At 47.7% G+C, this 57,671-nt stretch carries 56 protein-coding genes (1 of these 56 running past the window's edge); 24 read left to right on the top strand and 32 right to left on the bottom strand.

Annotation, left to right across the window (positions count from 1 at the left end; translation table 11 throughout):
* From HVE01_RS15605 to HVE01_RS15580, 8 genes are all read right to left on the bottom strand, one after another.
* A protein-coding gene (locus tag HVE01_RS15605) for a hypothetical protein (protein WP_146945030.1) crosses the window boundary here: on the bottom strand, positions 1-175 show its 5' portion. It extends 134 nt beyond the left edge of the window; the window shows 175 of its 309 coding nt (coding positions 1-175); its start codon is at positions 173-175; its stop codon lies beyond the left edge, outside the window.
* A 93-nt stretch (positions 176-268) separates the two neighbouring features.
* Entirely contained in the window at positions 269-391 is a 123-nt protein-coding gene (locus HVE01_RS20145; protein WP_283245170.1) for a hypothetical protein, read from the bottom strand.
* Between the two features lie 164 nt (positions 392-555).
* Positions 556-822, bottom strand: a complete 267-nt coding sequence (locus HVE01_RS15600; protein WP_146945029.1) for a hypothetical protein — start codon at positions 820-822, stop codon at positions 556-558.
* Positions 822-1,478 carry a DUF4326 domain-containing protein gene (locus HVE01_RS19980; protein ID WP_146945028.1) on the bottom strand — a complete coding sequence of 219 codons (657 nt, stop codon included), beginning with the start codon at positions 1,476-1,478 and terminating at the stop codon, positions 822-824. The genes HVE01_RS15600 and HVE01_RS19980 overlap by 1 nt, the downstream gene beginning before the upstream one ends.
* A 150-nt stretch (positions 1,479-1,628) precedes the next feature.
* On the bottom strand, positions 1,629-1,844 hold the full coding sequence (locus HVE01_RS15590; RefSeq protein WP_146945027.1) for a hypothetical protein: 216 nt from the start codon (positions 1,842-1,844) through the stop codon (positions 1,629-1,631).
* 227 nt (positions 1,845-2,071) lie between these two features.
* Complete coding sequence (locus HVE01_RS15585; RefSeq protein WP_146945026.1) at positions 2,072-2,365, bottom strand: hypothetical protein; 294 nt, start codon at positions 2,363-2,365, stop codon at positions 2,072-2,074.
* A 312-nt stretch (positions 2,366-2,677) separates the two neighbouring features.
* Positions 2,678-2,845 (bottom strand): hypothetical protein, encoded by a 168-nt coding sequence (locus tag HVE01_RS19885; protein ID WP_186808859.1) that lies wholly within the window; start codon positions 2,843-2,845, stop codon positions 2,678-2,680.
* A gap of 152 nt (positions 2,846-2,997) precedes the next feature.
* Positions 2,998-3,198, bottom strand: coding sequence for a hypothetical protein (locus tag HVE01_RS15580; protein WP_146945025.1), 201 nt, complete (start codon positions 3,196-3,198; stop codon positions 2,998-3,000).
* Between the two features lie 265 nt (positions 3,199-3,463).
* Between HVE01_RS15580 and HVE01_RS15575 the strand changes: the two genes are divergently transcribed.
* From HVE01_RS15575 to HVE01_RS15555, 5 genes are read left to right on the top strand one after another with little or no spacing between them, the layout of a single operon-like run.
* On the top strand, positions 3,464-4,147 hold the full coding sequence (locus HVE01_RS15575; protein ID WP_146945024.1) for a glycoside hydrolase family 19 protein: 684 nt from the start codon (positions 3,464-3,466) through the stop codon (positions 4,145-4,147).
* 1 nt (position 4,148) lies between these two features.
* Positions 4,149-4,847 (top strand): hypothetical protein, encoded by a 699-nt coding sequence (locus HVE01_RS15570; protein WP_146945023.1) that lies wholly within the window; start codon positions 4,149-4,151, stop codon positions 4,845-4,847.
* Entirely contained in the window at positions 4,837-6,498 is a 1,662-nt protein-coding gene (locus HVE01_RS15565; RefSeq protein WP_198350426.1) for a hypothetical protein, read from the top strand. Before HVE01_RS15570 ends, HVE01_RS15565 begins: the two co-directional genes overlap by 11 nt.
* Positions 6,499-6,507: 9 nt before the next feature.
* Positions 6,508-7,149, top strand: coding sequence for a hypothetical protein (locus HVE01_RS15560; RefSeq protein WP_146945022.1), 642 nt, complete (start codon positions 6,508-6,510; stop codon positions 7,147-7,149).
* A gap of 47 nt (positions 7,150-7,196) precedes the next feature.
* Positions 7,197-7,640: a hypothetical protein gene (locus HVE01_RS15555; RefSeq protein ID WP_146945021.1), complete on the top strand. Its 444-nt coding sequence runs from the start codon at positions 7,197-7,199 to the stop codon at positions 7,638-7,640.
* A gap of 94 nt (positions 7,641-7,734) precedes the next feature.
* On the opposite strand, the gene HVE01_RS15550 is transcribed toward HVE01_RS15555, so the two are convergent.
* Genes HVE01_RS15550 through HVE01_RS15540 form a run of 3 tightly spaced genes read right to left on the bottom strand, consistent with a single transcriptional unit; the run spans position 7,735 to position 8,707 of the window.
* Entirely contained in the window at positions 7,735-8,007 is a 273-nt protein-coding gene (locus HVE01_RS15550) for a hypothetical protein (protein ID WP_146945020.1), read from the bottom strand.
* Positions 8,004-8,282 carry an Acb2/Tad1 domain-containing protein gene (locus HVE01_RS15545; RefSeq protein WP_146945019.1) on the bottom strand — a complete coding sequence of 93 codons (279 nt, stop codon included), beginning with the start codon at positions 8,280-8,282 and terminating at the stop codon, positions 8,004-8,006. The genes HVE01_RS15550 and HVE01_RS15545 overlap by 4 nt, the downstream gene beginning before the upstream one ends.
* Entirely contained in the window at positions 8,279-8,707 is a 429-nt protein-coding gene (locus tag HVE01_RS15540; RefSeq protein WP_146945018.1) for a dUTP diphosphatase, read from the bottom strand. The genes HVE01_RS15545 and HVE01_RS15540 overlap by 4 nt, the downstream gene beginning before the upstream one ends.
* A 64-nt stretch (positions 8,708-8,771) precedes the next feature.
* On the opposite strand from HVE01_RS15540, the gene HVE01_RS15535 reads away from it, so the two are divergent.
* The 10 genes from HVE01_RS15535 to HVE01_RS15490 all read left to right on the top strand — a co-directional run bounded on the left by HVE01_RS15535 (position 8,772) and on the right by HVE01_RS15490 (position 31,377).
* On the top strand, positions 8,772-10,919 hold the full coding sequence (locus tag HVE01_RS15535; protein WP_146945017.1) for a portal protein: 2,148 nt from the start codon (positions 8,772-8,774) through the stop codon (positions 10,917-10,919).
* A 62-nt stretch (positions 10,920-10,981) separates the two neighbouring features.
* Entirely contained in the window at positions 10,982-11,332 is a 351-nt protein-coding gene (locus tag HVE01_RS15530) for a hypothetical protein (protein ID WP_146945016.1), read from the top strand.
* The gene (locus HVE01_RS15525; protein WP_146945015.1) at positions 11,332-12,510 is read left to right on the top strand and encodes a hypothetical protein; all 1,179 of its coding nucleotides are present in this window, start codon (positions 11,332-11,334) and stop codon (positions 12,508-12,510) included. Before HVE01_RS15530 ends, HVE01_RS15525 begins: the two co-directional genes overlap by 1 nt.
* Before the next feature lie 14 nt (positions 12,511-12,524).
* Positions 12,525-13,715 (top strand): N4-gp56 family major capsid protein, encoded by a 1,191-nt coding sequence (locus HVE01_RS15520; protein ID WP_146945014.1) that lies wholly within the window; start codon positions 12,525-12,527, stop codon positions 13,713-13,715.
* Between the two features lie 80 nt (positions 13,716-13,795).
* Positions 13,796-14,350 (top strand): hypothetical protein, encoded by a 555-nt coding sequence (locus HVE01_RS15515; RefSeq protein WP_146945013.1) that lies wholly within the window; start codon positions 13,796-13,798, stop codon positions 14,348-14,350.
* 21 nt (positions 14,351-14,371) lie between these two features.
* A complete protein-coding gene (locus tag HVE01_RS15510) occupies positions 14,372-16,966 on the top strand; it encodes a coiled-coil domain-containing protein (protein ID WP_146945012.1) in 2,595 nt (864 codons plus the stop codon).
* Between the two features lie 55 nt (positions 16,967-17,021).
* Positions 17,022-19,253 carry a hypothetical protein gene (locus HVE01_RS15505; protein ID WP_146945011.1) on the top strand — a complete coding sequence of 744 codons (2,232 nt, stop codon included), beginning with the start codon at positions 17,022-17,024 and terminating at the stop codon, positions 19,251-19,253.
* On the top strand, positions 19,250-19,627 hold the full coding sequence (locus tag HVE01_RS15500; protein WP_146945010.1) for a hypothetical protein: 378 nt from the start codon (positions 19,250-19,252) through the stop codon (positions 19,625-19,627). The genes HVE01_RS15505 and HVE01_RS15500 overlap by 4 nt, the downstream gene beginning before the upstream one ends.
* On the top strand, positions 19,627-20,949 hold the full coding sequence (locus tag HVE01_RS15495) for a hypothetical protein (RefSeq protein ID WP_146945009.1): 1,323 nt from the start codon (positions 19,627-19,629) through the stop codon (positions 20,947-20,949). Before HVE01_RS15500 ends, HVE01_RS15495 begins: the two co-directional genes overlap by 1 nt.
* Before the next feature lie 66 nt (positions 20,950-21,015).
* A complete protein-coding gene (locus HVE01_RS15490; protein WP_146945008.1) occupies positions 21,016-31,377 on the top strand; it encodes a hypothetical protein in 10,362 nt (3,453 codons plus the stop codon).
* Between the two features lie 35 nt (positions 31,378-31,412).
* On the opposite strand, the gene HVE01_RS15485 is transcribed toward HVE01_RS15490, so the two are convergent.
* The 12 genes from HVE01_RS15485 to HVE01_RS15430 form a co-directional block, all read right to left on the bottom strand.
* Positions 31,413-31,616, bottom strand: a complete 204-nt coding sequence (locus HVE01_RS15485) for a hypothetical protein (RefSeq protein WP_146945007.1) — start codon at positions 31,614-31,616, stop codon at positions 31,413-31,415.
* Between the two features lie 10 nt (positions 31,617-31,626).
* The gene (locus HVE01_RS15480) at positions 31,627-32,229 is read right to left on the bottom strand and encodes a hypothetical protein (protein ID WP_146945006.1); all 603 of its coding nucleotides are present in this window, start codon (positions 32,227-32,229) and stop codon (positions 31,627-31,629) included.
* Positions 32,220-32,819, bottom strand: coding sequence for a RuvC family protein (locus HVE01_RS15475; protein WP_186808858.1), 600 nt, complete (start codon positions 32,817-32,819; stop codon positions 32,220-32,222). The genes HVE01_RS15480 and HVE01_RS15475 overlap by 10 nt, the downstream gene beginning before the upstream one ends.
* 413 nt (positions 32,820-33,232) lie before the next feature.
* Positions 33,233-34,009, bottom strand: a complete 777-nt coding sequence (locus HVE01_RS15470) for a hypothetical protein (RefSeq protein WP_146945005.1) — start codon at positions 34,007-34,009, stop codon at positions 33,233-33,235.
* Between the two features lie 106 nt (positions 34,010-34,115).
* On the bottom strand, positions 34,116-34,871 hold the full coding sequence (locus tag HVE01_RS15465) for an AAA family ATPase (protein ID WP_146945004.1): 756 nt from the start codon (positions 34,869-34,871) through the stop codon (positions 34,116-34,118).
* A gap of 67 nt (positions 34,872-34,938) precedes the next feature.
* Positions 34,939-37,083 (bottom strand): YfjI family protein, encoded by a 2,145-nt coding sequence (locus HVE01_RS15460; protein ID WP_146945003.1) that lies wholly within the window; start codon positions 37,081-37,083, stop codon positions 34,939-34,941.
* Positions 37,084-37,091: 8 nt separating this feature from the next.
* Positions 37,092-38,069 (bottom strand): PD-(D/E)XK nuclease family protein, encoded by a 978-nt coding sequence (locus tag HVE01_RS15455; protein WP_146945002.1) that lies wholly within the window; start codon positions 38,067-38,069, stop codon positions 37,092-37,094.
* Between the two features lie 200 nt (positions 38,070-38,269).
* On the bottom strand, positions 38,270-38,824 hold the full coding sequence (locus tag HVE01_RS15450; protein ID WP_146945001.1) for a hypothetical protein: 555 nt from the start codon (positions 38,822-38,824) through the stop codon (positions 38,270-38,272).
* 13 nt (positions 38,825-38,837) lie between these two features.
* Complete coding sequence (locus HVE01_RS15445; protein ID WP_146945000.1) at positions 38,838-40,529, bottom strand: ribonucleotide reductase N-terminal alpha domain-containing protein; 1,692 nt, start codon at positions 40,527-40,529, stop codon at positions 38,838-38,840.
* Positions 40,523-41,527 carry a ribonucleotide-diphosphate reductase subunit beta gene (locus HVE01_RS15440; protein ID WP_146944999.1) on the bottom strand — a complete coding sequence of 335 codons (1,005 nt, stop codon included), beginning with the start codon at positions 41,525-41,527 and terminating at the stop codon, positions 40,523-40,525. The genes HVE01_RS15445 and HVE01_RS15440 overlap by 7 nt, the downstream gene beginning before the upstream one ends.
* 97 nt (positions 41,528-41,624) lie before the next feature.
* Positions 41,625-42,431 (bottom strand): FAD-dependent thymidylate synthase, encoded by an 807-nt coding sequence (gene thyX, locus HVE01_RS15435; protein ID WP_198350422.1) that lies wholly within the window; start codon positions 42,429-42,431, stop codon positions 41,625-41,627.
* A 357-nt stretch (positions 42,432-42,788) separates the two neighbouring features.
* Entirely contained in the window at positions 42,789-43,109 is a 321-nt protein-coding gene (locus HVE01_RS15430) for a hypothetical protein (RefSeq protein WP_146944998.1), read from the bottom strand.
* Positions 43,110-43,179: 70 nt separating this feature from the next.
* On the opposite strand from HVE01_RS15430, the gene HVE01_RS15425 reads away from it, so the two are divergent.
* The 7 genes from HVE01_RS15425 (at position 43,180) to HVE01_RS15395 (ending at position 49,764) form a co-directional block, all read left to right on the top strand.
* Positions 43,180-46,965: a coiled-coil domain-containing protein gene (locus HVE01_RS15425; protein WP_146944997.1), complete on the top strand. Its 3,786-nt coding sequence runs from the start codon at positions 43,180-43,182 to the stop codon at positions 46,963-46,965.
* Between the two features lie 9 nt (positions 46,966-46,974).
* Entirely contained in the window at positions 46,975-47,337 is a 363-nt protein-coding gene (locus tag HVE01_RS15420) for a hypothetical protein (RefSeq protein ID WP_146944996.1), read from the top strand.
* Positions 47,324-47,689, top strand: coding sequence for a hypothetical protein (locus tag HVE01_RS15415; RefSeq protein WP_146944995.1), 366 nt, complete (start codon positions 47,324-47,326; stop codon positions 47,687-47,689). Before HVE01_RS15420 ends, HVE01_RS15415 begins: the two co-directional genes overlap by 14 nt.
* Positions 47,690-47,773: 84 nt before the next feature.
* Positions 47,774-48,775: a hypothetical protein gene (locus HVE01_RS19880; RefSeq protein ID WP_186808862.1), complete on the top strand. Its 1,002-nt coding sequence runs from the start codon at positions 47,774-47,776 to the stop codon at positions 48,773-48,775.
* A gap of 16 nt (positions 48,776-48,791) precedes the next feature.
* Positions 48,792-49,112 (top strand): hypothetical protein, encoded by a 321-nt coding sequence (locus HVE01_RS15405; RefSeq protein ID WP_146944994.1) that lies wholly within the window; start codon positions 48,792-48,794, stop codon positions 49,110-49,112.
* The gene (locus HVE01_RS15400) at positions 49,109-49,534 is read left to right on the top strand and encodes a hypothetical protein (protein ID WP_146944993.1); all 426 of its coding nucleotides are present in this window, start codon (positions 49,109-49,111) and stop codon (positions 49,532-49,534) included. The genes HVE01_RS15405 and HVE01_RS15400 overlap by 4 nt, the downstream gene beginning before the upstream one ends.
* Positions 49,535-49,551: 17 nt before the next feature.
* Positions 49,552-49,764 carry a hypothetical protein gene (locus HVE01_RS15395; RefSeq protein WP_146944992.1) on the top strand — a complete coding sequence of 71 codons (213 nt, stop codon included), beginning with the start codon at positions 49,552-49,554 and terminating at the stop codon, positions 49,762-49,764.
* A 40-nt stretch (positions 49,765-49,804) separates the two neighbouring features.
* Here the strand turns inward: HVE01_RS15395 and HVE01_RS15390 are convergent, their stop codons facing one another.
* Complete coding sequence (locus HVE01_RS15390) at positions 49,805-50,311, bottom strand: replication/maintenance protein RepL (RefSeq protein WP_146944991.1); 507 nt, start codon at positions 50,309-50,311, stop codon at positions 49,805-49,807.
* A 402-nt stretch (positions 50,312-50,713) separates the two neighbouring features.
* Here HVE01_RS15390 and HVE01_RS15385 point away from each other — a divergent pair, with 402 nt between their 5' ends.
* Both HVE01_RS15385 and HVE01_RS15380 read left to right on the top strand, forming a co-directional pair.
* Positions 50,714-51,334: a ParA family protein gene (locus HVE01_RS15385; protein WP_146944990.1), complete on the top strand. Its 621-nt coding sequence runs from the start codon at positions 50,714-50,716 to the stop codon at positions 51,332-51,334.
* On the top strand, positions 51,328-51,603 hold the full coding sequence (locus HVE01_RS15380) for a hypothetical protein (protein WP_146944989.1): 276 nt from the start codon (positions 51,328-51,330) through the stop codon (positions 51,601-51,603). Before HVE01_RS15385 ends, HVE01_RS15380 begins: the two co-directional genes overlap by 7 nt.
* A 459-nt stretch (positions 51,604-52,062) precedes the next feature.
* Here HVE01_RS15380 and HVE01_RS15375 read toward each other — a convergent pair whose 3' ends face one another.
* The 8 genes from HVE01_RS15375 to HVE01_RS15345 form a co-directional block, all read right to left on the bottom strand.
* The gene (locus HVE01_RS15375; RefSeq protein ID WP_146944988.1) at positions 52,063-52,470 is read right to left on the bottom strand and encodes a hypothetical protein; all 408 of its coding nucleotides are present in this window, start codon (positions 52,468-52,470) and stop codon (positions 52,063-52,065) included.
* A 72-nt stretch (positions 52,471-52,542) separates the two neighbouring features.
* Complete coding sequence (locus HVE01_RS15370; protein ID WP_146944987.1) at positions 52,543-53,610, bottom strand: AAA family ATPase; 1,068 nt, start codon at positions 53,608-53,610, stop codon at positions 52,543-52,545.
* A gap of 850 nt (positions 53,611-54,460) precedes the next feature.
* Positions 54,461-54,751, bottom strand: a complete 291-nt coding sequence (locus tag HVE01_RS15365; RefSeq protein WP_146944986.1) for a hypothetical protein — start codon at positions 54,749-54,751, stop codon at positions 54,461-54,463.
* Entirely contained in the window at positions 54,748-55,230 is a 483-nt protein-coding gene (locus tag HVE01_RS15360; RefSeq protein WP_146944985.1) for a hypothetical protein, read from the bottom strand. Before HVE01_RS15360 ends, HVE01_RS15365 begins: the two co-directional genes overlap by 4 nt.
* 1,078 nt (positions 55,231-56,308) lie before the next feature.
* Entirely contained in the window at positions 56,309-56,620 is a 312-nt protein-coding gene (locus tag HVE01_RS15355; RefSeq protein WP_198350423.1) for a hypothetical protein, read from the bottom strand.
* A 76-nt stretch (positions 56,621-56,696) separates the two neighbouring features.
* Positions 56,697-56,915 (bottom strand): hypothetical protein, encoded by a 219-nt coding sequence (locus tag HVE01_RS15350; RefSeq protein WP_146944984.1) that lies wholly within the window; start codon positions 56,913-56,915, stop codon positions 56,697-56,699.
* A gap of 67 nt (positions 56,916-56,982) precedes the next feature.
* Positions 56,983-57,141: a hypothetical protein gene (locus tag HVE01_RS19875; RefSeq protein WP_186808857.1), complete on the bottom strand. Its 159-nt coding sequence runs from the start codon at positions 57,139-57,141 to the stop codon at positions 56,983-56,985.
* Positions 57,142-57,230: 89 nt separating this feature from the next.
* Positions 57,231-57,536: a hypothetical protein gene (locus HVE01_RS15345; RefSeq protein ID WP_146944983.1), complete on the bottom strand. Its 306-nt coding sequence runs from the start codon at positions 57,534-57,536 to the stop codon at positions 57,231-57,233.
* Positions 57,537-57,671 lie beyond the last annotated feature (135 nt).

Below are 57,671 nucleotides of genomic sequence, written 5' to 3'. Positions count from 1 at the left end.
GGGCTATCTCAAACAAGCCTTTATCAGCACCGTAGGAGTACTCTCCATTGATAATGCTGAGGGCATAACCGTTGGTGAATTCCACACGTATCCGCCGCATAAAAGGAATACTTCTATTGGTAGTACGGGCAATCAAATGCTGAATATCTTTAGGTGCTGTAATAAGGTCTGTCATGATTATTTCTCCAGTAAGGTATTGCCAACGGCTTGCAAGGTAGGTAGGATGCGCTCTCTTTAAAATCCCAGCGGAGCGATCAACTAAGGTCTTTTAAATCTCTACTAAATTAATCCACTCATCTTTACTAATACTGTCTTCTATTAAAGATAGGTATTCTTCTTCCTCTAATAATTTAAGTAATTGTTCTTCTTCCTCTTTAGTTAAATCAATCATAGTAATACTCCAATAGAGTTAACGGCCCCCATTTGGGCCGCAACACTAAAATTAACTAAGGTCAACTGATATTATCGGAAGCAGGTAATTTCACGTTGTCGTCATACCAGTCCAGTACAGCTTGAATCTCCTCATCATCGTCTAGGCCGAAATCCCATTCCAAATCACGTCGCATTGACTTCACCTTCTTGTGGCTTGGGCATATCAATGATGAAGTCGAGTCCACCGTTATACGTGATAGCCGCAGGGCCTAACCCTTGGCATGGTGTACCTGGCTTGAAGTAAGGGATATTAATTTTCTGGTTCTCGAATTCCCCTAAATACGTACGATCATCCTCTGTCCATGAGGCTTCCAATTGATCAAGGTAAGCACGGAGCTTGGCTACAGTTAGATTGGTTTCAGTAATCTTGGCTTGATTAATAGCGCTCATCAGTACTTCTCCACTTGTACGTCTAGCCTTAGCGTATAAGCAATGTCGATCATGTGTTTGGTTCCCCTGCTCTTGCCATCCCAGAAGGCAATCAAGGCATGACTAATATCAGCCATGGCTTCATTGCGAATGTATCCTGCACGCTTACCGTACTGATCCCAGTCTGCCGGCATCTCAATACATTTCACGTTTTCACGGCGGCAGAACTCCCAAGCGAGTTTGTCAGCACCACGGGCCATACCACTGACGACGGTAATAGCACGATTAGGATGCTTGTCTGCAAAGTCAAAGATCACAGCAGATAGACGTTCGTAGTCGTTGAAATCACGCCCACCAGCTACGATTAGGTTCATTGGTTCAAGGACAGGCTTGGCTAATTCCTGCTTAGCCCATGCAGCAGCACGTTCAAGCGTATGCCCATGACAACGCTTAGGCGAACAGAAGCACACCAGATCCTTACCGTCTAACTCAGCAAGCTCGGTTAGCGTGACCTCACCTGATTTAATTTGCTGGTTCAGATGCTGCTCATAATCCTCACAGACTTTATCGCGGGTACCCTCCCCAAGCATTACAAAAGGATTGCCCCATTTACTGCCACGACCGATGTACACAGCACCTGCTGGAACGCCACTAACATGCTTATTAAGGACTGTCATAAGGTATAGGCTCTCTTCGTCTTACAGGCCCTTTTTGGGCGATTTAGAATATAGGGTAGAAGTCTGAACATACTTCTCCCACACATAGCCGAAGGCTGTCTGTAGGCGCACAAAAACCAACCCCACTCCACAAGGGAGTAGGGCAGTTAGTTAGGCGACTTCTGGCCAGCCAAAGAGATCAATCAGATCATCAGGATCTACGACAGATTCATAAATGGATAAGGCTTCTTCTTTGCTCGATGCAGGGTAGACCGCCTTACTATCGCGGTGACGAATACCCCATTGATCGGGTAGTAATTCACGCGACTGGCTTACTAATTCAATAGTGTCTGGGATTTGCTTAGAACGGATAACAGTAATCGTCATTTGATTAGTCTCTCGATTAAAGCGCCAGCTAACATAGCCAAGGCACCAAGTAAGAAGAATGACAGGGCAAAGCCTGACAGTTGGTAGATCACTTCAAGGTCTTGGCTTGGAGCCAATTGACCTGACCACAAGGCAAAATCTCTAAAGGGATTCATCGTACGTTCTCATAAAAAAGGCCCACACTCCCGAAGGAATGCAGGCCATTGAAGGACTGTTAAGTAGTTGGTTTAGAAGTCTAAATCATTACTCGCGTCGTCCTCGTTCCACGCTTGATAGTTGAGTTCAATGTTATCCATTAAGGCTTGGATACCCGCCTCTGGATCACTGTTTAAACGATCCATGATGGCTTTCTCGATTGGCTTGTCTGCACGTAATGCAATAGTTCCAAGCTTACGCTTACCACCACCTTTGGTAGGTACGTACACGTTGAGGAAACCAGATGCTTTAGTACGTCCATCATTGAATTGACGAACGTTAGAACCAGTGGCAACAGCAGCAGAGTTGTTAAGTTGGAAGCCCATGTTATTTCTCCATAAGTAAGTAAGAGGACTCCTGTACAACACGCACAGGATAACCATTACAACGCCGAAGGCGTCTTCAAGTGGGTACAGAACTAGCAGATAGGGTATACAGTAAATTAGGAAAAGTACTGTATATCTATACATGCATTGGGTGGGTAATCTAATGGTAAAGAAGTAGGCTGTCTACCCCTTCTAAGCAGACATAGACTGAGGTATAAGGCCTAGGTAAGCTTTAGGTTTCATAGAGATAAGCGATAACAACTAGTTAAACTGTGATTAACAGTAATTCAACGCTTATCCCTCTTACTTTCCCTAAAACTTTATTTGATCCAGATCAATATTCTCCTGATCAGTAAGCTCAGTAGGCTCATGCTTTGGTCTTACTTCATAGCTATGCGTTTCTAGCCATTGATCCATCTGACGGTCTAATTGAGTGATGATGCCGAAGGTAGCGAGGGTGAGTGTGGTAGCTAAGGCCATGATGTTTCTCCAAGTAATGACAACGGAAGTGTTGCCATCTCATAGCCGAAGGCTTAGTGGTCCTGTCTGTGTATTGGATACAGTAAGCATACTGTCTGGTGTGTTGTGTCATGTGTGAAAAGGAATACCTACCCCGAAGGGTAGGCATGGGATTACTCAGGTGATGGTAGTGATTGATGCTGCTGTTGTAGTACTGCTAGGCGCTGCTTGGACTTAAGGATCTCTTCGTCACGGAAGGCTGCTGACTTTACCTCGGCTACTTGAGCAACGTTGTTAAGAGAGTTAGCTGCAATCTCACCAGCTTGGAACAGAGTAGTAAGCATAGTGAATAAGGAAGCGATGGCTGCAAACATGAGGAGTACTCCAGTAATAAGATAGTAATGATGGTTGGTATACCACTCCAAAGCCGAAGGCTAATAAGGGTGGGGTACCCCTTAGTTTTTTATAGCCACGGTAGTACGGGGGGGTGCCTAATGTGTTGGGGATAGAGTAAGTAAGCACTTCACTTGTACCCAAATTATAAAAATTTTAAAAACCTGCAAAAGTTGAATCGTTAAGTTTCTCGGTTAAAGATTTACTAAGTCCATAAACTATCAGCATCTAATTGAGGATGCTTTTATGGCGAACACACACCGATGGCTAGATGAAGTTGTTTTAACTTCCTCGCCTATTATTAGTAGCAATGTCCTGCATCGAAGCATGCCCAACTGTAAGCAGGTTGAAGACTGGGCAGAAGTACTTAACCACCACATTAATAAAAGTGGTTTTGACTCAGATGAAGAAGTAGCACTGTTCTTAGCACAGGTAGGTCATGAATCTCTTGATCTAAATAAGCTGGCTGAGAACATGAATTATAAAAGCCAGCGTCTAGTTTCTTTATTTGGTCGCCATCGTATTAGTGTGGCCGATGCTGCTAAGTATGGACGCAGTTCTGGTACCAAAGCTAACCAGAAGATGATTGCCAATCTCCTGTACGGCGGGGAATGGGGGAGACGTAACTTAGGTAACACCCAACCCAATGATGGCTGGGATTACCGTGGTTCTGGGCCTATGCACCTTACTGGTCGTGCTAATTTTGATCGCTGTGGTGCGGCGTTAGGCTTACCTATCCTAGCTCAACCTGAATTAGTTCGTACCGATAAAGACGTAGCCACACAAACGGCCATTTGGTACTGGGAGACGCGGGTAACAGGTACCACGATTAAAACCACGACTAAACAGATTAATGGAGGGTACAACGGTATTGAGGATCGTAGTGCTCGGTTTACTCGAACGATTCAGGCACTAAAGGAGAACCAATAATATGACTCCTATGACGCCAGAACAGTTTAAGCAAGCCCTGCCTCCGACTATCCGTAAGAATGTTAATCAAGAAGTCGTGGATAAAGTTAATGCGGTACTGAGTGAGCCAGAACTTTATGAGCAGTACCGTGAAAACCTAATTAGCTACAGCCATGTAATGAAGGACGGTAAGTTTAAAATTACGTCTTATGTGGATGCAGTTAAATACATTAGCCACAAGCTAATGGGGCGTACCAACATTGATGCTTATAGCCGAACATTCCCCGATAAAATGGTGCGGTTTGCTAATCAAGGTGTAAGCCAAAAAGATATATCGGCGTACGTATCGGCCTATAACAAATCCAAACTGGTTAACCTTATTTATGAGCAGTCCTTGATTCCAAGTTGGGTACTGAATCAGGACATGTATCAGAAGGCCTTAAATATCCAGTTTGAATTGGCACAGACGGCGGCCAGTGAAAAGGTACGTAGTGACGCTGCTAATTCACTACTGACCCACCTTAAGAAACCAGAAACCCACAAGGTAGAACTGGATATTGGGGTGAAGGAAGACAGCAGTATTGCAGCATTACGGGAAGCCACTATGGCACTGGCCAAGCAATCCCGTATGGCCATTGAATCCGGTGCTATGGATGCCCAACAGGTAGCCCACGAGAAAGTAATTATTGATGGCGAAGCGGAGGTGAAGGATGGGCCTTAATGCCATTGCCGCCGCTATTGCCAAAGAAGCCGGCACCTTACGAGAACCTACCCCCTGGGAAACAGAGGAGGAACAGCCTAAAAAGGTCGAGGACTACTTGAAAGAGTTGTCCTATGAAATTCCCAAGGATTACATCCCTTCTGACTTTGCCCTGGAGTTCGTGACCTTTATCAAGCTGGTGAATGGGGCACAGGGTGAGGAACACAAGACGCCCCTTGTTCACTACTACATGCTGGACACCATTACCCATGGGGGTACTCGCATCATTAACCTCTGTCACCGAGGGATTGCGAAAACCACGGTAATGGGGGAATACCTATTTCTCTACATTGCGGTCTACGGTGAGATCCCTGGTTTCGGGGTGGTTGATCTTGCGCTGTATGTGTCGGACTCGATAGAAAACGGCGTCAAGAACATGCGTAAGAACTTGGAGTTCCGACGGGATAACTCGGACTTCCTAAAAGAGTACTTACCGGTTGCCAAGTTCACTGATATCCGCTGGGAGTTCCATAACGCTGACGGCAAAGTCTTTATCGTCAAGGGGTACGGCGCCAAGACGGGGGTACGTGGTGCCAAGGAAATGGGTAAGCGTCCTCAGTTAGCGGTACTCGATGACTTGATTAGTGATGAGGATGCACGCTCGACCACCGTTATTGCCGCGGTAGAAGACACGGTATACAAGGCAGTGGAATATGCCTTGCACCCTACCCGTAACATGATGATTTGGTCGGGTACCCCCTTTAATGCGAAAGACCCGCTGTATAAAGCAGTCGAGTCAGGTGCCTGGGCAGTTAACGTCTTTCCGGTGTGTGAGCGTTTCCCATGTAGCCGTGAGGAGTTTCGTGGTTCCTGGCCAGATCGTTTTACCTTTGAATACGTATCCGCGCAGTATGAGAAGGCCGTCAAGCTAGGCAAGGTAGATACCTTCAATCAGGAATTGATGCTACGGATCATGAGTGATGAAGATCGCTTGATTCAGGATCATGACATTGCCTGGTACAAGATTGATGGGGTACTCCGGTACCGCCAACGCTACAACTTCTATATCACCACTGACTTTGCCACCAGTGAAAAGCAGAAATCAGACTTCTCTGTTATCAGTGTCTGGGCTTATAACGCCGTGGGGGATTGGTTGTGGGTGGATGGTGTCTGTAAACGCCAAACCATGGATAAGAACATCAATGACTTATTCCGGATGGCTCAGCAATATCGACCACAGCAGGTAGGTATTGAAGTATCTGGCCAACAGGCAGGTTTTATTCCCTGGATTCAAGAACAAATGATGGAGCGGAATATCTGGTTTCCGCTGGCCAGTGAAGGCAATGACTTCAAGCCAGGTATTCGACCCAATACCAATAAGCTTCAACGCTTCAATACCGTGGTGCCCTGGTTCAAAGCACGCAAGATATTCTTCCCTATAGAGAAAAAGCGTACCCCTGAATTACGGGAAGCCATGGACGAATTGGAATTGGCGTCGCCTGGGGGATTCCGATCCAAGCATGATGACTTCATTGACTCCATATCTATGCTGGCTGCTTTAACGCCGTGGAAGCCCTCAGAAGATGCACCCATGAGCCAAGAAAGTAATGGCATGTGGGATATGGATGACGAGGATGAGCCTGAATCACGACTGAGTTCTTATATTGTTTAAGGAGGGGCTATGACCCTACAAGATGTATTTGACCACCTACAAGATGGTGAACTACGCCTATTGGCTATCGGTGAAGATGGGGATGTAGGCGACGTGGAAAGTAATCGACACCGATTAATTGGGCCGATTAATTTGGGACTGACAGCCTTACATAAACGTTTCTTCTTACGTCGGGGGGAGTTCCATATTCCCGTGACTACCGGAGAGGCCACGTACGTTGTTCAACGAAATGACCTGTTTAAGATTGAGCAGGTTTTTACCCCAGATGCCTGTGAATTGGGGATCAACGATGGAAAGCCCAATAGTATCCTGCTGGAGAGCTATAACACCCTACGTGTTCCCTTAGAGGTACGTATGCGAGCTGAGCAACTAACGGTCGTGTATCGGGCGGATCACCCTACTATCGACAAGGCAATGGGGATTAGTAACCCTGGTTCCGTACAGTTAAGTCTACCGGCCAGCCACATGGAAGCCTTACTGTACTTTGTGGCTAGTCGCTTGTTTAACCCGATGGGTGGCCATGTTGAACAGCACGAAGGAAACAACTACGCCAGGAAATTTGAAATGGCGTGCCGTGAGTTAGAAAACGGAGGATTACAGATGACCCAGAGCCTGGAGCAGACAAAGTTTGAACGCAATGGCTGGGTGTAGTCCCTAATTTAAGCTATGCTTCCACCGTTACCGATAAGGAGAAGGCTATGGGACGGTGGAGTTTATTACTTGGTTTGGTGGTACTGACAGGCTGTGCGTCGCCTTCTAAGCCCACCCCTATGCCTAAAGAGGATTACGTAAAACATGCAGGCGTCCTATACGGTTTAAGGCAGTGCGTACGCCAAGGGGATATTTCCCCTGAATTAGGTGCGCTAGGGCTTCGATACGCTCAAAGTAATATTGATACGTACTGGCATTCCCCAGAGGCGCTTAATAACGCTGTAGGGGACTATGAAAAAGCAGGTATTGTCATTACGCCCGAGAACTGTAATGAAGCAGCGACTATCATTGCAGGACAAAAACAACAAATCGACATCCATAATGCCCAGGTAGATCAGAATCGTCAGGACTTACAGAACTCCATAAACCAGATTAATAACAATCAACCGATCATCTGTAATACAGTCGGTAGTACCACCATGTGTCAGTAACTAAAAAGGCCCCGATTGGGGCCTTTCCCTTCTGTATTACCTCACGGTAAGCAAGAAGCCGCAGACGTTTCGTTTCGCTGCCACGAGATAGGGGCTAGACCTCAGCCCGATCACCTCCCTGGTTGGTGTCTGGTTCCACGATGTTGCGTTCTGCAAATACCTCGGCGCTGCAGTGGTATATATCCCCATCGTTGAGGTAGACCACATAGTCTCCTACCACCGGAGTCGTATAAGCCTTAAAGAGTACGTCCACCTCATCCACTCGGATGGCGTAGGTACAATCAGGTAATGCTTGGATTACATCATTAGCTTCAATCTTGTGGGCTAGGCGCGTGACTGGCTTGGATTCGTAAGTATTAAAACTCATAGGTTCACTATAGGTTGTGGCTGAGCAACAGCACGAATCAAGGCCATAAAGCCCTGCTCCACATTAGTACGACCAATAGAAAGCCAGCGTAACGCCTGAGCGTTATCAGTACGTGCTGCTTCTTCTGGTTCATAACCCGCCATAATCAACGCTGCTTTAACCTTATCGTGGTAGGCAAGGCACTGGGCTTCCAAGCGCTTACCTTCGTTCATTAGGTCGATCTCAGCTTGTGTGAGGTCACGGTACCCGCTGATTTTCGTATGCTGGTCTTTCATAGTCCGGTACTCCCTAAACCACCTTCACCACGCTCTGTGTCACCTAGTTCATCGACAACGTTAAACGTCACATCTGCCACCGGTACAATCAGTACTTGCAGTAGTCGATCACCGGCTTGCCATTCATGAGGTAAACCTAACTTGGTGTTTAATGTGGCTAACCACTCACCACGATAGTCACTGTCAATAACACCACAAGTGTTATGTAACTCCAGGCCTTTATTACTACCTACACCTGAACGCGGAAGAAGAAAGGCCACATGGTTTTCAGGTACTTCGGCAGAAAAACCTAACTTTACACGTACTGGGCTATCCGCAAATTCCTCGATATGACCAGATTCCGGCATATAAAGATCAAAAGCCCCTGCACCTGCTGTGGATTTAGTCGGGACTTTAAAGTTCTTATGCATTGGTTTGATATTCATTTTAAAGCGAGTCCTAAATGGTTTGATTAAGATGGGCGAAACCCAATATTCGAGGTAACCTTATATGGAAGATACCCCAATTAATGAACCAGTCGCCAAAAAAATGACAGACTGGAAAAAAGAACCTTCATTAATGGACTTAAAAAGTGACTTTACCGATGCTCGGTCAAATCACGATAGTCATATCACGAAGGTTAATACGTGGCAGGACAACTTACGGGTAACTGGTAAAGCCGTTCCTAATGTCCCTAAAGGCCAATCAAGGATTGTGCCTAAACTAATCCGTAAACAAGCAGAGTGGCGATACCCCTCATTAAGTTATCCCTTCTTAAGTACACCCGATATGTTTACGGTGGAACCTCGTACCTGGGAAGATAAGCTTTCTGCTATGCAAAATGCCTTACTGATTAACTACCAGTTCAGTACGATTATTGATCGCGTGTTATTTATTGATGAGTACGTACGTTCTGTTGTCGATGAGGGTACTGTCATCGTAAAAACAGGCTGGGAGTTTGAAGAAGAAACCTACACGGAAATGGTACCCGTACTGGAATTTACGCCTGACCTGGCTTTACAGCCGATGATGGATGAGTTGGATGCATTAGAGCAGGAAAACCCTGCAGGCTATAACTTCGAGGTAGCCGAAGAACTACGAGAGGCCCATGCTCTTTACAAGGAAACAGGAGTACCTTACGCGGTACAGATTCTGGAGTATGAAGAACAAGAATTGACCCGTACGATCAAAAATCACCCTACTGTTGAGGTGTGCGACATACGGGACGTACTGATTGATCCAACCTGTAAGGGCAAGTTAGATAAAGCAAATTTCATTATTCACTCGTTTCATTCCTCATTAGGGGAGTTAACCAAAGATGGCCGATATAAAAACCTGGATCAGATCGACATTGATAACAGCAGCATCTTGGGTGAACCCGATGAGGGTCCTGATAACACGACCAGCTTTAACCCCTCTGATAAAGCCCGTAAAAAGTTTACCGTTCATGAATATTGGGGATATTGGGATATTGACGGTAATAACCTTGTTAAGCCTATTGTCGCTGCTTGGGTGGGTAACACCTTAATCCGACTAGAAGAAAACCCTTTCCCTGATAAAAAACCCCCTTTCGTAACAGTACCTTATTTACCTATTAAGCGTAGTGTCTACGGTGAGCCTGATGGAGAGCTTCTGGAAGATAACCAGAAGATTATGGGGGCAGTCACACGCGGCATGCTGGATCTCATGGGTAAGTCAGCCAATGGCCAGACTGGTATGCGTAAAGACATGCTGGATCTTACCAATAAGCGTCGTTATGAGGCTGGCCAAGACTACGAATTCAACCAGGGGGTTGACCCGCGTGCGGGTATACACGCCCATGTGTACCCTGAAATTCCCCAATCTGCTCAATTCATGCTCCAGTTACAGAGTGTTGAAGCAGAATCCCTCACAGGTGTAAAAGCCTTCTCTAACGGTATTAGCGGAGATGCCCTTGGTTCTACAGCGACCGGTCAACGGGGTGCTATGGATGCTAGCTCCAAGAGGGAACTGGATATTCTGCGCCGTCTCACCAATGGTTTGGTACAGATAGGCCGTAAAATCATTTCAATGAACCAGGCATTCCTGGATGAGGAAGAAGTGGTACGGGTGACAAACGAACAGTTTGTACCTATTCGACGTGATGACTTGAAAGGCAACATTGACCTGCGCTTAACGGTATCGACTCAGGAAGAAGACAATGCCAAAGCACAGGAACTATCGTTCATGCTTCAAACCGTAGGGCCAAATGCCGATCCACAGATTACCTTCATGATCATGGCGGATATTGCGCGCCTTCGTAAGATGCCTGACTTGGCTAAGCGTCTGGAAGAATACGAACCACAACCTGATCCCGCACAGCAAGAGCTTCAAAAGTTAGAGATCGAGAAGCTTAAATCTGAAATCGAACTGAATTACGCGAAGATTCAACAGACCATGGCGGATTCTCAACAGCGTGTTGCTAAAGCCGATAATTTATCTGCTGATACTGATAAGAAGTCTCTCGACTTTGTTGAACAAGAGTCTGGGGTACAACAAGAACGGGAATTACAAAAAGTAGGTGAACAAGCACGCAGTCAAGCAGGATTAAAACTTATGGATCGTAGCTTCCAGTTAGAAGATGAGCGCAAAGAAAAACTGAAAGAACGATTAAAAGAAAAAAATGCAAAGGCTGCATAAGTGTATTAATGTCCAAAACACTTAAAGCTAATCCAAACAGTTAAACACTTTAGGAATTCACTATGACTGATCAAACTCAAGAAGCGATTGAAGAAATTAACATCAATATTAACGCCGCTAAAAAGTTTGTAGCGCGTGGTAAGTCACTTCAACGCTTATTGAAGAACCGCGACTTTAAAGACCTTATTAACGAAGGTTATTTTAAAGACGAAGCAGTCCGATTGGTTCATCTACGCAGCAACCCTGATTTTGCGGATGATGCGTCCCGTAAAATGATTGAAACGTCAATGGATGGCATTGCTTCATTATTGCAATATTGCCGTACCGTAGAGCACAACGCCATGCTAGCCGAAAAGGCTATCGAAGCAGACGAACAAGCCCGTGATGAACTGATGGGTGAGGATGTCGAGTAATGGATAACCTGCCTGTAGAGCCGAGTGCTCCGGTCACCGAAGACCAGCTTGTCAATATGAGCGACGAGCAAATCAATGAACTGGACTTCTCCTCTTTCGAGCAGGAAACCGCAGTGGCTTCTGAGGAAGCCCCTGTTGTTGAGGAGACTGATGATGAACTTACTAATCCAGTTGATCCTGAATTGGATGACGAGGCAGCTGAGGAAGATGACACTGGTGAAGACGTGTCTGCTGATTCTGCCGTGGAAGAAGATGCAGCCGATCCTGCAGCTGAGGCGCCTGACGAAGAAGCTACTGAGGCAGACCCTAAGCCAGATGATACCTCTGCCAGTGAAGTCGATTACAAGGCGGAATACGACAAGATTTTCGCGCCGTTCAATGCCAACGGTAAAGAAATCCGAGTTGATAACGCCGATGACGCTATCCGCTTAATGCAGATGGGCGCTAATTACGCAAAGAAGATGAGCGCCCTCAAGCCGAATTTGAAGATGCTTAAGATGTTGGAGAACAACCAACTCCTAAGTGAAGAAAAACTGAACTTTTATATTGACCTGGAAAAGAAAAACCCAGAAGCCATTAAAAAGTTCATTAAAGACAGTGGCGTTGATCCACTGGATTTAGACCTCGATGGTAAAAACGAATACACGCCTGGTAACCACGCTGTAGATGACCGTGCCGTGGATCTTGACTTGGTGCTTGATGAAATCAAGGACAGTCCAAGTTATTCCAAAACGCTGGGAATCGTCTCTAGTAAGTGGGACAGCGCGAGTAAGCAAACGATTTACGAACAACCTGAGTTATTGAAAGTAATCAACAGCCATGTAGATAACGGCGTGTATGACCTTATCAGTGCTGAGATTGAACGTGAACGTATGCTAGGTCGTTTAACCAATGTTTCTGACCTTGATGCATACCGCCAGGTAGGCGACACCATCCAAGCACGGGGTGGGTTTAACCATTTGTTTAAGGACAGTGCTCCCGCTGAACAAGCTAAACCACAAACCGTAGTGAAGAAGGCCGCACCCAAGGCCGCTGCTAAAAACCAGAAACTAAATGAACAGCGCCGAGCAGCAAGTCCGACTACTCGTTCCAGTACATCGAATGGCCCTTCTGCGGACTTTAACCCGCTGGCTCTTTCCGATGAAGAGTTCGAGAAACTAAATGGTTTACCTATCTAATTTAAGGAGGCGCTATGCCTACACCCGCTAATTCTGGTCAGCAGCAGTATAAAGATCCCGCAGGCGGTACTCCGTCTACGATTGGCAATCAGTTTAACGACTTCTATTACCAGAAGAAGGCGTTGATTGAAGCCCGTAAAGAGCAGTACTTCATGCAGCTGGCAGACCTTACCAATTTGCCGAAGCACATGGGTAAAACCATTAAGCGTTATCACTACCTGCCACTGTTGGATGACGCCAACATTAACGACCAGGGTATTGATGCGTCTGGTGCCACCATTTCTAACGGTAACCTGTACGGCTCCAGCAAGGATGTAGGCACGATCACATCTAAGCTGCCTGCTGTGTCCGAGACTGGTGGCCGTGTTAACCGCGTTGGCTTCAAACGCAAAGAAATCGAAGGCTCTATTGAGAAGTTTGGTTTCTTCGATGAGTACACCAAAGAGTCTCTGGACTTCGATACCGACTCTGAACTGCGTATGCACGTTAACCGTGAAATGCTGACCGGTGCTACCCAAATGACCGAAGCAGCGTTGCAGATTGATCTGCTTCACGGTGCTGGTGTTGTGCGTTATGCAGGCGAAGCTACTCAGGATACTGAACTGGATGGTACTGCAAAGATCACTTACGGCGATCTGATGCGTCTATCTATTGACCTGGATAACAACCGTACGCCGAAGCATACCAAGGTGATTACGGGTACGCGCATGACCGATACCAAGACCCTGCCTGCTGGCCGTGTCATGTACATTGGTTCTGAGCTACTGCCTATGATCCGTGGCATGAAAGACCTGCACGGTAACCCTGCGTTTATCGCGGTACAGCACTATGCTGCGGGCACAACTACCCTGACCGGCGAAGTCGGTTCTGTGGATCAGTTCCGTATCGTTGTGGTACCGGAGATGCTGCATTGGGCTGGCGCTGGCGCAGATGCGGCAGGGGATGCAGACCACTATGTAACAGGCAGCAAGTTTGACGTATTCCCTATGCTGGTTGTTGGTGATGGTTCCTTCACTACCATCGGTTTCCAGACTGATGGCAAGACCGTCAAATTCAAGATCACTCACAAAGCCCCAGGTGAAGCAACAGCTGACCGTAATGACCCGTACGGTGAAACTGGCTTCATGTCTATCAAGTGGTGGTACGGCTTCATGATGCTACGTCCTGAGCGACTAGCTGTCGCTAAGACCACTGCCATTCTGTAAGTAATCGGGGGCCAGCAATGGCCCCCATTATTGCAATATTGAATTACTGCATTACTTAACTAATGAATTAGGAACCTGCCATGACTGACCAAGTAACCGACACCGTTGTACAAGACGAACTCACTACTCTAAAAGCGCGTGCTGATCGGATGGGTATCTCCTATCACCCCAGTATTGGCGTAGAGAAGCTTCGTGAAAAAATCAATGAAGTAGTAGCTGCCCAAGACGAACCAGCAAAAGACGAAGCGCTAGCACCATCAGCGGAATCACCCAGTCAGCGCCGTAGTCGTATCCGCCAGGAAGCTACTAAGCTGGTGCGTATTCGCGTGACTTGCATGAACCCGATCAAGAAAGAATGGGAAGGCGAGATCTTTACGGTATCCAACGCAGTTGTGGGTACGTTGAAGAAGTATGTGCCGTTTAATGCGGACGAAGGTTGGCACGTTCCTCAGATGATCCTGAACCAGATCCAACAGCGTAAATGCCAGGTGTTCCATACCGTCCGTGACGAGCGTGGTAATAAGTCGCGTCAAGGTAAGCTGATCCGTGAGTTTGCTGTCGAAATCCTTGATCCCCTCAGCCCGAAAGAGCTGCAAGAACTGGCACAACGTCAAGCCATGGCTGCCGGCCAGTAACCCACGGACTGAGGTAGACCAATGACAGCCATTACAGTAACCGACCTCACAGAAGCATCGCTACAAGGTAGCGGTGTTTTTGACGAGTTAATGAAAGCTACCCGTACTCACTTAGAGCAAGAGTACCGGAGTGGCCGCATCAAAGGCACGGAGTATGCCACGGTCTACCTCGGTGCCATGCAATCTGTCATGTCCCAGTCGGTGCAATTCCTTTTAGAAAAGGATCGTGCATCGGCACAGGCTGCGTTAATCCAGGAGCAAGTTGAATCTGAGAAGCGCCAGCAATTACTTCTGGATCAGCAACTGACTAATGCTGTTAGCGAAAACGATGTTATTCGGGCGCAGGCGTTACAGGTAGCTGCACAGACAGACCTGACTGAACAACAGACAAATAACCTTGCTGCCGAAGCCTTAAACATACCGAAGCAGGGTGCGCTACTAGATGATCAGTTAATAACACAAGGTGTTGAGCGTAAATTAACTGAATCAAATGACCTTAAGGTACAAGCGGATACGTTACGGGTAGCAGAGGAAACCGCCCTCATTACCCAACAGGCACTTAACCTTGTTACCGAAAAAGAGAACCTGGTAAAACAGGGTGTGGTACTGACTGAACAGGCCAACCACATACAAGCTCAAGTAGCACAGACCGAAGCCCAAACTTTAAAAATTGGACAAGAGTCTAGCAACCTGACTGCGGAAGCTTTGAATATCCCGAAGCAGGGTACATTGCTAGATGCTCAGGCATCCAAATTAGGTAAGGATGAGGAACTTCTTAGCCAGCGGATTCTGAATGCTACCGAAGAAATTGCCGTTACTCAGGCACAGGCAGGTAAGTTAACTGCAGACACTGCGCTAACAGAACAGCAAACGCTTAATCTGGTTAATGAAGATCTACGTGTCACAGCGCAGACTGCACAGATTACTGCTGAAACTGCCCTAGCTACAGATCGCTTACTAAACCAAGCTGCTGACCGTGCGTTGGTGGAAGCTAATCAGCTTAAAGTCGCTGCTGATGTGATCGCTGTAGAAAAACAGGTGGAGTTGGTTAGTCAACAAATCCTGAATGCTGTAGCAGATGAACTGTTGAGCCAGAAACAAGCGACTAAGCTAACCGAAGATACTGCGTACGTAGTGGCTCAAACAGGTCTGGTAGGTCAACAGAAAACCAACCTAATGGCCGAAGCACTGAACATCCCCAAAGAGGGATTGAAGCTGGATGCTGATACCGATCTACTAAAACAGCGAATCAATAACCTGATTCAGGAAGAATCAAATCTCCTTAGCCAAGGCGCGTTACTGGACGCTCAAGTAGATCAGATAGGTGCTGAGACGTTACGTACTCAGGCTCAAACCGAGGTTGTTGGTGAGGAGTTGATTGCCCAGCAGAAGCGTAATGCACAGGATGGTCACCTCGACCAGGAACTTAAACAACTGGTTGCCGGTGTTGCACAGACAGAAGCCCAGGTAGAGCTGACTTCACAGCAGGTATCTAACCTAGCAGCAGAGTCACTAAACATACCTAAGCAGGGGCTAAAACTGGAAGCGGATACTGCTCTGGTTGAGCAGCAAACCGATAACTTAGTTAGTGAGAATACTAACCTCACTAAGCAGGGATCGGTGCTTGATGCTCAGGCTGCACAGATTGCAGCAGAGACTACCCGTACTACTCAGCAGGTAACCAACCTTGCGGCAGAGAAGCTACAGGTAGAAGCCCAGACGGATCTGACTACTGTACAGAGCGATATGGTAGCTGCGGAACTTCTTAACGTACCTAAACAGGGACTTAAGTTAGACGCGGATATTGCATTGATGACTCAGCAGTTAGCTAACTTGGTTCAGGAAGCGGCTAACCTTATTAGCCAGGGTAACTTAATCACTGCACAGGTAGGCCAGGTAGAAGCGGAAGCTTTACGTACCCAGACGCAAACGGACTTGTTGGATGAAGAAGTTCTGGCTCAGCAGAAACGCAATGCAGCCGATGGTCATTTGGATCAGGAACTGAATCAGATGGTGGCAGGGATTGCCCAAGTAGAAGCACAAACTTCTCTTACCAGTCAGCAAATGGCCAACCTAGCAGCGGAGGCGCTTAATATTCCGAAGCAGGGCCTGTTGGTAGACGCCCAGACAGCGGTAACGAAGAAGGAAGAAACCAAGGTCGATAAAGAGGCATTACTGGTTGATGAGCAACGCAACAAGCTAGTACAGGACGTACTGTTAACCATCGAGCAGACCAAAAACGCTACCCGTGAATTTGAAGTAATGGGCAAGCAGATGTGCAAACTGGATGCCGAGTTTGACGTACTGGTAGAGAACAAAGTGAAGACGACCGCAGAAACGGGCGTACTAAACCAGAAGCTCATTACTGAACGTGCCCAAACTCAGACTGCTTCGGTACAGGAAGACAGTGTAATTGGGCGCCAGAAGCAACTCTACCTGGCTCAGGCAGAAGGCTATCGTAAGGACGCGGTACAGAAAGCAGCCAAGCTGTTAGTAGATAGTTGGTCGGTTCGTCGTACGACTGATAACGGCACGGAAGCTAATACCGCGAACCAGCTAAGCGATGCACACGTAGGACGGGCAGTAGGTGCTCTCCTTACCGAGGTGAATGCCTAAGCAACGTAGGTACTACTAGGGGGCTTCGGCCCCCTTATTTTATGGGGGCTTGGTAATGGGGTGGAATCCTTTTAAAAGTAAGCGGAAAACAACTGTCGATACCGCCGTCATGCGGGTAATGGAGGATCGGGACCTACCTGAGACAGTGAAACAGAGCGTGATCCGTGCAGTACTGAAACAGGGTGGAGATATCCGGAATGAGATTCTGGATGGGATTATTAATGGGGCAGCCTTGAAGTTTGATCGGCTCTACGAGTACGCCCAAACACACTACCCCCTTGGTTTGCCAGAAGGTACACGACTCAAAAAAGATGATGGCGTAGGGGTAGTGAAAAACATCATTGAGGCAACAGAAGAAAATGGCCAACCTATTGAAATCCTCTACTACTACTTCGGTGAAGTAAACGGAGTCCATTTCGCACGCAAAGAATTAACCGAGAAGTGGCGTTACTCTCAAGAAGATAATGAAGTCAAGAAGCTCAGTGACCAGAAAGGGTTTCCTGTCTATGTGAAAGACATTTACATGAGCTACACAAGCGCCACTTTACAGTACGCTAATGGCACGCTAGGGGAGCTACGAGGTACGCCAGGTAAGAGCGGATATAACCCATCTACTCCCTTTAACAGTACGTTGGGTAAGTGGGTCAAGCAGACCCCCTACGAGGTAGACGATGAGGCAAATTCTGATGCTGTAAAAGTCGTTGTGGAATGGCGAGATGACGATAGGGTATTGCACGAGAGTACCTTAACAATCCCACTGACTGCCTCTGTTCTTGAAAGCGGATACTTCCAGGTACATTACAAGATATCCGGTGAGTACAAGTACTGGACCTATGCATTAAGCAGTAATCTCTATCCTGCTATCGAACAAATTTACGATCCAGATTATTCAGGTACAGGGGACTTCTTTCCATTTGTCTTCTTCCGCAGCCATAAAGAGAACATGACAAGTGAAGATAAGCGGGATACTGAACTGTACCGGCAGTCTGAAAAACTCCTGAGCATGCTAGGAATGGATTACGGGGTGTTAGGAGAACAGATCCACGAAAACCCTGATATAGATGATGTTGAGCAGGCTGTCATGTGGATGGGCGTACCTATCGTGACGGAGGAGGACTTAGAAAATCGTTACTTATTTCGATTCTTCCGCAAAGCCTACTTCCTTGATCCACTAGGGAGCAGGGACGCTTTTGCATTCTCAGTCAAGGATCGGGACTTTGAGGTAATCATTAAAGCCAAGAGTGTTGCATACCGTACCCGTGGCGGGGTAATAGCAGATAAAGGGAAAACCACCGCAGAAGGGACTGCTTACGTTGAAACAGAGGATTACCAATCCAGAGTTTATTACGGGGAAGGTGAATGGGAATACGAAACAAAACAACGTCCCGTGGTCTTCAAAAAAATGGTTTTTCGTCACCAAACCACGGATAGCCACTATGAGGAAATCGAGGTAGATCACCCGCAAATCAGCTATGAGATTTGGGAAGGTCACAAGGTAGAAGAAGATCTTGGTGACGAGAGATTCCTGATTCCCATAGATAAAGGCATTGCAGATACGTTTAGCGCCATTGAAAAAGAGATCCTATATAGCCGTTCACTCCACCTGGTGTTTAACAGCCGTATTACTCAAAAAGTAAAGTGGTATGAAAGCTCCTTTTTTAAAGGCCTATTAGTACTGGCAGCAATAGTGATATCGGTTTATTCCATGGGAACCACATGGGAAGCCATCGTAGCTGCGTATGCATTGGGAGGCCTTACAGCGGCATTACTGGTAGTAGTTACAGAGGTGGCCACCCAGTTCGTACTACAGGAAGGCATCAAACTCTTTGTGGATGAAGTTGGAGTAGACATTGCCTTCTATGCGGCACTAGTGGCTGCGGTCTATTCAGGGTTTAAGGGCATACAACAAGGCTCATTAAAAGGCGCACCTTGGGCAAGCGAATTAATGGCTTTGTCATCTGGTATGTCCCACGCCATCGAAAATTATATGAGTGGTCTAATGATGGACTTGCAACAAGAGTATGTTGCTTTTCAATCGGAAGCGGAGGCTTCTCTTAAAGACCTGTCAGATGCACGAAGCTTGCTTGACGTAAATCGAATTATTGACCCTTACAACTTTATAAAACAAGAGCCTTTAATTGTTCCAGGGGAAAGCCCTGATAACTTTTATAAACGAACTCTGCAGTCAGGTAATATAGCGAGTACCACTATTGACATGGTAGATAAATACGTTGAGTACTCTCTACGTTTACCTGAACCACATGAAACACTAGGAGGATTTATATGATCCCTAATTTCAATAACCCGATGGCCCAGTTAAATAGATTTGTACCTAACTGGAACGGAAACCAAGAATTTCAACCCACCCTGTTACAGAGCCTTACTGGTTATACGGATAGCAGCGGAATTAAGTCAAATGGTTGGGGAGGTATGGCATTAGGTGCTGCGTCTGGTCTAGGTAGTGCCTACTTAGGTATGAAGCAATATGGTATGGCCAAGAAGCAGCTATCCGAGTCGAAACGTCAGTTTGATTTGAACTACGGTGCCCAACGTCAGATGGTAAATACAGACTTGGAAGACCGTCAACGTGCCCGTGTGGCCTCTAACCCTACCGCGTATGAATCTGTTGGCTCATACATGGATCGAAATAAGGTGCGCTAATGGCTACCCCAATTACATGGCGTAACATAGGCAGTACGGTTTCCAGTGGGGGAACCGCTGCGCTTATGCAGGGCGCTCAATCCAGTTTTGATAAAGGCATTGGGGCACTAGATAAGGTACTCCAAGGCGTTAAAGCCACGCAGGATGCTAACTGGGATCAGGGTAAAATCAATAACACCAGTAAGGTATTGGATGCCTTATATTCCCAGGCCACTCCTGAGCAGTTAGCCGAGGCACAGGCAACCGGTCAGTTCCAGCAAATGATGGCAGGAATGGGTGCCCAGGTAGATAGGGATGCTGTACGTACTTCCTTGGATAGCCGAGGGGGCATACTTCAAGAACGTGCCATTGCAAACCAGGGATATGAAGATCACAACACCCGTGTTGATCAACGTGGACTAGAAGCTGAGTTATATCAGCGTGCCCATGCGGGAGATATCCAAGGTGCCCAGGCATTGGCGGCTCAGCTACAGATTGATCAAGCAGAGCATCTAGGTGCGGTTACAGGCTTACGTCGTGACTTTGCAGCAGACAAGCGGGACGATGCACGTCTAGCTAATGATACCCGTCGGGTAGGCTTTGAAGGCCAGCGGGTAGCTAATGATGGTGCCCGTCTTAACCTACAGCGCCGAGAAGTAGAAGCCCGTATTGGGGAGTTGGAGCGGGAACGTCAACTAGACGCGCTAACAGCAGAATTCTATAAGGGAAGTAATGCCAACCCAGACGTACCTGTGGCAGTGGCACAGCGTGGCTTGAGCGCTGCGTTAGAACAGGCAGGTGCGACTGTACCCGAAATACAGGAGCGATTAGCCCAGTTGGATAGCAGCCGTACTATCTATGAAAGCCCAGGTGCCGCTGACCAATTGCTGTATGAACGTGGTTTAGCGGAATTATCCAATGGCTTTGGTATGGCTAGGAACACATTTTATGCAGCTAGCCAAAACCAGGAACCAGGAGATGTAGTAGCAAACCGCATCCAGGAGTGGGCACGTAATGACCAGTACTTAGGTCAGGCTGGTCGAGTAATGGCAGGGGATCGTAATACAGCTCAAGATATTACCAATCTTATTAATAACGGACTGGAGTACCAACGTCCTGATGGTTCACGAGTAACAGTACCGGTAAGTGAATCCATGGTACAAAGTGCTATTCGTAACCTTGCACCTAGTTTCGGTTTCCGTAGTAACAATATTCGTGAGTTACTTAAAGACGAAATTGAACAAGGTAACTACTTAGACGACCTTGATAGTTATAACGCCTTTCGGGAAGAAGAAAGAACGTTTAAAGAAAACTATCAGCAGAATATAAATCGTCGTAATTAAACCAGCAATAAATCACTACAGGGATAGAATTGGGACTAACTTTTACGCCTTTATTAAAGGATGGTTATGTCCCAATCTCCTGCTGATATCTTCTTTGCTCGACAAGCCGAGCTAGCTAATAGTTTACCTAATCCCATGTCACGTATTAATGAAGCCGTGGCAAGCCATCAAGCACGTCTTGCAGAACGTACTGCAACTAAACAAGCTGAACTAGATGCCTATAGTAAAACCGCCGCAGGTCGTCTTGGCTTTGACTCGGACAGTACAGCCGGTCAAGTGTTTAATGCTATTGAAGGCGTTAAGAACGCGGCGATTAAAGGTATTGGCCAGGGGATTGCTGCAATACCTGGTTCGATTGGTTTAGCAGAGCAGTCTGGTATCTCCCCTGAAATCCACGATATGTATGATCGCTTCCAACCTCATCGTGAGGACTACGACCGCGTTCAAGCCTTACGTAAACAGCGGGATGGTCAGTCTGAACGTGCCTTGATTGGCAGCGAAGCGTTAGAGCTTGCCAACCTAGAAGCGTCTATGAAGTCGTGGGGTATCAACCAAGAGGAGATTGATCAACTAACGGGGCCACGTACACGTACCCAAGTAAACCAGCCTGCTCAGATTACCGAAGGTCCTGTTCCTGCCCAGACACTGGAAGGCCCTACGGAACAGACGAATGAAATGGATCGTAGTTACCTGGAAAGCATTGATCTAGGTAATACATTATTAGGTGCTGCAGAGACAATCCGTGATATCACTAATAATGACGAATTGATTGATCAACGGAATACCCAGGCATTTGCACAAGATGTTATATCTGGTTCGGAAGAGGGGCTTGCCCTACTCCAAAGCGCGTTTAACAACACCAAGGATGAGTCTTTAAAAGAGCGCTGGCTAGACGGAGCACTTGGCTTTAGTGCCTTGGTTGGTAACGCCTTTGATGCCATTACGGATAATCCTGCGGGCTTTGCCGAAGTAGTAACGAATGAATTGGCCGAATCACTAGGTGGTATGGCGGTTGCTGGCACTGCGGGCATTACAGCCACCAACGTGGGTTACTCAGTAGAGGCATACCAGAAAGGTATTGAAAACTATAAAGCCGCCCATGAGGGGGCAATGCCTGATGAGGATACCCGTGAGGAAATGGCCCAGAGCGCCTTCCTAGCCTTTGTACTAAACAGCGGTGCTGATGCAGCTGCCCTGAAAGTACTTGGTTCAGCAGGCCGTTCTATTCCTCGTACAGAGGGCGTAGCTGGCGCAGCGACTCAAATGGCTACTGCCCCTGGCAAACTAGCAGGATCTGCGGCAGTACAAGGGGCTACAGAAATAGGGGCTACCTACTATGAAGGAGAGGCTGCTTATGATTCTGCCAGTGCCCAAGACCTTTACTATGCCGCGGTAGTTGGGGCTGGTATGGGAGGTACTGTAGGGGCACCTGGTGCGGTACGTGAAGAAGCGGCTGCCACTGCGGATATGGTACGTGAAGTGGCTGCCAAAGTGGGCATTGGCCAAAGTAAGGCCACTGAACAAGCTGAGGTAAAAACATTTACCGAAGCGATGGCCACTAATGATCCTACGCCATATACCGATCCTACCAGTGAAGCATACAGCCCTAGCCGCGCTATGGGTGTGTTATTTGGTAATGCTAACCTGGACACCACACCTGATGAGCAGAAGCGAGCTAACCGTGATCAAGCCAGCGACATTATTAAACAGGCTACCCAAGTACGTGATAACACCTTGGTTGATTGGAATGCTGCTAATCCTGAGCAACGGAAACAGCAAGAAGCCCTGGTAACAGAACTGGAAACTAAGATAGCAGAAGCTGCTCCCGAGGAAGCAGAACAGCTACGTGGCGATGTAGACCTACTAAAAAGCATGTTGGCCGAAAGTGAGCAGCTATCGGGTAAAGAGATACGTGCCCGTAAGCGTGCTTATGAGAAAGCCCAGGAAGAACTCGATACGGCACTTAAATTAAAAGAGAACCTGGATAAGGATATTCCGTATACCCCCGAAGAAGTTGAAAGCATCCTAACTGCGGTACGTGAACCAGTAGATGAAGCAACAGGTCAGCAGGGGGCTGAGCGCGTTATTAACTTGGCCATGGAACAGCCTGAGTTATTTACGACGGAACAGATTGATGCAGTGGTTAACGACGCCAAGGCAAGCCTGTCGCCGGTACAGCGTGATTACCTGCGAGCATTAAGCGCCAGCAAAGTAGCCGAGAATTCCTTAAAGACTCGTGATGATGTAAGCAGTGATGTATTAGTCGGCGGTAAAGGCTACAAGGGCTTAACAGAGTACCGCAGTAATATCTCCAAAGCCGTTCGTTTTGGTAGCCTGGACACTGCACAAAAAGAGGTGAGCCAACTACAGAAGTTTGGGGAGAGTCGCCTTGAAAAGGTTACGTTGGCCGAACAGGCGAATATTCAAGCCAAAGAAACAGGTAAGCCTGTTCAACTGGTTCGCACCAAAGATGATCAGTGGCAACTGACCAGTGGTGTTGAAAATGTCCGTGAAAGTGGGGGACTTACCTTTGAAGGCGACGCTAAAGGGGATCGCCTGATTGAGAGCATTCGCCAAGATAGCACCGCCATTCAAGCGGCTTTAACCGAAGCATCTGCCTTGATGGCCATTAATTCCCCCTCACCAATGACGGCGCCAACTGCACCGGCTAATGAGGAACCCGTGTCATCTGCAGAAACGGATACCCTTCAAACCGAAGATATTGTTATTGAGGGTACCCCTATAGATACCACTGATGCCTTAGCATCTACCGTAACTCCCGTAGATGAGGCTACTGATGGATCAGTAAATGTGTCTTCGCTAGCAGAGGAGGCTATGAATGCAGAAGCATCTCCAATCCCTACTACTCAGGACATTGACCTTAGTAGCCCTACAGAAACTGCACCAGTTGAACCAGTCCCAGTACCTACATCGGATACCCGCACCACCGTTGAGCCTGTTACCGAGCCAGCCGAAACAGGACAGCTAAGTGTCTTTAAATCTTCCAATAATGCAGTATTGCAACAAAGCAATAATCCAGTACCGCAATACTTCAAACAGGAAGTACCTAAAGCAGAGGGGGCAGCACAGCGACCCCTAGTAGCCCAGAAGAACTTCATTTCGGAAGTAATTCGCAACCCTAAAAAGGTACGTGAATTTGTTAAAGGGGATATAACCCCCCAACAAAGCACTGCCTTAAAGGGGCTTCTGAGTAGTGCTAAAAGGTGGGCACCTGTCATCCAGGCATCGCTACCGAAAAAAGGTAATGAAGCCTTCATCTATAAAGATCCCGTACAGGGCTTTGCCAATGACGACGGCACCTATGATGAAAACTTTACATCTGCGATTTCAGCGGCGACATACACCTGGGTAGCGGAAACAGGCACCGGCGTACAATTCAATAATGAAGAAGCTATTAACAGCATTTTAGGAAGGCCACGTAGTACCCCTGTTAGCCCTAATGAGCTAGAAGCATTTGCTACTGTAGGGACGCGACGTAACCAGTTAATCAACTCATTAGGTAAGCGGGCGGTACAAGCGCTTGGCATTAAAGCCAGTAACACTGCACCCGCTGACCAAATCAGTCGTTTGGAATCTGGTTTAGGAGCACACGTCTATAACGTCCTCAAGCAAGAAGGAATCATTACTGAACACGTTATGAGCGCCCAAGAGATGGGGGCTTTCCGTGAATCCAATGATACAAAGGCCGTTCATATATTTGCGCGTATGGCAGGCAGTACAGGACGTGAGCCGGTTAGCCCAATAACCGAAGCTATCATTGAAAATACTCGTCAAAGCGAGAATGTGGTTAACCGCTTGTTTGGCATTGAATCCGAAGGCCTTGCCCCTAGCTTCGAGCCAGAGTCATTTAAACAGGAGAAAGCCCAAAAGAGCCGTATGAATGTACCTAACGTACAGAAAGAAGCACTGGATAAGCACGGTAAGAAAGCCTATCGGGTACGGACAGGTGACATGGGCAAACTGATGGATGCCCTACCAAGAGCCGCGTTAGCTGCTATGGCCGGCTTTGTGGATACAGGCACTACCTTCGTTCACCCAATGAATGCAACATCCGTAGAAGCCAAGAATAAGGGGATTGAGCGGGAACTGGACGCCTACTTTGACTTCCTGGCGACAACCGAAGGAAAACCGGAAAGCCGTAACCAGCCGTTCTATCTGAAACACGCGGTGTGGTTACAGCAGCGTGTGGGGATGGCGTCACGCTCTATTAACCTCCAGGCCAGTAAGATTCATCGTCACTTGGTTCAGATGGATGGCTGGGAACAGAAAGACGTGGCCATTGATCCGACCGACGAGCGCTTTATCCAGTTCCGCTTGGGTGTGGCAGATGCATTAGGCATCAAGACAGATGCGCTAAGTCGTGAAGCAGCGTTGGCTAAACTGGACGCCGAACTCTCTAACGTCACCGTACAACAGGGGATTACTTCCTTACGTAAGGTCTTAAACGACCTACCCCTAGAAGATCGTGATATTGAGCTATTGGTAGATGCAGTTAATGAGGGTGGAGAGAAGTACCACACTTTAGATGGCCTAATGGCGCATGCGCAGTACATAGAAGCACTGGAATCCGGCGCCAGCACGTTCACGCATAACCTCACCAGGGAGATCGACGGGAAGACCAACGGCCCGATGCTGACTCAGATCCTCACTGGTGCTGCCAATAGCGTTGCAGAACTGCAATCCATGGTTGAAAAAGGTGGCTTCTTTAGTCGTGAAGATGGACCTACCCAAGTAAATCAATGGGCCAGCGAAAAAGGAAATACTGACCTTTACCAATCAGTCGCTAAAGTCGTGGCAGACACTGCACGCGGCCAGTACCAGGAAAACCGCGAGAAGTATAACGCCCTGTTTAAGATTACTGATCCTTTGACCGAACAAGGAGAAGTTACCAAAGCAGGCCGTAATGCTACCAAGACGCCGGTAACGCAGGTGAACTTCGGTTCCAGCGTTAAAAATACCATTGCCAGTATGGGTGCAGAGTTTGCGGACGGGTTACTCAAAAAGGTTGAAAAGATCATTAATACCCATCGTGAGAAGGGTACTGACCCCAGTCACGAGCTAGCAGCGCTGTCAGATGCAGTAGCAACCTTAACCGGTACCCGCATCAGTGGAAAACAGTTAACTCAAAAGCTGCCTGCCTCTGTAGGTAAGCGTCTCCAAGATAGTTATGTTGATTTACTGGGGCCGGCTATTGAAGCGGGAATTAACCATCATTATGAGACGTTCCTGACTACCCGTAACCAGATCAATACAGCAGGACGTTTGGGCTTTGGGTTGTATAACGCACTCCGTAAAGTACGTCACGCCCAGTTAGTACTTACCCAGGTTCCAAAAGACGGAAAAGGTAAACCTAAACATGACTTAACCGGTGAACAATCTAAGCGACTGGATGACAGCCTTAAGAATGTCGAGCCGATGGTACACACCGCCCTGTCTAAACTGTCAGGGGATATCCGTAGCGGCTTCTCTCTTATTGAAATGGATCAGGGACTATCCGAAGCTGATTTCTATCGGTCAGAAGTCCACTTTGGGGAAGGTGGTTTTGCGAACAGTGATGGTAAGCGAACTGCCACCACGAAAGTATCAGGTAATGCTGTGTCACAAACGGATCGGGGTGTCGGTACCTTAGTGCTACTGGTTCATGGTGTGGATTCAGCTATTTCCTTACTCTCTTACCAAGACCACCCTGCATTGAACGTTCATGACGCCAATATTGTGGCAGCGGATATGACGCAAGCCCAGGCACGTCGTTTGAATGAAAATACCTTTAAAGTACTGCTGGATTACTCCATTCCAACAGAAATGGCAGAAAGCCTGGAGCGTACCCTGAACGGGTTCTTGGTAGAAGCCCAGAAAGACCCGAACAATAAAGACCTTCGACGTGAATACAAGGCACTTTTAAAAGAAGCCAGTAAAGGTCTGAATAAAGGGGATGTAGCCTACGCTCAGGCACTTGGTTTGGATGCTGTCGGGTACCAACTGCTTAAGATGAAGCAAACCGCCCAACAAGCCGACATTACTAAGCTAGAAGCCATGCGCCAGTGGATCTCGGTAGACCAGTATAGTATGGACGGCGGCAACTACCTGCTAGCTGAGGCAGATTATGCTGCTATTGATGATGCCTTGGCCGCACGTAAATTGGATGCCCCGACAGACCAGTTAGATGCTGCTAAAGCGCTGGCTACTCTAATGAAGCAGCCAGTGACTATTACTGCACCAGTTAGTCAGACACTTGATACACAGTCCTGGGGAACGCAGGGAACACCGAAACAAGCCGCCCATGCAGGACTGACCGACTTCCTGGCACGACGTAAAACGACCACAGCCAAAGAAGTGATGGCATTCCTGGCTACAGCGCTAGAAGGAGATACCACCGGCTTCCAGAAGACCTTGCTGGCGCAGTTACGTCAACAAGTGGGAAATGTAGCGGTAAGCTTTGTAACGCCAGATATGCCAGTACCCGAAGGTACCAAAGAGCGCGCAGCTGGTTGGTTCTATCAAGACAAAGACGGCAAGCAGACTATTTTCGTACGTAGTCCTGACTTTGCTGCTTCTCGTATTGATCCTGAATTAATGCTGCATGAATTAGTACACGCAGCCACAGCTAATACCCTTTCCCAGGCACGCAATGGCAAGAGCACACCGGAAGTCACTCAGATCATGACCGACCTGGAAGACTTACGTACAGCTGTAGTAGAGCATCTTGCAAAAGATGATTTACGCAGCCAGCAGTACAAACCAGCGATTGAAAGTATTGAAGAACTGGTGGCCTGGGGGATGACCAATGAAGGTTTCCAGGCAGTATTAAAAGAAGTTCAGGTAGCGCCACGAACAGCCCCTAATAGCTTGGTAGATGGTATGAAGGCCTTTATCAAGAGTTTAGTAGGACTGGTTTTCCCGAAAGGTACCCGCCAACAGGAAGTAATGGAAAGTGGACTAACCCGCCTGATCAGTAATAGTGCTGGTTTGATGGCAGCCGGCACAGACACGGCGGCAGAGATTAACCTGGCACAGGAAAACGTTGATCCGGTCGATGAAGTAATGAGCTGGACAACCGATCAGGTATTTGAGGCACTGGAGGCCACTACAGATAACGTTAGCGAGGCACACCGCAATCATCTGCGTGATGTGCTTGGTTCAATGGTGAACGAGCTACACGGCCCCTTTGGTGCTTTTAAGACGCAAGCACTGAAAAGCCAAGCCCTAACACCCGATCAGGTGTACTTAAAAGCGTTGCAAGAGAACAGATCTCCGTTTGCTTCTAACACACTGGCAGCAGGTTTTGCGTTATCCGCCCAGGAGAGCTTTGTACTGGAACAGGTAGAAGCCTCTGTTGCAGCCTCTTTGGATAGCTCAAAGACGGCTTACAAAGAGTTGGCCAAGGTATACCAGCAAGCACGGGTGGCCTTAAAAGGTAATCCTACATTAACAGCAGACCAGTATGCGTTCCTGTTTACGATGGAGAATGCAGACGATGGCCGTTCTGCTCATTTAAGCCGGTTTGCTGCCCTGGCCTTAGCGCATGAGCCGCTTAACAATGCCATGCAGGGGATTACCCCTAAAGAGGCGGAAACGGCTGAGAACGCTTCGTTGGCGACACGTATTCAAGACTGGTTCAATCGCCTATTAGCGTTCATTAACGAAAAAATTACCGGTACGTATAACGGCCAACCCGCAAACCAGAAGATTCAAACACTGGCCGAAAGCTTGGTGCATATCGAAGCCAAACGACGTGTACGGTTAGCCAATCAACGATCTAATCCATTTGAGTTCATTGAAGTGGGTTCACGTAAGGGCGCGGATAAAGGGCGTGATGGGTTAGCCAAAGTGGGCGATAGCCGATTCTTCCGTGAGAGTAAAAATGGTTATGTGAAAGCAGCAGGTAAGACACTCAGCACGGTAGCGAAAGACCGTGTAGGCGAAGTCATTGAGCAGGCGCAGATCCTTCGGGATCGTCACTTTAAAAAGCGACAAGGTATGGTGGCTGCGATCATTAGTGAAATGACCGGCGCCGACGATAAGACCAAAACCCTGTACATGCTTAACCGCATGACCAAAAACATCGAACGTACTCGCATTGAAGCAGCTACTCAGGCCGGTGCCCAGGTAATAGGGAGTTATGCTCATAAGGGTGCCAAGTTAACCAAACAAGAGAAAGAGGGGCTAACCGCTGCTTTACTCCGTACTGACTTGTCTGCCTTGTTAGAGACGTACAGCACAGACGATATTCACGATTTACTAATCGACAAGACACGGCTTACCCAGGAACGCGCCAAACTGGAAAACGCGGTGGCTGCATTGCCTATGGGTAAGCTATATACCCAACAAGCAGATGACTTAGGCAAGTTTATGGCCACGGGGGAGAACTACAACCCGATGCTGCAATTGAATGCCCATAACATTGCTCACCTCTATGGCTTTGCCGAAGCCAAGCAGGTTGAAGTAAGTAAGGAAGTGGTGTCATTGATTGATCAGCTAGCGACGTTAAACGCCCTAAGCTACACCGATACATCAGATATCCAGGCAGTCGTAGCAAAAGAGAAGGTGCGTGGAAACGAAAGCGGGATTGAATTTACCTTGCGGATGGCGCAGTACCAGAAAGAGCAGTCCTTAGAGAAGTTGTTCCAAGGCAGTCCGGTATTGATGGCAAAAGGTTATACCAAGGAGATTACTGATCCGTATAAAACCGCTGTGGCTGCCCCTTCCAGTAGTTATGAGGCCATGAAGCAACGCGGCTATAGCGCCAGCCCTGAAATGATGCAAGACCCTGCGGATAGTAGCGATCCTATGCGCCTGTATGTCATTGATGACGGCGGGCTGAAACGTTACTTGAGTGGTTCCATGTCATTGACCGGTGAACGCGCAAAAGGTACGACACTACACGGTGGTTTGGTACCAGAAGGCACTAACACTCTATCGCAAAGCCGTGTGGCCATGACAGCAGCCATGACCCGCAAAAAGCAGGCCCTGTTAAAATCAGGTAACCGTCAAAAAGGCCACATGGTGCCTGTGTTTAATGATGCAGGTGAGGTGGTCAACTACCGCTACATGATGACGTATGAAACACGCGATAACATCCTTGGCCGTAATAACGCTCTGGATGCCGTAATGGGCGGCTTAGAAGGTGAGCTTCTGGATAAAGTAGCCAGCCCTGAACATAACCGCAAAGTCGTGGAAGCATTGCGGGATCTGTATAAGGCAGATTTTGCAGTACGGCCTGACTCTTACTTGAGCATTAGCCCTACCAGCGATGATCCCCGTTTACGTGAGATCTATCGGATGCTACCGCGACATACCCAAAGTGCTGTAAAAGCCGTATGGGGACGTGAGGAAATGTTAGTGCGGGCGGATGTTCTGGATTTGGTGTTTGGTTATCGTAAATACAGCGCAGCTGATGCCTTTGATAAAGCTAAGGAAGATCGTAACCTTATCGAAAACGTCGGTGTAGCTGTTTTAGAGGGACTGTTTAAAGAGACAGCAGGGATCAAAGTCCGTAAATACGAAGACATTATTCAAACTGTGGTTAAACACGTTAAGGATATTGTAGTCGTTAAGAACGTAACAACGCTGCTAGGCAACGTAGCAAGTAACACCACACAGCTGTTATGGCATGGGGTAAACCCCACCACCTTAGTGAATCATCATAAGGTGGCCACTGAGTCGGCCATCGCGTATCGCCGTGATAAACGTGAACTGGATGAACTCGAAAAACGTCAAGCCATGGGGTACACGCAGGCAGGTGAAGTAACGATTGCGCGTCGTATACCGGAGTTAAAAGATGCACTGGCACGTAATCCCAGTACCCCACTGATTGAAAGTGGCATGATGCCGACGATTGTAGAAGACATTGACCTCATTGAAGATCCTTACTCCTATCAATCAAAAACCGCAGAGAGGTTTGATAAGTGGATTAGCAAAGTACCTAAAGGGGTGCGTGAGGTCGGTAAACAGGTGTACATGACGCATGATACAACGGCCTATAAGGTCTTGAGCCAAAGTACTCAGCTGAGTGACTATGTGGCACGTTACACGCTGTACCAGCACGTCCGTAACCGCATTAAAGATCCGTTAAGCCACGAGGAAGCAATTCAATACGTAATGGATGCTTTTGTTAACTATGACGTGCCCACGCATCGTAATTTGCAGTACATGAACGATATGGGCTTCGTATTCTTCTCTAAGTATTACCTACGCATTCAGCGGGTGATTCTGTCGCTGTACCGTGATCAGCCGGCACGGGCATTAGCCATGGTAGCGTTTAACGGCTACTTTGATTTACTGCCGTCGATCATGGACTCACAAATGACGGAACGCTTAGGAAATCCCTTTAGCGATGGGGCGCTACGTTATCCTGACGTAGTGGATCAGTTAGCAACGGTAAGAGCAGCTACTACAATAATGCAGTAATGCAATAAATAAGAAGCCCCAACTTGGGGCTTCTTTTACTTCTTGGTGGGCTGTTTAGGTTTCTTGGTTTGAAAGAGATCCCATACCAGATACGCGAGGAAGGTAACAAAAGCAATCGCAATGACGATGCTTGTTAGCGCCAGCGTTAGGACAGCAAAGGCAATACCTACGTAATACCCCGCCACCAAAATACCCACCGTCACCACCAAGAAGAAGATCCCTAATAGGATGTTCTTCATGCGTCACCTATTAGCCAAAGAGGCTTTGGCGCGGCTCAGGTTGTGCGTCGGGAATACCAGGAGAGACAGGTTCAGCCACTGGCTTTTCAGCTGACGGAGTTGGGGAAGCAAACAAGTTAGACGATGATTCTACCTTGGTAGGTTCTTCTGCCTGCGCGTCATTAGCAGCTTCTTCTGCTACCGGTTCTTCACTGCTTTCTTTTTCAAGGCTTTCAGCCATTTCTGCTTTCGTACGGCGGGTACGTTTTTTAGGTGCAGGTGTTTCTTCTGGCGGAAGCTGTTCGTTTAAAGGTTCGTCATCAATAGGCGGTTCTGGTTCTGGTTCTGGCTTCGATACCTGAGAGCCTTTGATATCTAGTACGTCAGCCGCTTGGCTACGACGAGCACTTACACCACCGGACTGCGTGCGTATAACGGCGACATTTGAGTGCTTTTCAGTGGGGTGGAAATGGGCATCTTCACCTAGATCTACGTCCACATTAATACCGGCGTTGCCTTTACGTACTGCAGTAAAGTCCATCACGATTTTGCGGTCACTCAGGCTAATGCCGCGTGATTCGATGTACATCTTAATACCGGCTTCAATTTCAGCCTGGTTCAGTGCTATTTGCATAGGAGGGTTCCTGGTTGTGAGGCAGCCGAGAGCAATGCGGAAAAGCGTTTAAATTCGGGCAAGCATACGCCTGCATGGATGGCGGCGACCGCGTCTGCCATGTGTTCGGCTTTTGATTCAATAATGATTTGTTTGCCTTTCTTGGTTTGAAAAGGCCACGCAGTGATTGGGTACCGGTAGTACGCCCATTCGATCATTTCGCGCTTACTGGCGTTTTTCTTTCCGGGTCCAGCAAGCTTTACGTCATTGGGGGTCACTTCAAAGAAGGGCGTACCACTGGCACGTAACATGGCGAGAATGCCAATACAGATGCCATAACCTTTCATGGCGGAGGCACTTTGGCTTCCTACAGGGACTTCAACAAAGATAGCGTCTGCTTGGTTAATTGCAGCAAGGACACCAGCACTTAGTTGTTCAGCGCCAATCAGATCTTTGCTGCTGGTGCGTACCGTTTTACCGGTAGGCTTTACTGGCTGCACAATGTCGAGGTGGTTTAGCGTAAGTTGATTAGCGGTAAGGCAGTATTTACCGAAGGCCATACCCCAGTTATTCATGGAGGGATCAAAGCCTACAACGTTAAGTAGCTTCATCAGTAACCTTCTTAACTACCCCTGGCCATGGAAGGTAAAGACGGGGTTTTGCTCGACCTACTGCGGCCACTTCGACAAGTACGCTCCCTTCACGAAACCGGTTCCCGTCGAACATTATTCGATGGCCTGGAAACTGGTTTTTAGCAATAAGCCAAGGAGCTTTCGTAGGAGACGACATATCCCCTTTAGGTATAAAGACGACACGCCCCGTCTTACGGGTCATATTCCCTTTGGCTTGGCTTTTCCACGTTACGGTGTCGCCAATCTTGAGGACAGTCATAATTAGCCCACGTAGGCCTGCCACAGTGCAACGGCATGGGCCTGATGTTCGGCGGCCTCCTGCCAAGCATGGTGCAACAGGAGTTGTTGAATGTGAGGGCACCCCATAAGGGCACCCTCGGACAAAATAGCCATTAACCGAACAGTGACTTAGGCGCTGCTGCCGCTGCACCGCCGTTAGGTTGGTTAGCAGCCGGTTGGCCACCACCAATCAAGGCAGCACGTTGTGGGGCACCTGCGGTAGCACCAGCTTTCTTATTAGTGCGGTCAATAACCTGACCAGCGAACTTACTTTCCCAGGTGGTAAAGAAGTGCGGCTCGGTTGCTTGGGCAGAGATTTCAGCAAAGGTCATTTTGTCGCGTAGACGGAACACTTTGTCGATGACGTTAATCTCGCGGGTCTCACCCGTTGGCACATAAGTACCGTTGTCAGCTTTGACGTTCTTATCCACGGTCTGTTTCTGGATAGCCAGGTAGGTTTCTTGGTTAATGAGTTCAACCAGTACATCTACCTGTGTCGGTACTTCTTTACCTGCTTCGGGCGAGTACACGTTAACGACTTTCTGTTCCGGTACCATTTCGCTGATTTGCTTACCAACGGTCAACAGGCACAGGCTGTTGGCGATGTTGAAGCCAGGCAGGAACTTCTTGTTACCTTGGGCATCTTCGTAGAAGTTCTTGTTACCCTTGGCATCGCCAGAGGTGATCCACAGCTGCTCGCGGCCTTCACGACCTTCGGCTGTTTTGTAGTGGATGTTAAGAGCCAACGCACCGCCTTTGGATTTGGTCAAGAAAGCCATGGTGATGTTGGAGTGGTAAATACCTGAATCCACAACACCGCCGCCACCAACGGAATCGGTTTCAGCTTGGATAGTGGAATCGTTAGTAGTTAAGCCAGCTAATAGAGACATGGTGTATTCCTTTAAGGGTAGTCATCAATGCCATTGGGTAAGGGGTTGGCATCGGTGTAGTGCAAGATTGAAATACTGCAATAATGAAATATTGCAGTAATAAGGGTTAAGCGACGGCTGTAGCAGGGGCCGCAGTCGTACCGTAGTATTCGTCCAGGCGATTCAGTACCAACTGCATATTGTTATCAATATACGTTTCGTTGGTATCCCAAAGACCGAGGGGGCCACGTAGGCGTTCATTAACGGTTTCTTTGGTAATCTTGGTTTGGAAGACATACTTAAAGCCGAGGGCTTCTTCTTCGGGGGTGATGGTCAGCAGCGGTGACTTGTAGGCTTCCAAGTCTTTAAGCTTCATCTTCTTCGCGGCAATAATGCACGAGAAGTATGATTCAACACCGTTGTTCTTCACGCTGCCTTTAATAGGCACAGCGGTTTCCATCAGCATTTCCGACTCGTTAAGGGTGTCCTTAACATGCGCCGTAAAGATTACTTTCTTGGAAGACCGTGCCACGTACGTCTGCATCATTTGCTTGAAGTACTGCGCAAAGTCGCCCCATGCTTTCATGGTATTCGTGCTATTAATCACGAAATGGGATTCGTACATATCCATGAGATACGTCATAGAATCAACGACGATGGTGTGGATCTCTGGCATGTTTTCAGCAGCGTCAAACGCCTCGAAAATCTGCATAGGATCGACAATGGTGAACTGCTTAAACGCAGCACGGAAAGGTAGGCGTTTGCCTGCCTCACAGTTGAGGTACATCACCCCTTCTGGGTTCTGTAGTCCCATCAAGCTGGCGCTTTTACCGGCAGCAGATTTGCCGCACAGTAGCACCAAGTGATCGTTAATTTGGGTCATGTGGAACTCCTTTAAAGGGACTGATCCAGCCCCTTTGTGACTTTTCAAAAGAGTGGCGGAGCCACGCTTACGGCTGCTTAGCCAATGCTTTACCTGCCGATACCATGATGGTGCTCATGATCTCAGTTTCATCTAGCTTGTCGGCCAGCTTGTCGTTGAGGTCAATGACGCGGGTACGGATAACGTCAAAACCAAAGCCAGCATCTACCAAGATCATGGCGTAACGCAGTAGCTGGTTATTACGGTTACCGTCACCGGTATTGTTAATGACCCATCGTTCGAGGTTATCCAGGGATTGTTGGTTATTAATCCGCTTACGATGTTCCTCGTTTTTGCTGGTTTTAGGAATGAACGGTAGTACGTCCAATAACTCACCATCGTTATAGACGTAGTGGCCGTTATGACTCATCCACTTACGCGCACGCTGACCGGTGGCGGTATCCACCTCGAAGGGCATCCACTCGTAAATATTCTTCATGAATTCCTTATAGTCCTTGGTGTCTAGCTCAAGGCGGTAATTCATGGGTAGAACGATACGGAAACGGTGCTCCTGATCGGTATGACGTTTGGTGGTGTACATCAAGTACTTGTAGTCCTTGAGCAGAAGCTGAGCGGTTGATAACTGCACGCCTCCATCCACATCCAACACGACAACCGAGAACCCTGGCTCAATATTGTCTTCCTGGCGGTGACCACCACGAAGGAAATGACTGACCCAGTGAAGGTTACTGGCTTGGGTTAGTTTATGAAGTTGCTCAAACGGGGCGAGTTCATTGATATAACCGGTAGCAATGTCCTTGCTGTAGGAAAGAGGGATCTGAGTAAGATCCGTCTTCTTGAGTGTTTCCCCACGTAAGAACTCAATACCGTCCTGGAAAGCCTTCTTGATAATGATGTTGTTCTTATACCCCCAGGCAATGGCCATGTTGAGCATATCATTACGCTGGTTCGCTGCTTTGGGGTAGAAGGGAAGTGCCACATCAAGATCTGCATGGGTAATGTCTTCCCCCATATCGGCAATGTGCTCAGCTAGCTTTTCATAATGCTTCTTCTGCGTGTTAATGCTTTTGAAACACTTACCAGACGCTTCGGCTAGCGCAATCGCCTGTTCCAGGTGAGCCAAGGTAATCTCAGGAGAGTCGTCAACAAAGGCGTAGGCACCGGCCAACTTGAGGGCTTTGAAATGACGGTTCTTCATTTCCTGTTGAAGGGTTACCTGGTGCTCCTTGAACTTATCGGCACGGTCTTCGCAGTACTGCTTATAGCGAATGTTGGCTAACAGGACTTCTTTAGGGGCAATGATCTCCTTATGGGCATTGATCAGGTCAGCACGGGCAGCAAAACGATCACTTAGCTCTTGTAAGTAATCCATGTTGTCCGTGTTATATCGACGCTGTAGCTCCTCCTCTGGCGTCATCTTGACCCGCTCTACCTTGCCCTCATAATGGGCAAAGAAGCAGCGACGGGCATAACCGGTTTCCATCATGGCTTGAAACTGTTCTTCCAGTTTGGAGCCAGTCTGTAGGAGAGACGATGGCGTACCGAACAACAACATATTGGCCGGCACACGACCACGGATTTCCTCAGAACGTGAATTGTCCTGGGTGTTCTTGGTCAAGGCGGATTTGAGCTTACCGTCATATAGTTCAATGAAGACGTTGAGTTCGTCCTGCTTACCAACAAGGTTGGTACCGATTTCATTGATCTGTAGGTTAAGGGCACCCAAGTTACTCATGAGCAGCTTGTGACGGAACTGACGTACTGCTGCCAGAGTGGCGCTGTCAAAGCTGAATACTGGAGAACCCAGGCATTCGTACTCTTTGGTAACGCGGGCGAGTTCTTCGTCTGGATCAACCCCCTTACGGATAGCGCGTTTATTGGCGAGCTTTGGTAAATGATCCTCGGCGGCAATAGGCAGTGTTTCAGTTAAGAAACGATCCACAAATTGATCCAGTACATCTTCTTCGATGATCTTCACCGAGAAGTCTTTACCAGTACCCGAAGGCGCCAAACCAATACCAAAGAAGTTGATCGGCAATGTTTCCTTCGGAGACATGCGGATCACAGCGCCCATGCTAGAGGCCATGAGGCTCATGTAGTAGGCGACCACGACACGGTAAAACTGGATGTTGTCCTGGCCGGTGACGTTACGGATTACATTGACCAGCTTTTCGCTGTCGGGGTGAAACGGCATATCTTCGTAGGCTTTCATGCAAACTCCTATAGCTTCAAATCGCCACTGGCGATCAGTTGGTCTTTCTGTGAGCAAATGGGGAAAGCAGGGCAGTACTTGCAGGCAACCACTTCACCTGGGGCTTCTTTAACGATGCCCACATGTTTGTCTTCAGCTAGCCGTGCAAAGGCGTCCTGCTTGTTATCGAAATTCTTGGTAGAGCGGGTCGTCTTGGCAGGGTTCTTGTAGTACTTCCACTGAGGAGCACGCCGCCATAGCTCTTTGTCGGTACACAAGGGAAGGTCTTGTTCTGGTGCCTTCCATAGCTGCTTGAGTTGACGGATACGGCCTGCCACGTAGGCTTCGGTTTCCTGGAGACTCATCAGCTTGAAGGTACGCTGCATCGTAGGACGGGCAGGGTATTTAGGGTCGGTTTTGGCGCGACCTGGCTGCCAGTCCCAGAAGATGAACTGAATAGCCATGGTGTCTTGGGTGATGATATCGGGACTTAGCCAACGGTAGATGGAGCCTTGAAGTACGTAGTCCTCATCCTTGTTGTTATTGATCCAGGTATTAACACTGGTGCTTTTAAAGTCCTCAATACGGCCTTCTGCCACAAAGTCGAACTTACCCGACACACGCACGCCTTCCACTTCCTTATAGCGGCGTTGTTCCATGTACACGGGGATCTTATCGGTCAAGTCGTCATTGGCTGCCGGATTAATTATTACCCGATCAATGACGCGGGCAGGGTAGCCCAAGGCTGTCATGGCTTCTTTGTAGTGGGCTGTCCAGGACTTCTCGATAGAGTCGTGAATTGCAGTACCCATACGGCTTTTAATTAGTGAAAGCACGTCAACAACAGCATGTTCTTGGGGTACGCGATCTGACAGGATGACCTGACGAACCGGCTTTAACAAAGTGGTAGCAGAGAGGGTATCGTCCTCTTTGCCGTCATAAGTATCTGTGGCCAAAAAAACAGATAAGGAAAGTGGTACACCTGCTTGGTTGGAGTAAGTACGCATAGGTGACTCAATGCCTGTAGTGAGTGTATGCCTTGCGGTGTTGCCATATTGCAGTATTGCAATACACCAAATAAGTAACTTGGATGTATCGGTATGACTGTTTAGCAACGTCCTTGGGGACACACAGGAGAATGGTTTTGCCTGACCCTACATCAAAAGCCGGTACGTAATACCGGCTAATGAACCAGGGCAGGACGTAGTTAAGCAGCCGTAGCAGCCGCATGTTTGCGTCCTTCGATGACTTCCATTCGAGCACCAAAATGACGTACTTTCTGGGCATTCCGCAGATGGGAATCATCTGGTTTGCCTTTACCGATACGCATTTGGCCATTACGCCAAAGTGCCTTGAACGCCTCGCCTTCCTGGAAGGACATCTGGAATAACTCAATCAAGTCTTCACATTCCACTAAACAAGGAGCTAATCGCTTAGGATCAGTGATTTCAGCTATCCAGTAGTCGTTATCCCCGCCAGAGGACGTAGCCTCTTGGGTTTCTACCAGACTGGCGGAGCCAGGGTGAGTAACCTTAATGGGAGATAAGTTTTCTTCGAAGATACCAAGAGACATAGCGTCACTTGGACGTAATTCACTGGTACGTATTGAAAGTGAATCTGCAACCGCATTATCTATTGCAATATTGCAATACTGTTGCTTAGCAGAATGAACAGCTGCTTTTTCACCCTCATCTGCTCCGTGATAAGGCGCACCCCCTGTTGGGAGATTGTAGCTAGGATCTTGCACTGTCGATTTACTCATAGAGGTGTATTTCCTATGCGGCACACGCGAGACATTCTGTGTTAATCACTACGCCACTCATGGAATAGCAGTAGTAGACCGATAGGATATTCGGATCGAGTAGAGCTTTGCTGAATAAATCTGCAATGCGCTGTTCGTCACCATCTTCGGAAACAAAGAAATTCAAGCTTTGGCCTTGGCACAGGTACTTTTGACGCTGAGAAGCACGCCGTAAAATAGTTTCCTGGTTTACTTCAAATGCCGTTTTCAGTACGTCTTTTTCAAGGTCGGTGAGCCAGTCTAAGTGTTGCACACTGCCTAAGTGCTGGTTCACGTCTTCAATGAGTTCTTTGGAGAACATTTCCCGCTCTTTAGCGATACGGTAGAAGACAGGGTTAACGCGACGAATGTTACCGGCAGCGCTGCCAATTTCGTAAACCATGGCAGGTTCAGGAAAGACGCTTTCTGATTGGTTCCCCATCAGGGTAGCGGTCGATTTTGTAGGGGCTAGGGCTGTACGGTGGGTATTACGCACCCCGTAACCTTTACACCATTCAGGCTCTCCCCAGGCACTGGCCATCCACTGGCTTGCTCGTAGGCTTTCGTCATGAAGGTGTTTAAAGACTTCATGGTTACGTAAGTCAGCTTGGAAGCTATCGAACGGGATCATCTCTTGCTGGAGCATTGAGGAGAAGCCCATTACCCCCAGGCCAATGGCACGGCCTTTTTCGGTAAAGCGGAGTGCTTTTGATAGTGCTGGGATGTATTTGGCTTGCTCAATAAAGTACGACACCAAGCAGTCCAACATAACGGTAGCCACAAACACCGCATCTGTGTTTTTCCACTCAGCCCATTTACCAAGATTCATCGAACCAAGGACACAGGTGTAAGTGTACTGTTCAGAGCTATGGAGCATGATTTCCGTACAGAGATTGGTGGCCTTAATATCTAAGCCAAGATCCTTGTACATGATGGGGCGATGACGGTTGGCTTCATCCACTTTAAAGATGTAACCACGGCCATTGACTAACTTTAAGTGGAGCATTTCATTGAAGCGTTTGAGGGCTTCTTTATCGCCTACTCTTAGCTTACAGATAAATGAATCGCGGACTGTCCAGCCAATGTTAAGCCCATCAGGCTCATGTTCTAACAGTGCTAATAATTCCCAGAAGTCGTCATGCTCGATATCCAAATAGGACGCAAACGATCCACGGCGATTTCCGCCCTGACTGACATTCGACGCCATACGAGCAAAGTCTTTGATGACCGGTACAGGACCAGACGCTTCACCACCAACACTGATTTTGGAACCACGGGGACGGATGAAACTAAAGTCACCAGAACACCCAAAACCCAACTTAGAGAGGATCGCGGATTCATGGAGATTCTGGTAGAAGCTATCTACTGAGTCTCCTATGAATTGACCGGAACAACTGACGGAGAAGCCACGGTTAGTACCAGTATTAGATAGCTTGGGTGACGCTGGTGAATACCAGCCGTTCCACATTATCTCGAAGAAGCGCTCTTCCCACTGCACAGCATCTTCCGTGTAGGAAGCAAGGGTACGTGCAATGGTGCGGTGCCGGTCTTTTAGTCCGTTTTCGCCAGGTACTTTGTACTTGGATTCAAACATCTGGAAGGCTTGCGTAGTGTACCAATCAGGGAAGGTGTCATTTGCCTGAGCTTCTTTACGTAACGTGGAGAGTTCTTCGTACGTCTTTACCATGATGGCACCGCCTCTGGATTAAATTGGAGATCCATTTTGTTCCAGGTACGGACGTACTGGACTTGGTTATTAGCAAAGAAGTCTGCGTACTTGTACGTGGATAACGCATCGTAAAACCAAGCAGAGACGGCACCTTCGGGTTCATTGAACAAGGGTTCGCAGTTGAGGTTCTTCAACACCTCATCAATGCGGTTACGTACGAACGCCATGATGTCGTCTTTGGTGATGGTTCGGATGGAACCAAAGCTAAAAATTTGATCAACAATCTTGGCTTCGTGCTCGTAGACAGCCAGTGCAATGTTGCGGCAGGTTTGAGCTAGGCGGGCTTTCTTTTCGTCGTCAATCAATCCTAGGTCTTGTTCCTCCACCATTAGCTGTCTGTACGTCCACGAACTGAACAGGAAGTGGCTATGTTCCTCTTTACAGCTGGCATCAATGCCCGCAGTAATATGGGGAATTAAACCAAAACCATTCATATTGAAAGACTTAAGAAAAGCAAAACTTGAATAGAGGACAACACCTTCCATGAAGCTAAATGCAGCAAGCACTTCATAGGGGTCTTTAGATGCCATGTGGGATTCGATGAAGTCCATTCGATCCACTAAGACAGGATCTTCTCGCCAGGAATTGTAGAACTCATCATTGGCAAGATTGAGGATTTCATTGATTAATGCATAGAACGGTGCGTGGCTGTTTAATTCAACAAAGCCACAGGCACTGGCAGCACGGCGCATGTCATGGCGGGGGAACTTACGGAAAAACCAGCCTGTCCAGAACTCCTCTCCAATTTCTAATTCGTATTGGGTAAAGAGTTTAAGGCAGTGGATTAGTCCTTTTCGCTCGCCCTCAATAAGACGCGAGCGTACGTCATCTTCATCTTTTTCGACGCCTAATTCTTCGGCAGACCAAAGAGTTTTAAACTGGCGTTGTGCGGTGACAATGGCCGCTGGATAGTCGGTGGTATACGCCGACTTAGGGGTCATAATTTGTGCTTTCAAGGGAGTGCTCCAAAAGACACAGACAAAAAAGGTCAGTGAGTTCACTGACCTAACTGCTGGTTAGCTAACCAGCGAGGAGTATCCTTCGCAAATTTAGTTAAGAGGTAAGGGCATCCCAACTAACGGGAAACAGGGGACGAATAATAGTGGCCACTGCGTCTGCAAGGTCACGAATCTCCTGCTGTGCGTGAGGGTCAGAACGCTTGTTGTAGAACTCGGCAAAGGCAAACAGCGAGCCTGTCCATACCCAGTTGACATGGACGCCTTGGGGAAGCACGAAACGGGCTTGCTCGGGAGCGATACTGTCTTTAATCATGTTCTCATAAAGAACAATGGCATCTTCACAGTGCTGCCGGTAAAAGCTTTGCCAGAGCGCATTGTCTGGGTGCGGCCCAGCCGATCCCTGTTTAATGTCACTTTCGGGCGCCATACGGAACTCGGGAATAAACAGTTCGGGGGTGGACTGAATATAACGACGAGATTCTTCGTTTTCGACGAAGCCGATTTTGTGCTTGAAGCATTGGGTACGAATCGGTACCGGTGCCTTCATGCGCAGCTTGATGGTCTGCTGACCGAAGGGCGTCCAGTGCGGCGGTAGCCGCTTGGCCCAAGCCAGAATCTTCTCAGCCTCTTCACACTCAATGTCATTGGCAGTGAGAAGGCTGATATTGGCGGCCCACTCCCCTGACCGGCAACCGCGAGCCAGGAAACCAATCAGGTTTTTATCTTGGTTTGATAGTTGGGGAATGTAGGCTACAGACGTGTTGGCAGACTGACAGCGGTGTTCAGGGGGTATCTGATACTCTTGCCAACTTTGTGCCTCAGTACAGGCAGCAAAGGAAATACGAGCATCGTTGACCACTTCTAGGTCGTTACCCATGTGGTTACGGTAAAGGGCGTGCATGATATAGGCTCCAAGTGTAGGGGAGGCAATAGCCCCTCTTTAAGATCACGACGGTATTTATTAACCGTGGTGAAGTGGATACCCCAGTAACTGGCTAACTTGCGGGAGCTATAGCGACCGTGAAGTGCTAACCAGAAGTAGGGATTCTGGGAACAGGAAACCGTGGCATTAGCACGTCCCTGATACATAACAGGCTGGGTACAAGCTTCATGTAGCTTGAGAGGGTGCCGCTTACGCAGCATCCGTATGTAGGCGGTGTTGGTGCTGACAGTACGGTGAGGGTAATCCCTCACAATGTCGTATAGGGTGACAGACTTCGTAGTAGGTGGCGGAGCCACACTTAAGAGTTTACTTACCTCAAGTTGCGTTTTTTCTAGTTTGCTTAAGCGCATTATGGCGTCCTATCACATAAGGATCAGTCGTTTTAAGATGAACCCAACATCGCGCAATCGCATTAACGTCGTTTTGAAGATTGGATTCGATTAGCACAGGACGACCGTTTGTAATAAATGCAGCTGTCCAGTTATCCATTGGAGTAACGAAGTACCCTATAGGGGGCATAGACTCCTCTATGTCAAAAGGACAGTTTGCACGGTAGTACTCAAGTAGTTCTGTCATTCGACGGAGTTGAACTTTAAGTTCTTTAATCTCATCTTCTGGGGATTTATAAGAAGCCATATTACTTCCGATTTATAAGTTAAGTAGAACGGGAGTGGATAGAATTACCTGAAACTTTAAGGGGGATTCTATGTCAAGTGAGCCTTGTACCATTACGTGTGGTATTTCTGGTGTCGGGGTTAAAAAGCCTGGAGATCCAGAAGGTGTAATTAATATTTCAGCGGTGGGGGTAATTGGGGGTGTTGATGTTACCTGGACGTATCCAGAGATTAATCCTAATGCTGTGGCATACACCATCATTTACCGGAGTTTAACTGGTACGTTTGAAGATGCGGTCGAGTTAAAGCGGGTAAGTGCTAATTATCACTACGATAGAATAGATGCAGAAACTCCTCGTGAGTATTTCTACTGGGTAAAGACGTTTAGCATTAGCGGTACTTCTCTGGAGTTGGCTGGCCCAGCAAGTGCAACACCAAAACCCTTTATTAGTGAAGTAATTAAAGATCTGTCGGATATGATTAACGACAGTCACTTGGCTCAAAAATTAAAGGAAAAGATTGCAAAGATTGAGTTACTTGAACTCGATATTCTGCAAGAGCGACTAGATCGTATAGATAGTAGCTTCGGAATAAATGCAGCAATAGAAGATGCCCGCCGAGTAGCAGACGATGCCGTTAATCTACTAAACGAATATAAGGATCTACAGGAGTTTCGTTTTGGTGACTTTGTAGCTGCTGTAAATGAGATTCAGCTGACATTAGGTACGAGCTTCGAGCAGATTGCTCAGGAGCGTGAAGAACGTATTGCAGGCCTCAACAACGAACGGGATGAACGTATTGAAGGCTTACTGTATGAGGCCGATGCACGAACTAGTGCCATCCAAGAAGAAGCCGCTGCTCGTAATCAGCAATTCCTTAACTTACAGGAACAATATGAACTAGATCAGGGGCTATACGCCAGCCAACTGGCTGCTATTGCCGCAGCGTATAACAGCAATGCTGCGACGATCTACACGCTAGAAGAAGTACGTATTAGCGACAGGGAAGCCACGGCTACCCGCATTGATGGTTTAGCTGTTGAAGTTGAAAATAACGAAGCACAGCTAATTGAAGAACGTCAGGTACGGGCAGATGCCTTAGCGGCATTGGCATCTCGTATCAGCGTGCTTTCTGCCAAGATTGATGCCCTACCTTCATTTGCAAACAGCTTCGAAAGCGGCGTGGAAATGAACCGGTGGGTAGCGGGGACCGGCCACACAATAACGCCTGAAATTGGCGATGTATTCTCAGGCGAACAGGCTGCCATCATTGGAAGCACTGTCGGTAGTGTTGCTACTGGTTCGGTTCCTTTCGGTGTTGCTATCCCTATTCCTAGTGGTACTGGTGATTCATTCATCGGGCGACGCTTGAGGGTGGGATTAGCCGCGAAAGCTATTGATGGAGGCAGTACTGAATTTGCGGTGGGCTATGCCACATCAGACGGTTGGTTCAGCGGATGGCAACGTCATGCCCCTAACAGCACTTGGACTGTTTTTGATAGTGAAATTACGGTACCGGATACCGCAGGAGTTACCCATTACGTTGTGCTATGGGGAGATACGTCAGGCTCAGGCGGAACAGTAAAAGTAGACCGTTTGTTGGTAGACGTAGCGGATACTGAAATACCTGAAATTACTGCCCAACTAGAAGAAATTCAACAAGCTTTGGCGGATACAAAACAGTCACTAGCTGAGGATATTACTAACCTGGTTTCTACGTTTGGGGAAACCACCAGTGCCATCGAAAACAAGCAAACCACCTTAAGCAATGATCTGGAGGGTATGGCGCTTGAAATTCAAACACTGACTGCTGCTAATGGTGATTTGGCGGCGGATATCCAACGTGAAACCGAAGCCCGCGTAGATTTAGAGGGCGCATTATCTCAAGACGTAACTGATCTCTGGGCGGGCGTAGGCAAAAACGAAGGACGGATTACCCAACAAGCGGTAGTACAAGCGACAGATGACCTTATACGTGGCCTAATTCAGAATGTCATTACCGCACACCGTGATACGGCATCTGCCACGATTTACAGTTTGGAAGGGGTCAATGTAGACCGCTACCAATCGGTCAGTATGCGCGTGGATGGGATTGAATCCCAGCTAGGAGAAGGCTTAGCACAGGTTAAAGAAAGCCAGCGTACAGAGGTAATTCGCTTAGATGGCGCCATTCAGGTTAATGCTCAAGCGATTACTACGGTAGAGAGTAAGCTAGGGGATGACCTGGCTACTGCTCAGCAGGTCTTTGATACTCGAATAAAAGCCGTAGGGGATGACGTAAAAGCCAATGCCTTGGCCATTACGAATGTTATCACTGACACAGGTAATGCCATCTCTAACGTGCGCCAGCAATTCACTACCGACATTGAAGAAGTCGATGGGAGAGTTGTGGCGAACGCGAATGCCATCACCGATACATTGGTGGCCATAGAGCAAGGCTTTAGCGGAATACGTACTGACCTCACATCTGAAATTAATCGAGTAGACGGGCGGATATCAGGTAATACCAAAGCAATCAATGAATCCCGTACTGACATTCTCGGTACTGTTGCAGGTGTCCAAGAGGAAATCACTACAGAAGTAAATCGCCTGGATGGACGTATCAATTCAACGGCGGCAGCCGTCTCTACAGTCCAGTCTGAATTGGAGGATGAGTTATCTACGGTACGTCAGTCATTTACCACACAGATCTCCAACGTAGCAGGCGATGTAAGCAACAACGCTAAAGCTATTATCCAGGTACAGACAGCATCGACAGATGGCATTGCTGGTGTCCAGCAGAAGCTAACCAGCGAAATAAAACGTGTCGATGGACGTATTACCGGCAATGCTACTCGCATCAATGAAGTAGGCGTTGCTTTAGAAGAAGGAATGTCCGGACTCCAAGACACGATCATCGTAGAAGTAAACCGATTAGACGGACGGATAAACAGTACAGGGAGCAGGATCACTACTCTTCAATCCAGCTTAGAGGGGGATATTTCTAGCGTACAAACCAAGCTAAATACCCAAGTTGAACGCTTGGATGACCGGATTGGGAGTACTGCATCTCAAATATCGACCGTTCAGTCGGTATTAGGGGAAGACATTAGCTCCGTACGTCAAACCATGCAAACGAACGTCAACAGCATTAATGGCAAGATCACCGGACTAGGGGCACTGTACACGGCCCAGGTACAGTCCAATGGCTTGATTGGTGGCTTCGGTATTTACAACGATGGTACACGAGTAGATGCAGGCTTTGATGTAGACCTGTTCTGGATAGGTAAGCACTCACTAAAGAAAAAGCCATTCATCATATCTAATGGGGATATTTTCTTTAACGGTAGGGTGCAATTTAACAGGGTGAATGGTTTAGGTACGTTAGCGGGCAAAGACTCAATCGTATACGAGGACATGGTAGGGAGTACTGCCGATACGGTACGTGACCGCGCTAATAGTACTTATGGTCGTGTGTTTGATAGTTGGACACGCCCAGGCTCTACGACGATTAACGGTAATCGGATTTATACAGGTGACGCTTATGTAGACACACTACAGATTAAAGGGCGTGCAGTAACTGTCCCTGTATCTGCCGCAGCGTCTAGTTTGCTTGATATTACACCTGGTTCAAAGAAACCAATAATCGCTGCATCCATTGATGCACAAGGAGCAAACGTATTAGTAAGTGTGTCTTTCGGGGTAACAGAAGGAAGTTTATTAGGGTTTGAAATACGTCGAGATGGTATAGCAGTAGTAGGTCGACCAGGTGGTAATGGGGCAATGTGTGTTGCAGCCCATGTGGGCGGAAAGACAGGCACCTCGGTATTTAGTGTGTATGTTTGGGGGGATGCTAAAATCACAGGTCGTTCTATTGGTTTAATTGCCACACTACGTTAAGGATAAATAATGGAAGAAGTTTTTTACTACGCAATGACTGATTATAGAGGCCAAATTTTACAAATTAATAGTGGCCCTTATCGTTACATTCCATGCGAGCCTGATGTAATGGATGACACTCACTACGTCGATGAAGAAGGGGTCATACAACCAAAGATTCCAATTGCGTTGGATTATATTGTAGACGGTCTATCCATTACATTTAACGGCCTACCTGATGGATTACATGTATCTGTTAATGGTAGTAGTGGGGTGACTGATGATGAACCATTAGTAGCCGAATTTGATATACCTGGGAGCTACACCTTCTATTTTACAGGCTTAGCGAAATATAAAGACCATACGGAGGTAATCACCCTTGGCGACGCTTAAAGCAAGTACTTATAAAGACCATGGTACAGCGGTAGAGCATTACCTAGATCGTGTAGATACCCTGGCAGATCAGGCGAGGTACATAGCCCCTAGCTTAAAAGAAATCCATGACCAGAAAGTCACAGAGGCTAAAGCTGGTAGAGGGTCGTTGCTTAAACAGGAGGCCAAAGTACTAGGCGTCACAATTAAAGCCCTGGCTCAGTTAATACTGGATAAGTATGCCGAACGACAGGCATTGATTGAACGTGTGGAAGTAGCACGAATGTACGTTAAAACTTGCATACGTAATGCGGCTACTCCGGCAGAGATGCACCAGCTGGTAAAAGAGTTTGAAAGTAAACTAAACCAGTAATTAAAAAGGGTACTCATTATACTCGTGTTAATTATTGCAATAATGCAATACCTAAGTATATGGGTACCTTTTTAGGAGGTGTAAATGTCATTTGAACAGGCTGTTGCCAGCTTAGAACAAACCAACGCTACGCTGGTACAGGAGGTAGTGCGGGTACGGGATGCAGGTATGGGGCTAAATAACATTTACCCGACGGTAAATGAAGGACGTGCGGCTACAGTAGACGGTAAATATTTCAGCGTCCCTGGTAACGGTGCTTACATGCGCCTCTATCGTAGACAGGGATCAAGCGCCGAGTTGATCGCTGAGTTCCCCGACCGCGCTGAACTGAACAGCGTGATTGATCAGTTGGGGCCGCTGCTTGGGAGAGGGGTTGTTGGTGGGGGCACCAATGACTTGATGGCTGTTGGTGCGTTTGGATTAGGGTCAAACGGTCGCAAAGAGGGCGTTAACTGGGATGACCCAGGCGTGGGTGGGTTTTACTCCGTATCGGGAGCCGAAGAGCTAGGCCCTCTAAGTGATGGCTTCCTAGGTCAGAGTAGTGGATCAACCATGTACCACGGTTTATGGGACGGCAATAACTGGTCAAAAATACTGGTTGATGGAGGTGGTGCTCCATCTAGCAGACCCCCACAAATTTATGTCAAAGCATCTAACTTCGGCACCCGCAAAAAAGCGGTAAGGTTGGTACATAACGCTAATATCCTCGGTGCAGTGACTCAAGTAGACGGAGTTCCTACCGGCGCGATTATTGAGCAGGGTAGTAATGCTAACGGGGAGTATTTCAAGTTCGCTGGTGGGGCGGTAATAGCGTTCGGAAAGAGTCTTTTGGATGTTGCTCTCACCCTAGAATCGGGAAATTTGTATACGTCACCTTCCAACATAAGTTTACCCCTACCTGTCTTAGCAGAATGGACATTTGTTGACGTACAGAAAATAAGCAATGCCGGTTCACTTATCCCTGTCTTTGGTGCCACAGTTTTTGGAGTTAGTTCTGGAAATGATATTCGGTTTAGGCCCTTATCCACTCAGAGTATCCCGCTAACTGGAATTCCCTTTAGTTTTTTCGCTATCGGTCGTTGGTAGTAAGGAGAAAATGAGCATGAAATTAACCCTGAATTTATGTCCCCTAGGTGACTTACCTGAAACACAAGCCAGCCTCATTGGCGTGGTACTTACCATCAATGGGGTTAGCTTCGATCTCTCCGAACTCCCTGATGGGGCCGTAGCTCACCACCATTCCATACTAGGGAAAGTAACGCGTAACGGTGACGAATACGAATGCACGATCCGACTGGGCCATGGCCCCAACGCCCCGTACGAAACACGCTTCCCCAGGCCTATCGTGCTGGAAAATCATAATGGGCCTATCGAGCTACCTTTGTATGACGTAGTGCCTAAACCAGAAGAGGTGACTGAATGAGTTGGCTAGCAGATGCAGAGGTCACTCTGCCCAAGACTGATGCCGAGCTTTTAGCAGAAGCCCAGGCAGCCAAAATTGCAGAGATCAACGCGGCGTACACTGCCCAGGCTGAGCCACTAATCAAAGATTACCCAGATGTTGAGCAATCGACATGGCCAAGCCAGAACTACGAAGCCAGAGCTTATCTAGCGTGGGTGGATAATCCACAGGGTGAGCGGCCATCAACGCCTGTACTAGACGCCATCTTACTCGGACGTAACGGGGAAGACGGTACCGAGACAATGGCTGAACTCTGTGAAGCCGTAATAGGTAACGCTGAGATGTTTACGGCATTTCAGCAGCTAACAGGGAAACGACAGCGGTTGGTGAAAGCCGTCAAGCAGTCAACATCTGTAGAAGCCGCAACGGCTATAAGTTTCTAAGTAAGGGGGGTACGACAATGCAAGTAGGTCTATTGGCAGTAAAGGGGTTAGCAAAGCTACTTACTACCGCAGTGGCAAAACGAGTCGCGTACAACCTATTGGTGGTATTAGGTGATTGGGCAGTTAAACAAACTACGACTGATTTGGATGACAAGGCCTTTAAAGCCTTTAAAGACGGCGTAGACAAGCGTAACGGCGTAGCAGTAAATCTGTACTCACAAGTGCGTTAAAGACGACACAGGAAAGAACAGGCCCCTACTGGGGCCTTTTTTATATATCTAAATCTTCTTGAGGTGAATCAGGTTCACGGCCAGAAGTAGAAACTCTACGTTGACCATCTGCGGTATAGCGAATACGTAATTCAAAATCCTTACGGCGCTGTGCAACGCTACGCCACTCCCCTTTGGCAAAGTAATGGGGGTTTACTTCGTACTCATTTGGGGCGACACGATGGAATATTTCTTTCTTACACAGAGCAGAGATGGCGTTACGGAAAGCACCCTCTGACATACCTGCGGCCTTGGCTATACGCTTTCGTGAAGACGGGTTAAGGCTTATGATGCCCTCAAAATCAATGCGGCTTACCAGGGCGTACAGAAGGGTTTTCTGTCCACCGGTTAGTTCCATTAGGTTACCTAGATCTTGGACATACATTTTCACGTAGGCAGGCTCCTGAGCAATACGTACGACATTGGTGGACGTGTGTTGTACGGCCTCACCTGTACGCAGATCAGTGACTGTGCTTGTAGATTCGTAAACCTTACGTGAAGTTCCCATTTGTCATTCGATCCAGTGATTGTTTGGGGTATGTGCTAAGCCTAAACTGTCATCGGTATGTGTGACAAGTTTCTAGTGAATATTTTTTAAATTGTCACTGTGAGGATGACAAGGTGTCATCGTGACAGTGACAAGGTGTAATCCTCACGATGACATGGGGTGTTTTATTCGTTATCAGTATCAAACACTTAGGTAAGTTCTGACAATCTCTTCTCTTGTCCCCAGGCCGGAAAAGCAGGTTGATCCCCTGCTTCACGGACAGACTCGCTGGCGCTCGCTAATCCGTTTCACCAGGGCATCTTTGAAAAGGGCAGGTGATTGACTCTTTTGGTTTCGGGGACTATGTTGCAGTACCTAAATAATGCAATAACGCAATAAGGCAGATCCACTAGGAGAGATCCCATGATTTATGCCATAGCGTACGGTAAAGGTGGGGTAGGTAAGTCCACCATTGCTGTCCATTTGGCCAGTTACCTGGCTACTAAAGGTAAGACCCTTCTTATAGATGGTGACCCCCAAGCCAGTGCATCCACTTGGGTAGGTTGGCGTCGTGAACATTCGCCAGTACCTTTTACCACTGTACAGTTACTAGGTAAGGCAATCTTTGACGAGGGCCGTCATCTAAGCCAAGACTATGAGTACACCGTAATTGATGTAGCTGGTAGAGACGGTGCAGGAATGCGTAACGCCCTACTCTTGGCTAACCGCGTAATTACTCCTATGGGTAATTCCGGCTTTGATGTTGTTGAGATTAACGACTTCAAAGAGGTACTTGAACAAGCCAGCAGCTTTAACCGTGATCTGGTTTGTAAGGTATTGTTCAACAAGATGCGTGGCTCAAGCCAGGATGTAAAGAACTTCGTTGCTGAAACAGGTATGGAGGTGTTCGACACCTCAATTGCTGAACGACGTGCGTACGCTAAAGCAATTACCGACGGCACAACAGCAATGGAATACAGGCCTTTAGATGCAGCCGCAAAACACGAAATGCGTAAGTTCTTTGAGGAAGTTGAGTCATGGTAATAAAAAATAAACCAATGAATTTTTCCACCCCAGACATAGAAAAATTCCGCAGTCATGATCCCGAAAAAGCAAATGAAGAAACCAATACGCTTGCTGGGAGCAATGCCCGCATCACTAAAACTGTACGTATGCGCGAGCGGTTCAGCCTGCTATTGAAAGACGAAGCCCATAAGCGCACGATGAAGTCAGGCGCCAAAGTCAGTGAAGCGGATCTTCTTGATGAAGCCCTCTCTGCTTGGCAATTAAAGATTCAAGCAAAGCAGGACTGACACATGGGTGTACACCGACTGAAAGACCTGAACCTAATTTACAAAAGTGATCGGGGAGCAGAATTTAAATCCCCTGGCGGTACGCGGTATTACTTTTGTCGTTTACGTAGGGCTGTTGGTCGGGAGATTGCAGTAAAGGAGTATGACTGGTTCCCGATTGATAAAAATGACCTGACGACAGCGAAACGTAAAATCATGGAGCTAATTAACGAAGACGAAGTTTAGGTATTGGGAGACAGGCTGGAGTCAAACCAGCAACATCCTACCAGGGGCTAACCTGCCCACGTAGTCAGGGGTCACCCTGGTAGGTTGCACAGTCAGGCTTCTACTACTTCCATTCCCTACCTCTGGGCTGTGCAGGCCCTTACGGTGAGTACTAGGTTTCATATGCCACTGCCTCACAATACCCCCTCAAAAGAGGAGGTATGTGTGCTTCTTGAATACGCCGCTAACCAGAGATTAGATGACGTTTTTAAGGCGTTTACGCAGGATTTCAGTCGCCATATCGAGGTCAGATCGGTGATCTTTCACGATCTCAATTAGCTGGTCAGTAGTTTTGGTTTCCATAGTCACCTTGCGTGCTTCAAGAAGGGCTTTTGCAGCTTCGGCTGCTTTAATTTCTTCTTCCGTTAGCAATGCGTAAAATTGACTCATCCAGTCAGATGATCCACCCACGCGAATGCGATCACCGTCGTCTTCACGTACCACAAGACGGCGGCCATCAAGGTCAATAACAGGATAGTGTTTACCTGCCGTTAAGCGACCGGTACAGCCCTCTCTGGCAATGAGGACAGCAGGTTTGTTTGCTTTAAACAGTTCAGCAAGCTGGTTGATTTGATCATGAGTAACGGTAGTTTGTGTAGACATTTCATTTCCTTAATGGATTAAAAGCCCTGTCGGGCAAGATGTGTTATTGCATTATTGCAATATTGGGCGGGATTAAATATCCCAGTTGAATTTACGCTCTACAGCACGCGCTTTAACGCAGAGGTCGAAACCTTCTTCGTTGACCACAAATAAGTAGAGGTCACCTTCACGTTTGACCAGGTTCTTAACGCCGATATGGAAGTCGAGGGTGTGCTTGCGCTCAGGAACATTAACCTCAATGTACGCGCTATTCCCGCGTGAGGGGAATGAGCCGCTACATTCCGCCACCTCATACTTGCTGCCTCCATTGAGGTTCACAACTTCATGGATTTGGATATCCATACCGTCACGGGATAAGGGACGTTCAATGTTAAGATCAGCAGCTAGCTCTGAGATATCACCTGGGTACATAAGGTACTCTTTAACAACGGCCTGGAGAACGTCAAAAGAGAACTCATAGCAAGAATCACGCATTAAGCAGATCTGCTCGATTACACCTTCGGGAATACCACGCTCCAGGCAGTACTCACGCACTACGGCTTCTTCTAATTTTTCATGGCGGAAGTGGTAATGAATTCGACCAGGACGGTTGATCATGAATTCATTGATCTTGCGGGTATTGTTTTCAGTCAACAAAATCAGACGACGAGCACTACCGGTACCATCAAACAGACCAAGTAGTCCATCCTGCTCATCTTCACGGGTATCGAAGCGCTTACCAAACTCATCAAAGAAGATTACGCATTCACCTAACTTCTGGATGAAGTCAGAGAGTCCACTGGGATCAAAGCTGTCATCCACAAGAATCACCGGCAGGTTCAGTTCCGTGATAGCACGGTTGGCTACCAGTGAGGCGGTCATGGTTTTACCGGAGCCTTTGTCGCCACTCAGTAGTACACCGAAAGAGCGGTCGCTACCCTGGTAACCGGCAAGGATCTTATCCACGCGGCTAGTAGTGGAACCATAGACTGCCGATGGCACCGGTAGCAACGGAGCAGTCTTCTTGAGGAAGAAACCGGCCATTGGGTGAAAGCCTACTGAATAAACCGCTGGTTTAAGTGTTGAGGTAATTGCCTCATCATCGAACATAAGGACTTCTACACGGGTGCCTGAGTCGGCAAATTTAACAGCTACAGTCATTTGGTTGGTTCCAAGGTGAGTTAGAAAAGCTCGTTTTTCACGAAGTTGATAATGCTGGTAGTCATGTCGGTCAGGGATCTCTTGAGCCAGTAGTACACATCATTGGGTAATACGGGATCTCTGGCATCGACTATGCAGAGAAAGATGATGGCTACGCACCAGCAGGGTATGGTCAAAGCCATACAGACGATAAAGCGGAGTAGGCGAATAAAGATCATGGGGATACCCCAAGAAGGTTAAACATATCGGGGGTAACTCAGGCGAGTGGAATCGAACCACTTGTTTTAAGTCTTATTCCGGTACCAACCGGCATACACCTTGTAAGGCCTGAAAGCCGAACATGAAGCGTGTATCTAGGGAATCGAACCCATTACGTCACCAGAACCTGAGTCACCTCAGATATGCTTAAAGTTAAAGGATATAGGCGAACACACTGGAGGGACTCGAACCCTCATCTGTCTGGGCTTTACCTTATAAGCTAAATGAGCTTTTACGTGCGGATGATCAGTCTTTACGTATGCTACAAACCGCGCGATTTGCGGCAGTTCATTGAAGGGATTCGAACCCTTCTTCTCCTCGGCTCTGCCAGTTGAGCTACAGCGTGTTCGTTAATATTCTTTAGGTACACCATCCGACCCTGCCAGTCGAACTGTTGTCACGTTAGCCCCAAAGGTCTAATGGATGGTGTGGTTTATGGGTGTCTTCTTCTAGTGGGATATTCGAGTATTATTTGCGTTTACCTCGGCTTCCCCCACTTCCCCAGTACTTTGCCGATGTCCTCAAGTGGCGCAACCCACCTTTGGACCAGCGTTTCCTTTCGAGCGACTTGGCTTACAGACTCGGTATAAATCTAGTGTTTTTTGGGATAAAGAAAATTGTAAACTGTATAGAGGTGAGCAATTAACGCGTGCATTGGCATACGTACATCAGCAGGAAGAAGGGCTACAAAGTCGATAAGCCCACCAGCTTCCTGTTCAGATGGTGAAGGAATCTCCAGACGCTCAACGTTGTACCAAGTACTGTCACCTGGCTTATGAAAGGAACCTTGAAGTGACATTGTTTCATTTGAAATAGCTACTTCGAGTTGGTAAGCCTTTCCGCCTACTTCGTAGTGTTCAGAAACGGTGTAATTTTGATTCACTTCATTCCCCTAATGGCGGCCATACGTTTCTTGCGATAACGTGGCCAACGATGTTTCTTACCCTTATGTGCTCGCATCTCACGAGCAATCCACCTACGGGTATCCCTGATAGATTGGAAGCGCCTGACCGGATCACGGCTATGTCCTCCACCACTACGTACATAGGTAGTTGGTTTGATGGGTTTGACGTTACGCGGCTTGCCTGACGACAACTTAGGTTGCTTACCTTCCTGGTAGAAGTTTAGCCACCAGTAATCACGCTTGGCTTCCCACTCGTTCAGTACTTCCTCAATGGATCGGCCTTGGCGTTCTGCATAATGCATGGCTCGTCCAATTACCCAACGGAATTTAGTAAGGAACTCCTCTTTATCCCGCATAGGATTTTGGTGTTTTTTGCTTTCTTGTACGTCTTGCATGTAGGCCGCTTTTAGCGACTGGTACCCCGGAGAACGGGATACGGCTTTCCAATCTATGTGCATCGGAACCTCCCGATCTACGGGGTTAAATTGGGGGCACGTAAGGGGGAATCGAACCCTCCACCCAAGCAGTCGCCGGTACCAGCTTGTGCTTGATATCCCAAAGTCACCTGACTCAATCGCGTTACTTTCCTGGCCAGGGCCATAACGGATTGATGGGATTACGTACCATAGATGATGTGGCGGTTAGCAGCGCCGGAATGTAAGAACAGACCACTGCCTCTCGACACTCTTACTAGCCCAGTACCCTATCCCTTCCTGGGACGAATACCCTCACCACATCGGTGAAGTGTTCTATGAGTGGAATCGAACCACCCTACTGACTGCGCAGGTCAGGCCATCCAGGCACTAATAGGGGAATCGAACCCCACAGCACTCCAGCTAAAACACTTCCCGATGCCCACTCCTTTAAGGCAAGTGGGTTTCCCCTAGCCTTGAGTCATTACTGTTCCAGGCTGTCAGAGATGCGGTGAATCTGCAGTCGGTGTACTCCCTGAGTTGAACAGGGCAAATGCTTTACCTCTCGGCTTATCATTACCTCTTGCACACCTAGTGATTTCTCACCTTCACCACATCAATATGTCTACTGACGCTTCCCTGGCCCATGGCAAGACAGGGCAGTAGACATATTGATGTAGACCAGCAGTTCCTCGCTGCTGGCACCGAGGCAAGGTCACGTAAACTACCTTCTTTACATGGTTCCCAGTCACTACCTCAATTGGTGCAACCAGTTGCCCGTCTTTCAGTAGTTGGAGCCAGAAAGTATGGAACTGGTACGCCCTTACTGGATAGGTTGTATCGCCACCTTTTCCTATACGCGCTTCTAACCACCACTTATACCGTTATCTCTTAAATGCATTCATGCATCGAAGAAGAATCCAGAGGACAGGCGGAGCCTGACTACTTTCAAATGTTTCACATGGAACACTTTTGTATTTTTACGTAATTATGAATAATACGTTTAAACAAACGTTTTAAATTCAAGATTACCCGCATAATCTTGAGTTTTTGTCACTGTAACGATTACAGTGGTTAAGGGGTCTCAGGGCTAATAAAAAGAAACCACCCGAAGGTGGTTTTATTATTTACGACCAAGTACCCTTTTCTCCATTTCTTGGATAATCCGACCTCCTGAGTGCGCCACAAAGGCTACCGCAATTCCTTTGGTCATCCAGTCAGGCATGTAAGCCTCGATACTGGAATAGGAGTTGTACATTAGGTAGCCACACAAGATGGCTGTCAGGAACTCGCTACATACCCAAACGAAGGAAGGGGCATGGCCTCTTGCCACACGTTGAGTAATAGAGATGATCCCACTAATCACGCTAATTAGTATTGCCCCTAACAGGCTAGTCCATTCAGGAGAAGGCGGGGGCATTGAGGATAAGGGCATAAGACCCCCTATAGAAAAAGCCAGTCAAATCGACTGGCTCTATTCTAAAAGGGTTATTGCAATATTGCAGTATTACCTACCAAACCAGCTTACGATCAAAGCGTTTCATATTGGCTTGAACCATTGAGTTCAATCGCTTGGCATAATGAGTGGCTTCTTTTTTACAGAACGTTAAACCACGTCCTGGTAGTACCCATGCTAAACGACCACACTCTTGTACTTTAGCTTGTACTTCACCATAACCAATAACAATATCGTTGGAGTTATAAGGTTCTGCTTTTGCACGTCGGGCCATAGGAAAGATCTCATTAATAAGTGGATAAGGCCACTTTAACTAATGAGTAGTTAAATCGGTAAACAATTTAAACAACTTCGTTTTCGTACGCTTCGAGTGCTTCTACTTCTTCTTCACTTAATGCATCAGGGTCGCGGTAATCTAACCATGCACGGTGTTTAAGTTGCAGGTAAGTACTAGTTGACATACTAAAGACAGGGGCATCATCAGGGTCAGGTATATACATAGAGATCACGTTTATAAAGTGTGCTGTCTGCTTCTCGCAGTGCCAGTGCAGGTTGAAGGGTATAAAGACAGCACAAGAAAGCCTACTTACTAAATAGGCTTTTTAGGCTTACGATACTCAGGAATGATATCAATCAGATAGGGAATATATGGCCACCCTGCCTTAGTTGCTGCTTTACGTGCTTCTTGTTCTGCAATCATTTGAGAGCCAGATGTAGAGAAGTAAGTAAAGGTTTCATCCGGGGCAAGTTGCGGCTTCATTCGAACACGGAGGATAACGGTATAACCCTTTAACACAGAGACTTGTGGTTCTGGTCTTTTAAGTGCCGGCTTCCCTTCCTTGAATCGTTCTAAATGCCGCTTGGCATTTTTTTCAAACTGTTCTAGCTCGTTCATCGCTGCTCCGAGAGAATCGCCAGAGTGGCGGCAGCCACCCTACCTAGCTACTAACGGCACTCCAGCTGCTTTCAATAATGGCCAACCTGCCTTGCAGTCATGTTCTTCTGCGTAGTAGATGGCTTTAAGACCTAA

Origin of the sequence: Vreelandella venusta (assembly GCF_007989605.1) — a bacterium.
GTDB classification, from domain to species: Bacteria; Pseudomonadota; Gammaproteobacteria; order Pseudomonadales; family Halomonadaceae; genus Vreelandella; species Vreelandella venusta.
This window is presented reverse-complemented; position numbering and strand designations above follow the sequence as displayed.

Coding starts and splice junctions, on each gene's coding strand:
- HVE01_RS15370 (WP_146944987.1), bottom strand. CDS start 53,610: ATGACTGTAGCTGTTAAATTTGCCGACTCAGGCACCCGTGTAGAAGTC.
- HVE01_RS15600 (WP_146945029.1), bottom strand. CDS start 822: ATGAGCGCTATTAATCAAGCCAAGATTACTGAAACCAATCTAACTGTA.
- HVE01_RS15470 (WP_146945005.1), bottom strand. CDS start 34,009: ATGTCTCTATTAGCTGGCTTAACTACTAACGATTCCACTATCCAAGCT.
- HVE01_RS15450 (WP_146945001.1), bottom strand. CDS start 38,824: ATGAGTAAATCGACAGTGCAAGATCCTAGCTACAATCTCCCAACAGGG.
- HVE01_RS15560 (WP_146945022.1), top strand. CDS start 6,508: ATGACCCTACAAGATGTATTTGACCACCTACAAGATGGTGAACTACGC.
- HVE01_RS15360 (WP_146944985.1), bottom strand. CDS start 55,230: ATGCACATAGATTGGAAAGCCGTATCCCGTTCTCCGGGGTACCAGTCG.
- HVE01_RS15495 (WP_146945009.1), top strand. CDS start 19,627: ATGGCTACCCCAATTACATGGCGTAACATAGGCAGTACGGTTTCCAGT.
- HVE01_RS15550 (WP_146945020.1), bottom strand. CDS start 8,007: ATGAGTTTTAATACTTACGAATCCAAGCCAGTCACGCGCCTAGCCCAC.
- HVE01_RS15405 (WP_146944994.1), top strand. CDS start 48,792: ATGAAATTAACCCTGAATTTATGTCCCCTAGGTGACTTACCTGAAACA.
- HVE01_RS15485 (WP_146945007.1), bottom strand. CDS start 31,616: ATGAAGAACATCCTATTAGGGATCTTCTTCTTGGTGGTGACGGTGGGT.
- HVE01_RS15520 (WP_146945014.1), top strand. CDS start 12,525: ATGCCTACACCCGCTAATTCTGGTCAGCAGCAGTATAAAGATCCCGCA.
- HVE01_RS15375 (WP_146944988.1), bottom strand. CDS start 52,470: ATGTCTACACAAACTACCGTTACTCATGATCAAATCAACCAGCTTGCT.
- HVE01_RS15455 (WP_146945002.1), bottom strand. CDS start 38,069: ATGCGTACTTACTCCAACCAAGCAGGTGTACCACTTTCCTTATCTGTT.
- HVE01_RS15480 (WP_146945006.1), bottom strand. CDS start 32,229: ATGCAAATAGCACTGAACCAGGCTGAAATTGAAGCCGGTATTAAGATG.
- HVE01_RS15490 (WP_146945008.1), top strand. CDS start 21,016: ATGTCCCAATCTCCTGCTGATATCTTCTTTGCTCGACAAGCCGAGCTA.
- HVE01_RS15570 (WP_146945023.1), top strand. CDS start 4,149: ATGACTCCTATGACGCCAGAACAGTTTAAGCAAGCCCTGCCTCCGACT.
- HVE01_RS19875 (WP_186808857.1), bottom strand. CDS start 57,141: ATGTATATACCTGACCCTGATGATGCCCCTGTCTTTAGTATGTCAACT.
- HVE01_RS15505 (WP_146945011.1), top strand. CDS start 17,022: ATGGGGTGGAATCCTTTTAAAAGTAAGCGGAAAACAACTGTCGATACC.
- HVE01_RS15460 (WP_146945003.1), bottom strand. CDS start 37,083: ATGAAAGCCTACGAAGATATGCCGTTTCACCCCGACAGCGAAAAGCTG.
- HVE01_RS20145 (WP_283245170.1), bottom strand. CDS start 391: ATGATTGATTTAACTAAAGAGGAAGAAGAACAATTACTTAAATTATTA.
- HVE01_RS15525 (WP_146945015.1), top strand. CDS start 11,332: ATGGATAACCTGCCTGTAGAGCCGAGTGCTCCGGTCACCGAAGACCAG.
- HVE01_RS15580 (WP_146945025.1), bottom strand. CDS start 3,198: ATGTTTGCAGCCATCGCTTCCTTATTCACTATGCTTACTACTCTGTTC.
- HVE01_RS15510 (WP_146945012.1), top strand. CDS start 14,372: ATGACAGCCATTACAGTAACCGACCTCACAGAAGCATCGCTACAAGGT.
- HVE01_RS15540 (WP_146945018.1), bottom strand. CDS start 8,707: ATGAATATCAAACCAATGCATAAGAACTTTAAAGTCCCGACTAAATCC.
- HVE01_RS15355 (WP_198350423.1), bottom strand. CDS start 56,620: ATGCCCTTATCCTCAATGCCCCCGCCTTCTCCTGAATGGACTAGCCTG.
- HVE01_RS15385 (WP_146944990.1), top strand. CDS start 50,714: ATGATTTATGCCATAGCGTACGGTAAAGGTGGGGTAGGTAAGTCCACC.
- HVE01_RS15575 (WP_146945024.1), top strand. CDS start 3,464: ATGGCGAACACACACCGATGGCTAGATGAAGTTGTTTTAACTTCCTCG.
- HVE01_RS15565 (WP_198350426.1), top strand. CDS start 4,837: ATGGGCCTTAATGCCATTGCCGCCGCTATTGCCAAAGAAGCCGGCACC.
- HVE01_RS15515 (WP_146945013.1), top strand. CDS start 13,796: ATGACTGACCAAGTAACCGACACCGTTGTACAAGACGAACTCACTACT.
- HVE01_RS15390 (WP_146944991.1), bottom strand. CDS start 50,311: ATGGGAACTTCACGTAAGGTTTACGAATCTACAAGCACAGTCACTGAT.
- HVE01_RS15420 (WP_146944996.1), top strand. CDS start 46,975: ATGGAAGAAGTTTTTTACTACGCAATGACTGATTATAGAGGCCAAATT.
- HVE01_RS19885 (WP_186808859.1), bottom strand. CDS start 2,845: ATGGCCTTAGCTACCACACTCACCCTCGCTACCTTCGGCATCATCACT.
- HVE01_RS19880 (WP_186808862.1), top strand. CDS start 47,774: ATGTCATTTGAACAGGCTGTTGCCAGCTTAGAACAAACCAACGCTACG.
- thyX (WP_198350422.1), bottom strand. CDS start 42,431: ATGCACGCCCTTTACCGTAACCACATGGGTAACGACCTAGAAGTGGTC.
- HVE01_RS15530 (WP_146945016.1), top strand. CDS start 10,982: ATGACTGATCAAACTCAAGAAGCGATTGAAGAAATTAACATCAATATT.
- HVE01_RS15555 (WP_146945021.1), top strand. CDS start 7,197: ATGGGACGGTGGAGTTTATTACTTGGTTTGGTGGTACTGACAGGCTGT.
- HVE01_RS15350 (WP_146944984.1), bottom strand. CDS start 56,915: ATGGCCCGACGTGCAAAAGCAGAACCTTATAACTCCAACGATATTGTT.
- HVE01_RS15380 (WP_146944989.1), top strand. CDS start 51,328: ATGGTAATAAAAAATAAACCAATGAATTTTTCCACCCCAGACATAGAA.
- HVE01_RS15475 (WP_186808858.1), bottom strand. CDS start 32,819: ATGAAGCTACTTAACGTTGTAGGCTTTGATCCCTCCATGAATAACTGG.
- HVE01_RS15425 (WP_146944997.1), top strand. CDS start 43,180: ATGTCAAGTGAGCCTTGTACCATTACGTGTGGTATTTCTGGTGTCGGG.
- HVE01_RS15535 (WP_146945017.1), top strand. CDS start 8,772: ATGGAAGATACCCCAATTAATGAACCAGTCGCCAAAAAAATGACAGAC.
- HVE01_RS15545 (WP_146945019.1), bottom strand. CDS start 8,282: ATGAAAGACCAGCATACGAAAATCAGCGGGTACCGTGACCTCACACAA.
- HVE01_RS15400 (WP_146944993.1), top strand. CDS start 49,109: ATGAGTTGGCTAGCAGATGCAGAGGTCACTCTGCCCAAGACTGATGCC.
- HVE01_RS19980 (WP_146945028.1), bottom strand. CDS start 1,478: ATGACAGTCCTTAATAAGCATGTTAGTGGCGTTCCAGCAGGTGCTGTG.
- HVE01_RS15345 (WP_146944983.1), bottom strand. CDS start 57,536: ATGAACGAGCTAGAACAGTTTGAAAAAAATGCCAAGCGGCATTTAGAA.
- HVE01_RS15465 (WP_146945004.1), bottom strand. CDS start 34,871: ATGACCCAAATTAACGATCACTTGGTGCTACTGTGCGGCAAATCTGCT.
- HVE01_RS15500 (WP_146945010.1), top strand. CDS start 19,250: ATGATCCCTAATTTCAATAACCCGATGGCCCAGTTAAATAGATTTGTA.
- HVE01_RS15395 (WP_146944992.1), top strand. CDS start 49,552: ATGCAAGTAGGTCTATTGGCAGTAAAGGGGTTAGCAAAGCTACTTACT.
- HVE01_RS15590 (WP_146945027.1), bottom strand. CDS start 1,844: ATGACGATTACTGTTATCCGTTCTAAGCAAATCCCAGACACTATTGAA.
- HVE01_RS15430 (WP_146944998.1), bottom strand. CDS start 43,109: ATGGCTTCTTATAAATCCCCAGAAGATGAGATTAAAGAACTTAAAGTT.
- HVE01_RS15585 (WP_146945026.1), bottom strand. CDS start 2,365: ATGGGCTTCCAACTTAACAACTCTGCTGCTGTTGCCACTGGTTCTAAC.
- HVE01_RS15445 (WP_146945000.1), bottom strand. CDS start 40,529: ATGGTAAAGACGTACGAAGAACTCTCCACGTTACGTAAAGAAGCTCAG.